This is a genomic window from Bartonella sp. OT172YNZD, from assembly GCF_042193725.1.
Lineage (GTDB): Bacteria > Pseudomonadota > Alphaproteobacteria > Rhizobiales > Rhizobiaceae > Bartonella > Bartonella grahamii_A.
The window spans coordinates 25,701-71,747 of the sequence record NZ_JBHILZ010000009.1 but is presented as its reverse complement, the minus strand read 5'-3'; the positions used below and the strand labels follow the sequence as shown (position 1 = coordinate 71,747).

Genomic DNA, 46,047 nt, shown 5'->3' with positions numbered 1-46,047 from the left:
AATTCACAGAAAACAGGAAACTTCCGATAAACTGCCAAGCCTATTACAAGCCTATTAATTGGCATCAGCCCTTCTCACCAAACTCCTCCCATTCCAATGACGCATTTCACACTCCAACCTTTACGCCTCCATTGGCACCCTCTTCTCCCCAACCTCGCCACAACCCTCATGTTCTTGAGCAAACACCATCCTTGACTTTACAGTTCCACGTTTTTACGATTTTGCAAATTCACAGAAAACAGGAAACTTCCGATAAACTGCCAAGCCTATTACAAGCCTATTAATTGGCATCAGCCCTTCTCAAACAGAGATCAGCGTAAAAGAAGCAATCGCATGATCTAAAACTTATGCCTCCCCCATGACATAAGCGCTACACACACTTTTTCAGCGCTGCGTTTAATTGTTTTGTAACCCTGCAATACGATATCAAACGCTTTATAAAAGAAATATACAGTGCCACAATAGGTATTGTTAAGAACAAATCAAAACACCCCCCAGCAGAACGAACAAAACCACCGTGGAAGCTGCCGCCATTCCGTAATGCATTTTATCCCCTTCTCTTTATAAATTGATTTGTGTGGTATAAATTGATTTATTGGGTTGCTTCAGTCACTTCTTCCAATTGCTGAATTTTCTTTTTCAACCGAGAAGTTAAAATTTCACGAAGGATCACAATAACAGGGATCGTTGCAAAAATACATACAGATAAAAAAACCAGAAAAACGAGAGAATGGCAATATATTCAAATCTGCTCTCATCTATCTCAGCAGCTATAGCTATCCCTTTACAGTAAATCACATAGACATAAACTTTGAAAACCATAATGATGAGAGAGAGGCATGCGTGGAGGATATAATCTTTGCATGAAAAAGCGAGCATTTTTTTTAACGAATGGGAACTTATCTGTGTTTCTCGTTCTAAGTTTTGCTGCACTCTCTCTTTCTTTTTTACGCTTTTTTCAAAGAAACAAAAACGCTATGGATGTTCTTTCATCAAACGTCTTTGTTTTTTCACTCTGTAATAGAGCCTCAAACGCTTGATTAAAGAATAATGAGGCAGCACAATAATCATATTCACAAAAATGGCAAAAACTGTAACTGCATTTAGAAGAAAATATCCAAACGGCAGAAACAAAATAAAAAGCGCGATCTTACCTTTCATGCGTATAATCTCATTGATTAATCTCTTGCTGCTTTGTTTTTTCTTTTAGTTTTTTCTTTATTTTTTTCAATTTGTGCTCTTTAAAGCGACAAAGCCCCCAAAGGATTGGAAGAGGAGTGAGAAGACAAAACCAAATCAACACCGGTAAGAGAAAAATAAGAGAACCAATTCCTTCCCATCTTGTCCATTGCAACAGCTGTACCAGAGATTTTGCCCCCGCAGGAACTTCTAAAGCCATCATGATAAGGCATGTACAAAACATGATAAAAAAGCGGCGCCCTATTATTTTACACCTTTCCACCCCTTTACGCCTTTCCACTGAAGACACCATAAATTTTCTAAATGAAAAGAAAGACATTTCAAATGTTACTTTTTTCTCCTGCATTATTCCCCTCTGCTTTTACGCTGCGCGCTTTTTACGCATTATTTTTAGGTTTAAGCTCTTTTTAACTTATCTAACCTCTTTATTTTTCTCAATAAATTTTTTCATCAATCCCAATTTCTACATCCATATATCTTACTTCCCCATCCTTTATGTAAAGAATATGGGGACGATAGTTTTTTCCATCAACCTCACAAATCGTATCCTTTTCGTAAACAAAATATCCCTGTTGCCTTAATTCTTCTCTTTTTTCCTCGATCAAATTTTCGTAAATATATCTTCTTCTATTGCACAAACTGGGATCTGTGGCTCTAAAATATTCATAGCTCTCCACCTCCATGGAAAAATCCTTTGCCGCCTGTTGAAGCAAATCGTAACTGGGTTGCTTTGTCTTTTCTACCGCCTGAGCAATTATCATCGCGCGTTCCAGATGCTCTTCTTCGATGCTTGTTTCAAAGCCTAGCTTCTCACCTTCCATAAAGCTTTTGTGATAAGAGTGTAAAGTTTCAACATCGCCCATCAAAGCCAGAACCGCAAGATAACGCAGGGAATAAGAAGTCAACCGAGGAACCACAGTTTTGTTTTCCCAAGGCAGGATTCTATATTGAGAGTGAAGCATCTTGCCAAGATCAACCTCTGTCATTGCCTTTTCTAAAGCTTTCTCGAGTGCACGACGTAAACATCCAACGCTTACCTTTTCTTCAAAAATTTCCAACCCCTTCATATCAAAACTCAATTCAAGAGCAATCAAGCCTCCAGAATTATAAGGGTCTATTGTTTGGCAAGCCGCCGCATGGATACCAGAAACCACCGCAATTGCACAATCAAATCGCGGATACCCCTTCTCAGCATTATAAAGAAACTGCACTTCGCGATCTGGTAAATAATAGGTGGCCAAATGATCTCCTTTTCCTTCAATTTCCACCTTCCATCCCAAACTCTTTAAAAGCGCCGTTGCACTTTCCATCGTTAAGATTTCTTCATCAGAAAGAGAAAACTCTTTTTCCTCAGATAACTTAATCATCGGCATTTCCCCAAGCTGCTCAAAAGCAACAGGTTGCTCAAGCACGCGGCTTAATTCTTTTGTCACTTGGCAATACAGTCTCACCCGCTTGAAAGTAGAGTAATACAATGCCCAAATAAACATCATGACGACAGCAGAAACCAGCGTGAAAAGCGTCAAGCCCACACCCCACGAGAGTACAACAATAATATCCATCATTTTAATATCTATCATTTTCCCCGCCCCTTCATGCGCTGTTTTGTTGAGAAGCGGTTTTTCTCTGCTTCCAGATTGCTTGCTCCAACATATCGATCTTTTCTTTCAACATAACCGTGAAAATGATACGAACCACAAAGGCAACAGGGATGAACAAAAAAATAAACCATGATATAAGCCGCATGATTAACAAGAGAGCTGCCACGACATCCCCTTCCCACTCCACCAACTTCCACCCAAGCAAAATTGGTACGAAGCGAAGAACCGTTCTCAAAGCTGCCACAATGAAAGCAATACAAAAGATGACTTTATAATTTTTGCGTGTCAGAAACGCTTCTTCCAGCGAAAAAGACCGTAATTCTTCATCCAATGGTGCATTTTTTCCATTGCCCCTCATTTTTTATCCCTCATTTGTCTCAATTTCTAAGCCATTTTCATGAACCGAAGCTTTCGTTCTCGCAATGGATGAGGGTTCATCAATATCAAACGCTTGTATCCCTCATCTTTTATAAAGACAATATCAGCGGTGCATTTTTTTCCATCACCTTCAAACATCGCACGAATAGAAACTCTCCTACAATGCATGAGAATATATAAAGACCAGTATTCATTTTCTGCCCGCCCTTCACACGCTGTTTTGTTGGTAAGCCGTTTTTCTTCGTTTCCAGAGTGCTTGATCCAACTGCTCGATCTTTTTTTTCAACAAACGCGTAAAAATGATGCGGACCATAAAGGCAACAGGAATGAGTACAAAAAGAAGCGTTGATATAAAACCCAATATTAATGCTAAAATGAACAGGATATAATTCCACCACCCTGTCAAATCCCACTCAAAAAACATAAAGAATGCCACTTTAAAAGCGGCAATAATGAAAGCAATGCAAAAGATGACTTTATAATTTTTTCGTGTCAAAAACGCTTCTTCAAGCGAAAAAGACCGTGGATTTTCATCTAATAGTGCATTTTTTTCATTGCCCCTCATTTTTTATCCCTCATTTATCTCAATTTTTAAGCCATTTTCATGAATCGAAGCTTTCCTCCTCACAATGAATGAGGGTTCGTCAATATCAAGCGCTTGGATCCCTCATCTTTTATCAAAGACAATATCAGGGCTACATTTTTTTCATCGACTTCAAACATCATGTTTTCATCACCCACAGTGTATCCCCTATTGTCTTAAGGCTTCTCTTTTCTCCTCGATTAAATTTTCATAAGAATATCTTCTTCTATTGCACAAATATGGGGCTCTGACTCTAAAATTCTAATCGCTGCTCTTTTTATTTCCAGGAGACAAGCTCCTTTCAAAAAAAGAAGCGAACTGGTGCAAAAAAATCGTAACGAAGCTGCTTTTTCTTGACCTCTACTTGAACCATCCGCAAAGCCGGCCCAAATAGATTTTTTCGATATTTTTTTCAAAGCCCAAACTTTCATCTTCCATAAAACTTTTGTGAAAAGGGTGTAAAGTTTTAACATCAGCCCTCAATGCCAAAGCCCCAAAGTAGCGCAGCAAAGAAGAAGCCACTGAGATATCATAACTCCTTTTTCCAAGGTGGTGCCCCCATATGAAAGCCAAGTACGCTGCCAAGATCAACCTCGTTCATCGTCCTTATCTAAAGCTTCCTCAAGCAACGGCATCATCGCCAGGCTCTTACCTTTTCCTCAAAAATTTTCAATCCCTTTGCCTCAATACCCGTTGTCAATCTGGCAAATCCCCAAAATGATAAGGATGAATCATTTGGCAGCCGCAACATGCATACCAGCGCCTCCCACCATTCCATCATCAAATTGCACAAAACCTTTTTCATCCAGATAGAGAAACTGTCCTTCAGTCTCGTAAATAAATAGATGTTCTGCTTTTCTTTCAATTTCTCTCCTCAAACCCAAGCTTTTTAAAAGCACTGTTGCACTTTCCATGGGGCAAAACGTCTTAATCAAAAACTTGGTTTTTTTGGCTTGCCTTCTTTATGCACCTTGCCTTTCCATTTTTTCGAAAAAATGGATTTTTCTTCCCCGAGCACCGCCGCCGCATCTTTTGCTTTAAGTATAGATTTTTCGCTCTCAATATCCCTTGATAAGACACATTTTTATACTTGATAAAAAGAAAATAAATTACAATATTTCTCTCTTAAAGAAAAAACCAACAGCAAGTGAAGCCCAAGAACAATAACAGCCCCCCTTCACTTTTCCCCCTTACAAGCTTGCAAGAACCCCACTCAAGCAAGAGCCTCAATTCTTTTCAAAACACGACACAAATATAAAAAAAGCATAAAACGTGAAGTGCACCCCATGCTCCTTAATGAACAAGTCAAAAGCAATGCTTATAGCAACAAAAGCCTCTCTTCACTTTTTTCCTTCACTCACTTTTCCCTCGCTCACATTGTATAGTATGATTGGTGCTTTTTTCTGCTCAACCTCTTCTTCTAATTTCTGCACCATTTTCTTCAACTGATGGGTCACGATAAAAAGCATAATAAAAACAATCGGTAAGAATAAAAAAGCACAGGAAAGCATCTATGCCAGTGGCTTGAATACGACAAAAGAAACAAAGTGCTTCCCTCTCCATATCTTAACGATAGCAGTTATAACCATTGGAGCTGTCACTATGACCGTAGAAATAGAGGATATTTTTTATAGTCTTGTCAAACAAGAGAAAGCTGTTTTTTATCAAACACTCTGCTACTTTTCATTTTTTGGAGATCTGTTTTAAGGCAATATCGCGTTCATTCAGTACGCATTTCAGTTCCTTTTTCACGCGACAATACAACCACGCACGCTTGATAAACAGGTAATAAATGATAAAAACCGGCACCCATATTAAAACATTTAAGAACGTAAAGAGCAGGAAAGAAAAGGCTATTAATGTTATAAGACTACTCGTCACTTTGTCCCCCTTCCACATTCTGCATACGGATTGCCTGATCGCGTTGTTTTATTGCTTCTTCCAATTGTTGAAGCGTTTTTCTCAATTTTCTTGTTAACTTTATGCACATAATCCCAATGATCGGAAAAACGAGAAGAATCCCTAACCATATAAAGTTATAGCGAATGCCTGAAAGCGGCGGCATTATAAAGCTAGCCATACTATCCTTCCACCATACCAAATGTGCGATAGAGAAAGCAGATTGCAAAACAGCAAAGAGAATAAAGACGAAAAGAATTATTTTACATTCTTTTGAAGAAAGAGGCAGAGATTCTTTGTAGTTAAGAAAGCGTATTTTCGCATCAAGGGTCTTATGCGCGAGATTGTGTCTTTTCATTTCTCCCAGATCATTGCGCAATTGTTGTATGGGTTGCTTTTGTTGCATCGTACTCTTTTTCAAGTCTTGAGCGAGTTTAAAGGATAACCTCATATGCTTGATTAACAGGTAAGGAAGCCTGACTATGACCATAAACATTAAAATGGCAATAATGATGTACCCTAAAAAAGCCAAATATTCTACGATGATGCCCACTTTTTTCCCCTATCATATTGATGTGAAGTTATCATTTTATCCTCTACTCAAGAAAATATTTCTAATCTCTTGACTGTTTTTTTCACGCCATAATGAAGGAGACTATGGAGAATTAAAATAACAGGTAAAGAAACAACAATACATGCCCAGAACCAAAACAGCAACTGCACGACAAAATCAACAATGTGAAGCACTATAGGCGCGTGATTGTGCAAAAAAATGACAGGTTTTGGAAGAAAAGCGAAAAAAACGACAACACCTGCACAAAGTGCAACCATAACGCACGCGATAGAAAAAATTTTTCGATAATCTTTTTTTGAGAGACGCAAAGATTCTTTAAAAGAAAAAGCACTAAACTGTGTTGCAAGAACCGTATTCTGTCCTCTCCCCTCTGCCTGATAGTGCCCTAAATTCTGCGCTGCACCCTTTTTTAATTTCCTTCGCATCTTACATAACAAGATTGTCCGTTTTATCAAAGAATAATAAAGTGCAAAAATTGTCATCATGGTAGAAAACAGTATCATGATCCACGCAGAATAAATAAAAATAGTCGTCCCTAAGGAGGTCAATAATAGAATTATTAAAAAAGGCATTACAGAAGCGGTCACTTTCCCCCCTATCATATTTTGTTGAGAGATTGGTTGTCTAGCTGTTGCTGCTCTGGCAATGTCTCCCACAGTTTCATCATTTCCTTCACATCCCGTTTCAAGATGGCGTTAAAGATAGAAAAGAGTGGAAAGAACACCACAAGAACAGCCAAAACCATTTGCGGTAAGAGACATAAAAAAGCCCAAACACTATTCCATCCTACATTGCGAAGAAATTCGATCGCAGGAAACCGTATAAAGCCCTGAATCATTCCTTGAAGATCTTCTTGTTTTGTTTTTCCCATTGCTTGAAACTGTTCTCTGGATATAACGTAAAAAAAATTCAAAGGATTCATATAGACAGTCGCGGCAAAAAGCACCAACAAGAGAATAGCCAAACAACAAATGATGACATAATCGTTTGTTGAAAGCACCATCCATTTTTTGAAAGCTGCCGATTGATCCAACACTGGCTGTGATACAAAAGCCGTATTTCCCTCATGGACAGATTGGTGTTGTGATTTATCTTTGATCATACGGATACTCCCCCACTTCTAAAATACGCCCTCAATATTTGATAGCGCGCGACCAGCACGGTAAATTCGCTTAGCACTCTTCTCAGAATAAAGCAAGCACTATAATCCCCTCTAAATATTTTATTCACTTGCCTTATACGCGCTTATACGTGAAGCACTTACAAGCCCAAACACCCCTTTTCCTTCCTTTATCGATCACATAAACCCTAGAGAACACCGTTTTACAAAAATCCAACAAATATTTAATCTAAAAAACATCTCATGTAGAAAACTGACATGCCCACCATAAACAACAGTGTTTTCACCGCTTAAATGAAGCCGAGTATATATGAAGCAAAGGATGATGATATTCCCTGCCACATCTCAAAGATTGAAGATTTTTAAACCCACATCAGTTTGTAAAAAATCCCATTGCTCTTAAGTGCACTCCACCTGCTGAGCACTTATAAGCTCCACTTGCATAAAGCGCTCTACGGAAAAATCCTTCCTTAACATTAGCACCTAAAATATTTTAATACTGTAATGCCTTATGAGCCTTCCTATCCCTGCCTCAAATGACAGTATTTTATGGCATAACAAGACAAAAAACATTTTCACAAGTGCTTTGTATCTTGATAATCAACACATCCCAAATGCTGTCAGATTTTCTCATTTCAAACTTTTCCTATATTGAAGCAATCAAATTTATTTTCTTGCACATAAAAGGGTGGGGAGCCATGCAGAGTGAAACTGTACAATAAAAATGCCTCTTATAAACCGTTTCAAGTGCCAAGAGCTGTATACATATTGGGGATTGGCAAAGTGTGTGATAGTACCAGCTTACGCTTTTATGAAACCTAAAAATGATGATGCTCAATAGACTTATATTATCATGGGATTTTATATTATCATGAAAGCTTTACCATGATATCCTTCATGAACCACCGTCGTGAAATGGGCTCAAGCACATGTAAGAGATGTCTCTTGAAAATAAGCATGTGAATATGCAACAATAAGTATATTCCGTTTGGGGCATTGTGTATGACATGAGAGATATGCCCCCAGAATGTGATAAACAAGAACGCGCTAAACAAAAGCGTGAAGCAATAAGCACACCCCACAGACCAAACAACCGATTATCTAAAATGTGCCTACAGCAGCTTTGAAATTTTTCAATTCTCATTTTAGAATTTCTTGATTAAAAAAGCCCTATTTTAAAATTAAAAAAGAAATGTCTCACACCTCATAGCCCCACCTTTATAAAAGCATCTCTTATAAACGCCTCTTTTATCAAGCTACCTGCCCCGCTTATAAAGCCTCTTTAAATATTACATCCTGTTATTTAACCATTTAAATGACACCCTCCTTTTTTATGATAAAATCCATTAAAACAGCAAAAATGAAAATTTTATCCTCTATAAAAGACGACTATAAATCGTTTGACCCTTCACAGTTTATTTTGTTATTTGAACTGATAAACGATATTTTATTTGAAAAGACAAGGATTTTATGCTATTATTAAGTATATTGAAAAGTTTGTTTTTTACAGCTCTGTGCCGCTCAAAAGAAGACAAAATCCTCTATAAAGGATAAAGATATACGTAGCAGCCTGATCTATATCAGACATCTTGGTACAGTGCCCAATAAGAAAACCCCAATATGCCTCTCACTAACAAAACCCCACGAATAATAAAAACAATGATTTTTCAAAAGGGAAACTAAAAAATTTCCGCAAAGCGCTCATGAAAAAAAAGGCAAATAAGCCGCTATCCATGATAAAATAAGCATGATAGGGGCGAGAAATAAGACTGATAGGGGTAAGATAAGAATGGTAAGAAACACCTTGAAGATGATTTTTTCATCCCACACTGTCACTGTTCATTGTGCTTAAAGACGCCTTTAGTATCCGTTTCTCCTTTGGTCTACAAAGGCTTATATTCCCACACTATTTGCTTCCCCAGTATTGGCTCTAAGTGCTTTTTACATCACTGTCCCCCATCAACAGACAGTTTATTTTTCATTTAAATGGTTAAGTTCATGAAAATACGTAAAAAACGCGGTAGACCGAGAATAAAAGGCAAACTCAGAGAGCCCAATGGCCGTATTTCACGTGCCCAAAGTCCCAGCGAATCCGCGCTTCAATCTGCGATTGAAATGCGTGCAAAACACTTTGGTTTAAGCCTCGAAGAAGCGAAAAATCCGCTTGTCGGAACCTATATTGGGCGTCTTTGTTTGCTTGGCTATAAAGAGGATTCATCAGGTATCAGTAAAGAGCAATATGATACGGCGCAACGATACTTGCAAATCAGAAACGACTATTTATGTGCAAAAGGCTTACCAAACGGTTATTATGATGGTTTTACGCACAACGCATCAGATGAGAAAGCAAAAAAGCAATGGGTTCAAAGAGCAACGAATTGCTATGAAGATATGCAAGAAGTGATTAAAGAAGCGCAATATTTGCATCGTCAACACAACTTTCATGCAGCATTACAATATCTTGTTATAGAAGATCAACCGCTGCCTACTCTTGTTGGTTCATTGCGTATTATTCTTGATACCCTTTATAAACATTTTGACTATTCTAGCAAAAAGAGCATTGACTAAAAACACCCATCGTTTCCTCTCCATCACAGGATAAAGATTCTAAACCTCCCCCTTTGTAACATGCCCCTTTGTAAAGAGACAATCCTTCTCGGCAAGTTACACTTGAGATCCACTGAGGCTTGCCCTTTCATAGAATTTCATGCGATTGACGGGCTTAAAGCACGCAATAAACAAGCTTTAAAATATCTACCACGCCCTTTAAAAAACGCTTCAACCTGTCAAAGAGACTTACCTTATATCTACCCATGCCTCAAAAGACAATAATTCACGGCATGGGCAGGATAAATATTGCCCTCTCTTTCAGACAGCAACTACTCCCCATCACCCCCCCCATTGTAACAAACCGCCCTCATCATACACTTTTCCCCCAATATCACGACATCCTTAGCTCTTGAGACAATTCATTATGGCATTTAAGTCCTTTCTTTTAAAATTCTATACGGCTTTCCTGATCTTATGACAGACAAAAGACATGGCTTTGATTGCAGCATAATCTGGATTTCTTATTCAAGATAAATAAAGACAAAAATATCATTATAAATCAACATGTTATTATTAAAATAACACGTTGATTTTTTACAAAATTAAAAGCATTGTCTCTTAAACAAAAGAAAAAGCCCTCACCAACAATCTCCTCGCTCATCAACAATAGCACAGGAAACCTACCCATCACGTCACCGCTAACACGACAGCCAGCACAGCCCAAATCACCAACACAATCGCAACACCTACGCTTTGCCCCGCAACACCTGCCAACCACCACCTTCCCAATTCCATCAATAAAATACCACGGATTTCAAAACCACAATTCTCCCCTCACCCTTCACCTTACCCCCTCCCTTTTCAAAGGAGAAAATTTTTTACCGCATCAAAAACTTTCCCATTAAAACAATATATTTTGCTGCATAGCTAATGAATGAGCTTTTTTCCCGCAATAAAAAAGAAAAATAATCGTTTTGCTGTTGACAGAATATGAAAAATCGTATTTAATGACGGGTGCGGTAAGGGGTTTTTTATGCCTAGATTTCATTATCAAATGTTTGGATTATTATAGACTGTTATCAAACGGTCTGTTTCGCGACAATCTTTAAAAGTTTACTGTTTGAAGATATCTTTCGTCTTTTTCTGACTGTTTTCTTTTGCATCATCCAATTTGCATCACCAACAACTCTATAATTTTGAGATTTTCAAAACAAGCCGTATTCACGGGCTCCCAATAGAACGCACTCATAATACTCCAATAAAATACCCATGCAATACATCACAGAAATGACGAGCAATACATATGAAAACGGCATCATTATGCTCTCATCGCCTCACCTTTCAAGATGCAAAGGCTTGTTTTTCAAAACATTGTTTAGCCAGAATTGAAGAAGATAATATCACTTATCGATCATCAACATAGAGGCTAAGATTATGAAGCCACAAGATTCTCCCCCACCTCATTCCTCACAAACACCAGAAGGAGCAAGTGCACCTGAAGGAGCGCATGCAAATGCATCATTAGACACTCTTACTGCACATTTAGAACACCCCAGCAGCGAAAAAGGAAAAAATATCCCATTCGATCGTGAGGAATTAAAAAATATCATTGCTCGTTTAGAAGATGACATCTCAACGGGCCGTTGGTTCTCAGCTGATTATGCAAGTATAGATCTTAAACTGATGCCAGCCTTGGTAGAACAAGCAAATCGTAAATATCCTGAAATGCACCTTCAATTAGTAGCATCATCTCACGACTTTGCCCTTAAACTAAAAGAAGCCATCGAAAACGGCGTTCAATCTTCTAGATTTATCATTCACACAAAGGATGGAGGCATCCATTTTGCACTCATTGATCATCAAACCGTCGATGACAAAATGTCCGTGATATTTTTTGAACCTACAACATTTAACAATATGAAACCAGCAGTGCTAGCATTAAGAACACAATTGGCCATTAAAGCGCATGAATTGTCTAACTGTTCTTTTGCTATGGCAGAAATGGACATTCAACGCAGTTCCTCTGAATGTGGAATGTTTTGTTTAGCGCTCGCCAAAAAGCTTTATGCCGAATCTGATAAATTAAAAAGGCTGCACAACGATAATATTAAGGGGGTATTATGTAAACCAGACACGCCTTTACCTGCTGAAAAATTAGATACATATCTTCCAACCACTTTTTATAAACACACACAAGGGAGAAGACGTCTTGCGGAATATCTAAAAGCCAATCCGGATGCTGAATATGAAACAGTAAACAAAAAAGGCGAGACTTTAACAGAGAGATTTGAGAAAAGCTTAGTGACAGCAGAAGGAAAAACTGTTTCTGTTTCACAACACAGAAAAAGAACAACAGAATACAAATCTTTGATGATGTAATTAAGATTTTTTTCCTATCCATAAAGAACGAAGTTATGCTGCTTGACGGTGAATCGTGAACTTCTGTTAGCAGATCTTCTTTTCCGTTTGTAAGCAGTTAAAGAGTTAAACAGTATGCAGCGTGACCTCTTAGAGAAAAAAGATGGAACAGTCCTGTTCCATCAAAATCAGCTGATTTTAAAATTGTATCAAAATTCCAAAGCTCTTCTTAACAATGATCTATATTTGAATATACAGAAGGCTGAATACATAAAATATTTTATGGTTTTGGATGTTAAGTAAAAGCACACGCTTCCTCCTGTAGATTTTTCTAAGAATGTTCGCTTTTATCTCAAGCGCCTCCACATCAGGACCACTTGCCAGGACAACCGCAATCACCAACACCAATGCCAACACAAATGATTGTGCACCCCCTCCAACCTTCACCCATCATGCCACCGCTAACACAACCGTAATACCATTGCGTAATCAACACAATCGCTAACATCACCAGCACCAATAAGACCCTATCAACAAACCAGCACAAAGTCTCAAAACCAACAACCTCTCTCAATGGGAAACACCAGCCAAACCAACCATTATCCCATTCCCTAAGATGCCAAAACTAACCTTTTGATTTCATCAAAATTTCACGTCTCTTCTGTTTTTGAAGAGTGAAAAATTTCATTTTTAATATGTTGACCAGCCTCACTTTCAACGTGAGGCTTTATTTTATGGAGAAGCAAATGAGAAAAATATCATCAGCAGGGCTTGCACTCATTAAACAGTGGGAAGGATTGCGTTTACAAGCCTATAAAGATGCCATCGGGGTATGGACAATCGGCTATGGACACACCAGCACTGTTGGCAAACCGTTCGTTCACAAGGGCATGATCATTACTGAAAAACAAGCAGAAGAAATTCTTTCTCACGATTTAAGAAAATTTGAAAATACCGTTGAAAAACATGTGACAGTTTCCTTAACGGATGAACAATTCGCCGCGTTAGTATCGTTTTGCTATAATATAGGAACATCGGCTTTTTGTAATTCGACCCTGCTCAAAAAACTCAATAACGGCGAATATGAAGCCGTCCCTGCTGAATTACAAAAGTGGACCAAAGCAGGAGGGAAACGTCTTCACGGTCTTGTGCACCGTCGTGCAGCCGAAGCAGGATTATGGGCAAAAGGTGCTTATGTTTCTCCCAACTACCAAACCGTAGAAACGCAAGCACCAATGGGATTTTTCAAAGCAGAAGCGCTTACACCCATTGTTGGTTCTTTTTCTGGAATTGGAGGCTTATTGGCAGGCAATGGTCCCATCCAATGGGCATTGGCAACCATTATGGTTTTAGCCGCCTGTGCTGGCATCTTCTTTGTGGCAAAACGGTTTCAGGAGCAGCGCTTATGATGTGGTGGATGAAAAAAAATTTGATGATAACAGGAGCGGCTCTGACCGCTTTTTTTATCGCTTTAGCAAAAGTGTTCACTCTTGGAAAAAAGATTGAACAACAAAAGCAAATAGAAAAAACGCTAAAGTCATCAGCAACACGGCTAGAGGTAGAAAATGAAATTAATCAAAAAAGTGATCCTGATGTACGCGCTGCTCTTACTCACTGGTTGCGCGATAAAAACAATAAATGAGCCTTTTTCTTGCGTTGGTTGGATGCCTATTTATTTAGACAAAAAAGATCTCAATACCATCAGCTCAAATCTTGCAAGAGATATTTTAAAGCATAACAAACAAGGGGAAGACTTGTGTGGGTGGAAACATGGCTAGAAAAAAAACAGAGCTTACAGAACAGGAAAAAGAAATCCTACAAGAAATCATCACGACTTATAAAAGTGTAAAAATAATGTCACGCTATACGAAGTGGATTATATTCATCATTTTCTTATTAGCGCTCGATTTTTCACGTATCGTGGATGCGTTGGCAAGCATTTTTACACAAAAATCGAATATTCAGCTCTAAAATAAATAAAAAACGTGAGACGTGTGAAATCTTTTTTTTAATATAAAAAGCCATTCGTTATTTTTTGAAAACACGGAAATTTTATTGATGATTTTTCACGTCTCATGGGAAATTTGTACACACTTTTCATAAACGCTTTCATAATTGGTAACATAAGAAAATGATCATACCAACGTACATTTTTAAAATAACCTATTGATGCTCAAAAGATTTTATACTCTTCACAAATCCCATCGGGAAGATATTATCGCGAAAAAATTAAAAATATTTAAAGATATTTTTTTAATAAGCGCATAAGTAAATAACACAAGGGTATTAACTTGCCTAAAGTCCCCATTCTTTAGGCTTAAAAAGAGAGTAATCGGACACCACCCTACACATTACCAATCCTCAATATTTATAAAACCCCCTGTTTATAAAAAAACTGACTATTTGAGAACATTCATGAGAGGCATTTTTATTTTCTTTGAGTATTTTACCCTATCCCCCCACTTGTGAGGTATAAGAAAATGATTGAGCTTGTTTCAACATAAGAGAGAATTGAAATTAAAAAAGTCCACCGTAATAAAAATTTCTTATTCAACATACAAAATAATGAATAATTATTATAAATAAAAGCATTGCGCCATTAAAAGTTTTGCGATTAAAAAATGCGAAGCAACACATGATTGTCGTTATTTGCAAGAATGCAATGCTCTTGAAAATTGTCAAACCACATCACATTGATTTATAACTATCATGAAGCATTGTTCAACTTGAATTTAAACTCTGCATATCTTAGGATTCTCTCATTTCCAAACCTGTCTCCTTTTGAACCAATTCAAGCCATATCGCTTGCACATTACAATGTAGGGATCAAAACTATACAAGAAAGTCATGCCTCTTATAAACCGTCTCACGGACCAACGGCTTATCATAACATTAAGAGCTGAAGACGTCTATCAACCCTATCAATCTTTTTATTTTCCTCACGCACACTTGAGTGGACGTAGCTACCGTCCATGTGGATTTCACCATTTAACGGAAACAAATCTTTTTGGGCTTGGAGTGATTCACGGATTTTAGAGGCTTGTGTAGCTTGCCAGCGGATTTTGTATAATTTGCCACTAGGTTTTGTACCAATTTATTTTTTTCAAAGAGTTTTAAAGGGCTCTCAAAGGGTCTTCAAAGACCTTTCAAAGCCTTCTCTCATTTTTACGATAAAAACGCACTTTTTTCTGATTTTCGCTCTTTTTTACTCTTTTTTACAATTTTAGGTGTCAAAATCGATTTTGAAAAAGAGTGCATTTAATGGTAAAAAATAACCATAAAAACAACAAATTACCACCTAATCCCCCCTTTTCCCACTTAGTACAAAACCTAGTGTCAAACTACATTTATACTGAACATCTAGGTCACGAGATAGCTGTAGGGCTGATATACCCTTCACCGCATTGACATAAATGGCCCAAGCAAAAAAATCGTCCGTAATGGCAATTTATGGTGAGGAAAGATAGTGCTTGATATTACACTAAAGCGATGTTTGCAATGCTTACATTGCCATTGTTTACGACTAGCAATGTAATAGGCTTTATTTTGTACTTAGCATTTCAGGCAAACCACAATTTCTATACTCCCAACGCAATTCACACAGCATAACCCTTGTCATCACTTAACCGAACAATGGCTAGTGACGACATACTACGAGCATGGGTTGTTAGTAAGAAGTGTTTGGTCATAATTTAAGCCTGTTAATCATCGTTTATAATAATTCTATGTTTTAAATAGTGAGAAAATCCGATATGCAACATTCAAAAAGCGATGAATGGCGAAATAAAGCCAAAGGCATTGTTAAAGCGGAAATTGTCCTTAGAAACCTTAGCTATGCTGATGTGGCAGAAAAGTTAAAAGACTTAGGTATTGAGGAAACCCCATAGAACCTTAGCAATAAAATTTCTCGCGGAGCTTTTGGGGCGGATTTTATGTTGCAGGTTTTGACTGCGATTGGAGTAACTTTACCAAGTATTTCGCTCAAAACTTTGAACGATTTGGCTTTAAAAAAACTCATTAGCACCCGTTACGCACATACCAGTAAAGATTTACAAGCTGATTATCAGCCGTCTTTATTTGAAATTCAAAGCCCAAATTATGACAAAGATAAATCGGTAAAACAGGGTAAAATATTCACCCTTGATAAAGACAATCACCATGACGGCAAAGTCGATATTAAGGATTTGCAATGGCATTACCTTAATGGCACAGGGGATTTGAAAATAGATGAAATCAAAGCCTTGCGAGATGAAGCGGATATGATTATCACCAATCCACCCTTTTCGCTATTTCGTGAGTTTTTGGCATGAATAGTGGAAGCGGATAAACAATTTTCCATTATTGGAAATATGAACGCCATTACCTGTAAAGACATATTTTCACTCATTAAAAACAATGAAGCATGGTTAGGTGCGACCATGAATAGTGGTGATAGAGAGTTTAGAGTGCCTGAAAGCTACCCACTTGAAGCAGCAGGATTTAGAATTGATAACGAGGGGAATAAATATATTCGTGTACAAGGCGTTCGTTGGTTTACAAATATCGACCCTTGCAACTGATGACAATGGTAGAAAATCTTAAATTTAAGAGAAATTCAGTTAAAAGGCTTATGTGGTCTTATCATTGAGCAGTTATGCTTTACTATGCTTAATTACTACAATACAAGTAAAAATGTTTCTATACAAATAGATAGTTCAAATAATTCTATCAATCAAGTTGATATAAAGATTATCAAAAGATGGAAAGACCAATCAGACATTGAACATCAAGCCATAAAAACACTAGAGATACGCTCCTCTTTTCCATTTAAGCCGATAGCAGAGGCTATAATAAAAGATTTTGATATATTAGGTACTTATACTAACCATGTTAAAACTATAGAAATGGATAAAGATTTCTATTTGCGTTTTCTTTTTATTATTGATTACAGTAACGGGCAGTTCGTTAAAAATAATAAAGGCGGTATAGATTATAGTGCTACTACAGTTAAGTTTTTAAATGAACAGTATTTCGATGATAATTTATTTTTGAAACGAGATTTGGTTGTCTATTTTGTCGGTGGGGCTACCAAAGAAATGATGCTTGATGACACGATGTCATATTATGGCTCTATGCAGTCAAATAATTTCAATAAGTCTAGCACCGCAAAATATCGAAAATTAAAAATGCCCTTTATTGTATTTCTATAATTCAACTAATGTTAAATGTTGTCGCTGATGAAGCATCTAACGGGAAATAAGAATAATTTATGAAAACCACGCTTAAGACCTATACCATTGCCGATATCTGTCATGGATTCACCTACAACGAATTTGAAAGCAAAGGCTTATTTGGTTTATCAGGCAAACTTACCATTTAACCTGAATACCAACGCAATTATAGCTATGCTGATGGTAAACATGATGTTGCCGTTACTGAGTCTATTCTAAAGGGTTACTCATTGGGTTTGTTGTATTTTAACCAAACAGGGGATGGTATCTATGAGGTTTTAGACGGACAGCAACGCATTACCAGTATCGGGCGATTTGTTACCAATAAATTTGCTATCATGGATAACAATAAGACCCCGCAATATTTCAACTCACTACCGCCTGAACAGCAAGATTTGATTAATAAAACCAATCTTTTAGTATATGTGTGTGACGGCGAGGAAATCGAAATTAAAAACTGGTTTAAAACCATCAACATTGCAGGCGTACCACTCAATGAACAAGAATTATTAAATGCTGTTACTCAGGCAAATTTGTAACCCTAGCAAAAGCCGAATTTAGCAACAGTCAAAACGCCAATATTAACAAATAGGCGAGTTATGTGCAAGGGTCAGCTTTATGCCAAGACTTTTTAGCCACCGCCCTTGAATGGGTCAGCCGTAACAATGTAGGCGACTACATGAGCCGTCACCGTCATGATGACAACATTAGCAAACTAAAAACCTATTTTAATACCGTAATTGACTGGGTATCAGAGATTTTTTCTACTGCTGAGAAAGAAATGCAGGGGATCGAATGGGGACGACTATATGAAACCTACAAATCCAAGCCTTACAATCCGCAAACCATTAGTGAGCAAGTAAAAAAACCTATATGCAGACCCTTATGTCAAAGACCGTAAAGGAATTTTTGAATATGTGCTAAGTGGTATGTAAGAGTATTTGATGAAGCTACCAAAAAATCAACCTATGCCAAACAAACCGCCAATGCCGAAGTGAATGAGATTTCAAACTGCCCGCTATGTGCAATCAGTGACAATGGCAATAAAAATAAAATTTGGAAAATTGCCGACATGGATGCAGACCATGTGACCTCTTGGAGTAAAGGGGGGGCAACCGACAAGGCTAATTGTGAAATGTTATGCAAAACTCATAATAGAGCTAAGGGTAATAAATAACACAAATCACTAATAAACATTGGTTTTGTAAAAGTGTTACATAATGACGGGATTTCAACCAAAAAGACACGCAAGCAACAAAAGTTTGAGGCATCATCTTCATTATTTAATAAGATATTACTATAAGTCATAAAGCAAAAAGAGGATGGCAAGACGAGTGATTATATGCCTTTACATCCTTCCTCAATGAAGCTGTCTTTCCTATGGCAGAGATTAACCAAACAGAGATAGGCTTGTCCCAGTTACAAAAACCCTTTAACAGAGCAAACCCTGAATTTTTTTTCACACAAAAGCTTAAACACCAGCATCTTATTCATAAAAAAACAAACAAGACCCAACATGCTCTGTCCAACTTTCTCTCTTCAACTTTCAATGGGAACTAACTCTTGCGTTGGTTCATAAAAACCATTCGCACTTCTAAAGCACAAATACAGGATTTTTTAATGGTGCATGCATAAACTTGAAATGAAAAAATAGAACTGTATAAGGAAGAAATGACTATAAATCAAAAAGTTTTATTTTTATCAATAAAATATTTTCAAAGGAAACCACAATCCCCGCACAATAAAAACATCTCATAAATGCAAGAGAAAAAGTCATGAATAAAGAGAGAGATCTATTCACACAATGGCGTTACCATCAATCAATGAAAAATAAAAAAATGCTATAAGATAACTGTCATAAAAGGAAGAACTGTACGAAACGTAAAAAAGCATTAAAAAAAACGGGCACAGAATGCCCGTTTTTTCATTATCTCTATGGAAAAGAGCTTAGAAATCCATTCCGCCCATTCCACCCATTCCGCCACCAGGCATTGGAGGCATTGGCGTATCTTTCTTTGGAACTTCAGCAACCATTGCTTCCGTTGTAATCAGAAGGCTAGCAATTGAAGCCGCATTCTGGAGAGCAGAACGCACAACTTTCACTGGATCAACAATTCCCAAAGAAATCAAATCACCGAACTCACCGGTTGCGGTATTGTAACCATAAGTGTCAGCATTATTTTCCAGCACTTTGCCCACAATAATCGCGGCTTCTTCACCGGCATTGGTTGCGATTTGACGTGCTGGCGCTTGGAGAGCACGGCGAACGATATGAATACCAGCTTCTTGGTCAGGATTACTTCCCTTAACGGTCAACGCATTTGCTGCACGCAACAATGCGGTACCACCACCAGCAACAATACCTTCTTCAACAGCAGCACGTGTTGCATTCAAAGCATCATCAACACGGTCTTTCTTTTCTTTCACTTCAACTTCTGTTGCACCACCCACACGGATAACAGCAACACCACCAGCGAGTTTAGCAAGTCTTTCTTGCAGTTTCTCACGGTCATAGTCAGAAGTTGTTTCTTCAATCTGAGCCTTGATTTGATTGACGCGAGCAGTAATTTCAGACTTTTGTCCAGCACCATCAATAATGGTGGTGTTTTCTTTAGAAATATTCACTTTCTTTGCACGTCCAAGCATATCCAAAGTGACATTTTCAAGTTTAATACCCACATCTTCAGAAATAACCTGTCCGGATGTCAAGATTGCGATATCTTCAAGCATTGCTTTACGACGATCACCAAATCCAGGTGCTTTTACAGCAGCAATTTTCAAACCACCACGCAACTTGTTGACCACGAGCGTTGCCAAAGCTTCACCTTCCACATCTTCAGCGATAATGAGAAGCGGTTTTCCAGATTGCACAACAGCTTCAAGCACAGGAAGTAAGGATTGCAAATTAGACAGCTTTTTTTCGTGAATGAGAATGTAAGGATCATCAAGATCAGCGACCATTTTCTCAGCATTTGTGACAAAATAAGGGGAAAGATAGCCACGGTCAAATTGCATTCCTTCAACGACTTCTAATTCCGTTTCAGCAGTTTTAGCTTCTTCCACAGTAATGACGCCTTCATTGCCCACTTTTTCCATAGCATCAGCGATCATTTTACCGATTTCAGCAGCGCCATTAGCAGAAATTGTTCCTACTTGTGCAATTTCTGCTGAAGTTTGGATTTTTTTTGCTTTTTTGAAGAGGTTTGCCACCACCTCATCCACAGCAGCATCAATCCCGCGTTTAAGATCCATTGGGTTCATACCCGCAGCAACAGCTTTAACACCTTCTTGCACAATAGCTTGTCCTAGAACAGTAGCTGTTGTTGTTCCATCACCAGCGATATCATTGGTTTTAGAAGCAACTTCGCGCAACATTTGCGCACCCATATTTTCGAACTTGTCTTCCAGTTCGATTTCTTTTGCAACGGATACACCATCTTTTGTGATGCGAGGCGCACCGAATGATTTATCAATCACCACATTGCGACCTTTAGGGCCGAGTGTCACCTTAACAGCATTAGCAAGGATGTCGACACCGCGCAACAAACGCTCACGCGCTTCACGGCCAAATTTGACTTCTTTAGCAGCCATTTAATTTCTCCTTGGAGTTTTCTCAAAATAGTACACAATGAAAAATTAAGCGCTTCAATTAGCCCATAATTCCCATAATGTCAGATTCTTTCATGATTAAAAGGTCTTCCCCATTAATCTTGACTTCAGTTCCAGACCATTTTCCAAAGAGGATACGGTCTCCTGTTTTGACTTCTAAAGGCACACGCTTTCCGTTATCATCGAGAGCGCCATTGCCAACAGCAATCACTTCGCCTTCTTGAGGTTTTTCTTTTGCTGTATCAGGGATGATAATCCCACCAGCCGTTTTATTTTCAGATTCAACCCGACGAACAACGACACGGTCGTGAAGTGGGCGGAATTGGATATTAGCCATGTTTTAAATCCTTAAAACTGAACATAATTGCATTAATCTTTAAGTTTAACTAGCACTCTCAAGCTACGAGTGCTAGGATGAGCTAGATATAAAATCGGCATCTCCCAATGTCAAGAATGGCTATAAAATAATTTTTCTAAATGAAGCTTCAAAGTCTTGCCTCTTATTACACTTTCGCGTTATTTAGCTTTTTTAAGAACCCGTGAACAAAAAAGGATCTTATCATGGTTGAAACACGTCAGGAAACGGATAGCTTTGGAACGATTTCGGTACGTCAAGATCGTTATTGGGGCGCACAAACTGAACGTTCTCTGCATAATTTTAATATTGGCAGTGAAAAACAGCCCCTTGCCATCATCTATGCCTTAGTCCTTATCAAAAAAGCTGCAGCTGTTGTAAATATGGACAAAGGAAAGTTACAAGAACATATTGGAAAGGCAATTATTGCCGCCGCCGATGAGGTGCTTGCCGGCGATTTTGATACGCATTTTCCACTCTCCGTCTGGCAAACAGGTTCTGGCACACAAAGCAATATGAATGTCAATGAAGTCATTGCTAATCGTGCTAGTAAGATTTTGGGAGGAAAACTTGGAAGCAAAAAACCAGTTCATCCCAATGACCATGTCAATATGAGTCAATCATCAAACGATTCCTTTCCCACAGCGCTTCACATTGCCACCACGTTGCAAACACGCCAACACTTACTGCCAATCCTTGAAGCTCTTATTGCTACATTAAAACAAAAAGAGCAAGAATTTGCAGACATCATTAAAATCGGCCGCACCCATACCCAAGATGCAACGCCTTTAACCTTAGGGCAGGAATTTTCAGGCTATCGTGCCGCATTAGAAGCCAATCTTCAGCGCATTGAAAATGCTCTAACCGATGTCCAAATGCTTGCTCAAGGTGGCACAGCTGTTGGCACAGGACTCAATGCGCCAAAAGGTTTTGACATTGCTTTTGCACAAACAGTAAGCTCTCTCACAGGAATAACGTTCCAAACTGCCAGCAATAAATTTGAAGCACTCGCCCATCATGGAGCCCTTGCGCATTTCCACGGGAGCTTGAATGCCTTAGCTGCTGATCTGTTTAAATTTGCCAATGACATTCGGTTTTTAGGCTCAGGACCACGTTCAGGTTTAGGGGAACTCAGTCTTCCTGAAAATGAACCCGGATCTTCTATTATGCCTGGCAAAGTCAACCCCACGCAATGTGAAGCCTTAACCATGGTCGCATGCCAAGTTTTTGGCAATCACACCAGTGTAACCTTTGCCGCCAGCCAAGGACATTTTGAACTCAACGTTTATAAACCTGTTATTGGCTATAACGTTTTACAATCAATTACCCTTCTTGGTGATTGCATGCGCTCTTTTGATATGCATTGCATTCAAGGATTACGGGCCAATCGCGTTCATATTCACTCGCTCATGGAGCGTTCACTCATGTTAGTCACAGCTCTTGCACCAGAAATTGGCTACGAAAAAGCTGCTGAAATTGCCAAAGCAGCACATAAAAATGATACAACTTTGCGCACCGAAGCATTAAAAGCAGGCGTTTCTGTAGAAGATTATGACCGATTAGTTGATCCCAAAAAGATGATTTCTCCCCAATGAACAACCCACTAAAAAGATGCAAACGTCTTAAAACAAATCTTTCTGTCAAAAGATCGGGGTGTAAACGCCCCGATGATGGCCAATAACGATTACCCACAGCGTTCATTTTAGGCTCTGGTCATATTTATGCTCTTGTCTCAATGAGATAATGTGTTTATTTATAATGATAATCTAGCGTTATTCATATTGAATGAGAATCCTGAATGCCGTAAGATTTTTTCCTTTTAAATCTATCCCATTTTGAATCAGTCAAGATCACTTACTTGCACATCACAAGCGAGGTGAATGTGTGGCAGGATGAATGTGTGGATAGAAATTGTATAAGAAAGGACTAAAAACGCCTCTAATGAACCGCCTCAAGTGCCAAGAGCTGTCACAACATTGTGGAGAGAGCTGTCTCAACACCCACGAGCTAGCTAATATAATGATGGTGCCGGCTTGCTCCTTTATGAAGCGTAAAGATGGGGATGCTCAATAAATTTATCGTTATACCATTCACGAGCCACCGTCATGAAATGGGTTTGGGAGGAGCATTGAGAAATATCTCTTTTATGAAGCGTGAAGATGAGAGTGCTCAATAGAGGAACAGCGATTGGAACAGAACTCAATGCACCGAAAGGTTTTGGCTTTTGCTGAAACAATCAGCTCTCTGACGGAGATATCCTTGACAGCTCGCAAGAAATTTGAGGCATTTGCCCATCATAGCGCCCTCACCCATTTCCACAAAAACCTGAGTATACGCGCTAATCACTTTAAAATTCCAAAGACATTCATTTTTTAGGCTCTCATCCACGTTCCGGCTTAGACGAACGGATAGAGTTTATCGTTTTACATAGTGCATGAGAAACCTCATAAAACATTAGATTCGCGCACTTTGCTCCTTCTTATTCTTCCTATTCCATTCAATCAATCAATCAAAACTATTCGCTTGGATTGTCATAAGCAAAAGTGGCATATAGATAAAAAAGAAATAAAGTCGCTCATCCTCTCAAGTGCTCCAAAGGCTATCGCAATACAAAGCTACGCACTATCAGAAACGAGCAAAGAATATGATAGTGCCAATATGCATTGTTTACCACCAATTGAACATCAAGCACAATGATATCAATCATAATGGATAATACTTTAAGCAAATAAAAAGCTTATTTACTATACTATATTTTTTCTAAAACACAGAGAACACTGTAAAGAGGATATTAAAAATCCTAAAAATAATACCAACGCGGGATAATAGCATGAAAACAAGTTTTAAAAACGCTTAAATCTGGGTAATTATAGATTTTTTTGAGTATTTTTTTCATAATGATATTAACTATAGATTTCTTTAACCAATTTATATACAATACGCTTTGTATCCGAAATAAATTGGGGACGCTTTTTATGAAAACATTTTTTATGAAAACAAAATATTTAATTTCACTATCTATTTTCCCTTTCATTACCGCTTCAACAGCACAAGCAGCAGATACAGTAATCTTTGAGCAATCAAAACCGAAGGTTTCATTGCAAAATGATTCATCGTCACGTATCACACCGGTTACTGTTTCTGCACCTTTTTCTTGGTCTGGTTTTTATTTTGGAGGACAAATTGGATATTTTTCCAGTAAAAATACTCTAGATTACGCACAAGAAGCCAGGGATGGAAAATGGGCTTGGGTTGATAGAAATTTATCACCGAAACCATCAGGATTGAGAGCAGGTTTGTATGCAGGTTCTAATATTGATCTGGGAGAGAACCTTGTTTTCGGTTTTGATACGGACATAGTCTGGTCTGGGAAGAAAAGCACCCAAACAGACAATGGAAAGAAAATTCTAAATGAATTAGACTCTATTAACATTGCCTTTAAAGACGCTGGGATTCCTATCATAAAGCCTGCAGCTCAAGATGAAACGATACCCAACTATGGTGACATTGTTGTCAGCAGTGTAACACTGAAAGAAAAATGGTCTGGTGCTGCGCGTGCGCGTATTGGTTTTGCTTCCCATCGTCTTATGCCTTATATTGCAGGGGGTATAGCCTATACACAAATGCAATATATCATGTCACTTTTATCAAAATCGCAAGAAGATTCGACAGTTTTTGCTTCTGGCAATGTGTTAGATAAAACAAAAACACTGTTTGGTTACACTGTTGGTGGTGGTTTTGATCTTGCAATGACAGATAATATCATCATGCGTACAGAATATCGTTATTCAGATTTTTTTAAAAAGAAATTTGCAAAGGATAACCTTAAAATCTCTTCTCAAACGCATGATGTTCGCTTTGGTATCGCTTATAAATTCTAAGTTTTATAGAAAAATCGAACTATTAAAACCCTGTTTTAAACAGGGTTTTTTTATGCCCCTATCTCCTAAAAAGACGTAGATTCTAAAAACCAATACTAAACTGTAAACAAATAGTCACAAAACAATCCAGTCTCTCCCTCTTTTAAAGCAAGCTCCTATCCTCTCACCCTTTCATGTAATGCATTTTAGAATATAAAAGCTTTACCATTATAGCACTGAGCGCCATCGTAAAATAAAGGAGAGCAGTTATTAAGAGATATTTCTTTAAAAGAAATATAGATATTGTGTATCAATTGCAGTTTTATAGGATGATGTTGACTTGCCTCCCCACTCTTGAAGGCTAAAGATTCTAAAAACCCATTTCTAAAAACCATGTCCGTTTGTAAAAATACAACGACTCTTGGGCGGGCTCCTCTGGGTGCCTCCTCATGGAATGCCCAACCTAAAGCAAGACAAACACACTTAGAGAATATCCAACACATACTGAAAAAATACTGTAACGTTTCAAGGAAGTTTACAAACCCTATATTACCACATTTCAAATGACAGTGTATGACAGCTATTGTATGCCAGAGTGGAGAGAGGATATTGCGGTTCTCTGTTTATGTAATTTCTGTAACGAGGAGACAGCTTCATTTGAGGAGAACATGAAGTTGTCAAGGCAAAAAACCAATTTCCAACCTTACCAATTCCTTTTACTTCGGCTTTACAACTTTCAAAAGCCTCTAAAGCACTATCTTTTAAAGAGTAGAGATTACGCATTGCCTCATATTTTCGTTTCTCACGTATTTTTTGGGATCACGCCCTTCATGTCATACGACAGCGCTCCAAACCAAACACACTCAAATCCAAGACACTTGGATTGCCAATTCACATGCGTGTTTTAAAGAAACATCTTCCAAAACCCTCAAGCCCATTTTGCGACAGCGCCCACAAAAATATAAAATCTATAGAGCACCATCTTTACACTTCATACAAGTACAAGTTGGCACCATCCATCATCATTTTACCCCCAATGATGCCCTTGAAACGATTCATAAGAGGCTTTTTTATTCATTTTTTGTAAAATTTCATTCCACACGAACTTATCCAGCTTGTACCGTACAAGAGACATGATTTTGGTTAATTTACTATAAACAAACTTGAAATGAAAAAATCTTATGGTATTTGAGGTTTTTCATTCAACATGCAAAACAGTGCCCACTGTTTATAAATCAATGTTTTATAAATCGCACATGTTTTATAAATCAACGTGATGCGCCATAACAGAATAAAGGAAAATATTTATGAAATGGTGCGGGTGGTCGGACTCGAACCGACACTCCTCTCGGAACCAGATTTTGAGTCTGGCGCGTCTACCAGTTCCACCACACCCGCACATTGCTATAAAAGACAGACTTGTCGATTATTCCTTTGCACTATATGAAGAAGAATAGATTCGTCAACAGCAGACTTCTCATTTTTTAAGAATTCATATCATTTTCTTATCTGTTTTATGGAATATTTTCTTTATTGGATTTCTCTACCGGACTTATAGCAATCTCATTTGTAAAGTCTTTACCTCTTAAATTTATAAAAAGCCTCATGATATTGAACAAATTAAAGCTTTGGACGATTTCTTTAGCAAATCGGCGTACAGCACCACACTGGCTTGGTTTCATTGCCTTTATAGAAAGTTCTGTTTTTCCAATTCCCATAGATGTTTTATATATTCCGATGCTGCTTATCCATCAAAAGCGGGCTTATCGCTATGCTTTGATGGCGACTATCTGTTCTGTTTTGGGTGGCATTGCCGGTTGGTTTATCGGACATTTTGCCTATGATATCCTTGCCAAACCTATTTTAGAACTTTACGGTAAGGTTGAAAGTTTTGAATCTCTGAAAAATAGTGCAACCCTGCAATTTCTAATCATTTTACTGATAACATCAGGTTTTTTTCATCTTCCCCCCATCAAGATTGTCACAATTTTGGCCGGTGTAATGAGTGTACGTCTTGACCTTTTCATTCTTATTTGTATTTTTTCTAGAGGCGCTCGTTTTTATCTTCTCGCGTGGCTGATTAAACATTTTGGGCAAAAAGCAATGAATTTTCTAGTACAGCATTTCAAATGGATTATTCTCATTGGTTGTGTTAGTCTTCTTTTAATTTATGGGATTTTCATAGCTTTTTTAGACAAGAAGCTTTTATAAGGAACAGACTTAATGGCATGCGTTTTGTCTTCTCACCCACTTTTACACAAACACCTTCATGTTGAACCCAGCAGAAAAGAACAAAGTTTATGGGCTTTTTTTCTCGCTTTTTGCTTGTCTGCCACAATAGGGATTGCCCTTGGTTTTGAATATTTCGGAGGATATCTTCCTTGCGATTTATGTCTCATAGAGCGTTTTCCCTATTATGGTGCCATACCATTTTTGCTCTTAGCAGGTTTTGGAGCATGTTTTTTTCGCATAACTGCTTGGATACAACTTTTATTTTTGTGTGTTTTTGTCTTAATGTGCATCAGCCTTGTTTTAGCCGTTTATCATGCGGGTGTTGAATATGGCTTTTGGACAGCTCCCCTCAGTTGTGGTTTAAGCGCAGTCAGAAAAACCTCAGACATTAACCAGCTGCTCAGCCAATTAAACAACATTCATCCTCCTTCTTGTTCTGAAGCATCCGCACGCTTTCTTTTTCTTTCATTTGCCGGTTGGAATGTCGTCTCAAGCCTATTTTTCAGCCTTATAAGCCTCTATATTGCTTCAAAAGGGCTCCTTTCAGTCCATAAAAAACTCTAACCATAAAATAGAAACGAAACCGCGTGCACTCGTTCTCTCCAATCGCTTTCCACCAACAACCCTCCAGTCACCAATCCCCACCCAAAACCACCCACCGCCAAACCAACCCACCAACACCAACGAGTCACCAACATCCCTCCTCTAGCGTTGTACTCAAAAGACAAAAATAAGCAGATACATCCATTTTATGGTTTCACCTCTCTGTACTTATAAGCAACATTTTGATAAAAACTCGTGATAGAAAAGCCGTAAAATAATAAGTGAGGGGACCAATAAATATAAATGGTCTGCTATGGCTGAAGATAAGAACACAGAGCCTTCTACCCTATCACCTATTTCCTTAGATATAACCAAACTTGAAGAACCATGTGTTATGATGGAACATGATCATAATGCATGGCGCGAGCATATAAAAGAAAGAGATTTAAATGCGCCTTACGAAAAACCACCTCATATAAAACCACGAATCAAATCGGCCCCACGCATCAGACAAGTTTTTTGGTGCGATTTTCCTCATGATTCGATACTCCCTGAATTTTGGAAAAAGCGGCCTGTTTTAGTGCTTTCTAAGAATGCAAAATTATATGGAAATGTGACAGTTTTACCTTTTTCAACGAAATCACAACCCAATAATCCCGCTGCGCGTATCCAATACAATCTCCCATAGAGAATAAAAAAGCATGGATTATCTGAAATTATGTCACAACAGTTTCTGTAAGTCGTTTAAGTTGCTCACGTACCGTTCCAAGGTTATCCTGCGAAGATTTTCATAAAGTTGTAGCTCTGATGCTCAAATATTTACCGCATTTACAGTATTGACTTTTGAGAAAAATAAGTGTATCTATATCACCATACACGGCATCAGTAATGGTAGCCGCTTCCCTGTAAGGGAAGATAGGAACGAAGGAGTGGGAAACCGCTCATTTCGTTATCTTTGGTATTTTTTGAAAACTTTTTAGCCATTTTTGCAACCTTCCCTAGAACATATCCAATATCCCTCCTCCACCGTTATTGTTTTGAAATATCTGCGATTTGGGATAAGCAGAAAACAATATCCGTACTGTTGATCCGGTAAAGTTTCCCATGGAGATTACCGAGATATTGTACATACTTATCATTTCATTGCACAAAAAATCGTGCTGCCGTTGCTTAAGCTTTATATGATTTGCCGCAATGAGAATATCTTTCCAAGATTGAAAAAACATTTTCATAATTTGGCATAACAAATAATCTCTTGTTCTTCACGCTATTGAAATGTTCAATCGCTCAATTTACCAAAAGATATTCGACCTCACAACTTGTTTATTTACGTCCCTCAATGCGAATGAAGCGGATGAAAAAGCCAGCATTTTTGAAAAGAAAAAATAGTAAAGAGCATTTAATGATTCAAACGCTTTAAGACTACACAGAATACTTCATTCATCTTTGAACGCATCTGTTTCTGTAAAGAGAGCTAATAATGCTTATATAATCTGAATAATATTAGTTTACTTACCATATGATAACCGATTGATAAAGATAACGCTAAACACAGAACTTACATCACCATACCGCAAAATAGTGTTTTTATGATATAACAAAAAACGATTACTTCACACCGCAATATATCTTAAAAATTGCATCAATAATCCATAGCATTTTTATAAAATGCTATGAAATTTGAAAAGTTCATACAGAACATATGTCATTTACACCACAATAAAACTACATTTTGTTTATTTAAAAAACATTTTGTACATTTAAAATATCTCCGTTAATAATATAGAATTGCGTTTACGACTTACCAAAACAGATGATAAAATAAATATAATAAAAACAATAATATAATTTAAATTTATTTCTAGATTAACAAAAAAATTACAGCTTATAATTTAAGTTAAAAACCAAAATTAAAAAGTTGACAGAATCAATAAACTATGGGAATCACCTAAGTATAATACAAAATGTGTAATTGAACACTTTGTATTAACAACACCTTAAATACATAATGTAATTATGCATCATGGGATGCCACGGTGCTTTTTGTATTTTGTTTAGAAGGTGTAATGAAAAACCTTTTTTGATTAAATCTTTTAAATTTGGATCATTATAATGAAAATATTTCAAAAAATTGCGTTATATATTGTTACAATAGCCTTTTTCTTTTCACAAGTTTTGGAAGCTAATGCTTATTATTTGAATAGTCATTCTCAAGATTCTAGTTTTGCTTCTACAGTGTCAAAAGAAAATAAAGTTGTTAAAGCTCTTGATATGGTTATGGATCATATTTCAACACAAAGCACTGAACAAGATTTTAAAAAAGGTGTTGTAAAGGTAGGATTTATGATGGGACTTGCACCAGCACTTTGGGGTCTTATTGCGTATTTTTCATGGTTGTTTTCTAAAAAGCGGCCTCCCTATCGTACACCGGGTGAAAAAGCATTTGATGCTTTTGCGGGCAATGCGTGGATGCTCGTTTAAACAACGTTTCACTTAAATACAGTTTAAACAGTAAGCTTATTTAATATTTAATAACATAAACTGTAATTCAAATTACAGTTTATGTTTTTTTATATTCAATTAATATTGTTAACTTTTCCCCACTCTACATGATAAATAAAATTTGATCAGCTATATTCATAACAATGCAATGCGATAAATTGAACACTGTTTGATATGATAATCTCTCTCTCATTTATGCACTCCTACCCTTAAACCTGCCCCTACAATCACAGCACAAAAACAATTCGTTACACGCTAAAAAAATCCATCTAAATGCAAAGCTGTAACAACGCTCAACCTCGACTATTTGAATAACAGCGATCATTCAAACTTTAACCAACACGATAATACGCCTATTCTAAACGATTTATGTACCACCTCATCCGCAGCACATTGCCAAATATCCGTACATTTCCCCGAAAAATTTTCACACTTTTACGCATATTGCTCTCCTTAAATTGACAACGGATTGCAAAATGCCCAAAAAAACCAAACAAAAATAGAGAGGTAAGTTACGAAAACTACAGGGTAAATTTTACGGCCCAACAACATCTATTTTTTCCCCGTCTGACCAGTCATTGGAACAATATAAAAATTATTTTCATTGAAAAACAATTACTTATAATCTAGGGAAGAAAAGTAAAAATCTCCCCCAGAAAAAGAAATTACCTTCAAAATTATCAAAAAAAGCAGCACAATTTTAGTGATCTTTTTATTTTTTTTCTTTTGATAAAATTAATCGGCAGGTGTCTTAGGAGCCCCTCCGGTAGGTTCCCAATTCGCAACAGCCGCTAATTCCTCAATGAGCTTCTCTCTTGGTAAATTACGATCATCCACCAACTTGTACTGAATGGCATTGTCACTAAGCCACTTTATAAGCGTTCCTTTAACAGTTTTACCACCCTCAAGCCTCACTCACCGCTTCCCATGCCGCAACAAATAGCTGCAAGCTTTGGAGCATAACGTGGATGCGTTGGATCTTGAAACGCATATTTTTGGTCCTTAGTCTCAGCAGCAGCATCCTCAGGGAAAAAAACTTTAGGTCTCTTACCACACAATAAAAGCCATTTCCTCAAATCATCTAAGGGAACAACAGAATATTCAACAATAGGATTCTCGTGCAAACGCTTCCCCCACAAATCACAATAGTACCATTCTACCCTTAATTTTCCCTCTTTTGCTTCTCTTACTATGTCACTATAAACAGCTCGGAACAAAGCAATTTTAGCGAGCGGTACTTGATTCCCTACTTCGTGAATATCACTGTCTTCAGGTCTGAGTGCGTTGGTAAATTTACATATGAGTGGATTCAAGCCCGCTATCAATAACGCTGCCTGCGGTATTGTTAGGTTTTGAGAACGTAAAAGCCATTCTATACTTTCATCAATTTCCATATATTCCCCGCCTTTTTCTACGAAACTTAACATATTTTCAAAACGCTAAGAGCAATCTCCTTCACTACACAGAGATTATCCTCCCCTCACATTGCAACTTATCACACTTTTTAATAAGCCCCGCAATCACACCCTTCCTTGTGATACACAAGAAAATGATTTGAATTGCTTCAATATAAGAAGTTTTGAAATGAGAGGAGTCCTACTGAACTTTGGGCTTTCATGCAAGATATCAGGTAAGTTACAAGGCGATAAATGCCCCTTCATAAAGCATAAATTTTTATGCGTAATCAAACAATTTGATATGATAATATCTCTTCCATTTATGCACTCCCACCCTTAAACCTGCCCCTGCAATTACAGCACAAAAGATAATTCGTTACACGCTACAAAATCCACCTAAATGCAAAAGCTGTAACAACGCTCAATGCGCGTAAATATCATAAGAATACTGTCTTACACCTCCACAAGTGGGATCGAGTGGCATAAAACTGTACAATAAAATGCCATGCCTATAATAAACCGTGCTAAAGACTGTCGCAACACTGGGAGCTAAGGTATATGATGATACCGGCTTGCTCTTTTATGAAGCGTAAAGATTAAGAAGACTCAATGGAGTTTATATTATTTCATGAAAATTTTGTTGCTCTACCCTTCTATACTCTTCACGGGGGCCCCCTCGCGAAATGGGCTTTTGTCCCTTGAAAAAGGTCTCTTTTAAAGAATCATTTCAAATTCCAAGAGCTGTTACAGTCTTTTGAACGCATAAAATGAATGATGACGCCAAGCCTATTTCTTCTATATTCTCTAGCAAAATACATTAGCATGCTCCATTCAAACGCCCTTTAGCAAAATAAAGCACATTGCCTCTTAATTTTTTCACGCAATCATTTCTTTCATGTAACCATTATTCTTGCTAAATCTCCTTTGCTTTCTTGACTTCCCAGCATTCTTTTTTCTCAGTGCAACCTTTTCGCAATTTTTCAGTTTTTAACTTTTAGATTGACTTTCGGTTTATTTTTCTTATGTTTTAGAATTGTTCTAAAGTGCAAAGGAACAGAAAATGTTGAAATTGTTTTTTTTATTTGGACAACGTAAAGGTCTGTTCTTTCGTTCAGCACAAAACGTGATGCTTAAAGCGCTTAAAATAAAAGAGCAACATGCGGCGCTCTATTTAAAATATGCAAAAGCTCTAGAACCTTATTCCTCTAAGGAAGCCGCGGTTTTTACCGCCATGGGGCTTCAAGAACTTAAAAATTATAAGGAACTTTTGTGTCTTACTTGCCACAATCGTGCAAACACTATCGGCTCATTATGTGACCGAACTTCTCTTGTAAAAAGCAAGAGCTGCCATCCCTCCCAAAAAACAACAGCAGCAAATCACACCATAAAAAAACCTTCGAAAGCGCAAAGACAAACACTTTTGACTTGGATTCAGCCAGGTCTTGCAGGGTTAATGGATGGGTCTGTCTCCACCCTTGCCCCCATTTTTGCGGCAGCTTTTGCCACAGGAGACACGCATCAAACTTTTTTGATAGGGCTCTCAGCTTCAATTGGTGCGGGACTTTCGATGGGTTTCACAGAAGCAGCCCACGATGACGGCAAATTATCAGGGCGTGGTTCACCATTAAAAAGAGGTCTTGCCAGCGGCATTATGACAACATTAGGAGGCTTAGGCCATACTCTTCCCTATTTGATCAACTCTTTTTATGTAGCGACAATTATTGCTTTTATCATTGTTTTTTTCGAACTCGGCGCCATCGTCTGGATCCAAAACAAATTCATGTCAACTCCCTTTTGGCGTGCCTCTTTACAGGTCATCATTGGTGGTGCTCTGGTTTTTGCCACAGGTATTCTTATCGGTAGTATCTAAAAAATCCTATCTGTAACCATAATTTAGATCTCAAATAAGCGCATGTCCCTAGGGATAAGCCATCATTGATGATGCTATTGATGGTGTTTTGGAATACTCTAGATCATGAAGCTCTGGGGACAACCTGTATCAACAAACCTTTATCAACTTGGTTTTATAGATATCTTTTGTTAAAGTATCATTTTCTTCTAGAACTCATATTTTGGAAATGCCTTGATCATGTCGCACACTGAAACCAACGCCCCCCCTCTAAACAACCATCCTGTCTCTTCTCAATCTTCACATGCCCAGACTTTATTTGTTCAACGTCTTGCACACGGACAAGGTTTAGAACTTCCTCACTACGCAACGGCTGGTTCTGCGGGGCTTGATCTACGTGCAGCAATTGGAGAAGAAGAAACGCTTGTTCTTGCCCCTGGGCAGCGGGCACTTATTCCAACAGGTCTCATTTTTCATTTATCTCTTGGGTTTGAAGCACAAATACGTCCACGCTCTGGCTTAGCCTTAAAACACGGCATCACATGCCTCAACACTCCAGGAACGATTGATAGTGATTACCGTGGTGAAGTCAAAATCCTTCTTATCAATTTGGGCCAAGAAGATTTTTCCATCCAACGGGGAATGCGCATTGCCCAAACGGTCATCGCCCCTGTAACCCAAGTTAATGTTTGCGCCATTGAACCAGAGCAAAATACCCAAAGCCATATAGAAAGCCGTGGAACAAGAGGTTTTGGTTCAACGGGGCATACTTAAGAAGCTCTGAAAAAATTGCTACTCTCAAAATATAACACACGCTTACTCTAACAACTCTTTCGCTGGTGGTCCTTAGGGCTTTTAAAGTGCAGAAGGAGTGCACATTTACTACTCTCAAAGTTCTTTCACTAAACGCCCGCCCCTCTAAACAATCATCTCTTAACTACGTTTCTTGCGTTATAAAAAACTTCGTTATCACCCACCGGATACCCCTCTCCCATAACAAAAATATTGGCATTAACCATTGAGAGCTCACACACATACTTGTAATGTCTACAATCTATATATCATATTGATTTATAATCATTATTAATTTTTTTGCAACTTAAATGAGCAATCTCAATACTGTAAGATTCTTTTATTGCAAATCTATTTATATTAAATCAATCAAAAGCATGTCTCTCACGTTCCAAACATGACTAGCATATAGATAAAAACTGGAAAAATGCCTATAATGAATACTTGTACTAAGCACTGTCACAACATTGAGAAAAAATATAAATACTATAATGGTGCTCGCTTGCTCTTTTGTTAAGCATAAAGATGGAGATGTTCGATAGATTTTTTATTATTTTACGTGGGCTTTACCCGTTATACTATTGATAAACACCGCCGCAAAAAAGGCTTTAAGATGGATTAAGACACACAACAATCGCCCCTGCTATTTTTCTTGATCACACCTCTTGAAGCGAGATTAGTAGAGCTGAATCCTACAAAACAGATTCAATATACGAACCCCATGCATATTTGGTTTAATAAATCCACGACAGAACCGTCATCAATTTCACTCTACAACTTTGAGTAATATGCTTTGCTTCCTGCAACAAAGGCTATTTTTATCACTGATCAGAGGCAGCTCCTGAAATATTAGCGTTTACGGCAGTGCCCCGTTGTTACAGCATCCACATGCCCCAACAACGTTTACCACCCGACTCCATCGACAGCAGCATCCACTACCCCTATTGTTTTATTATTGATTACACCTCTTGAGGTAAGATTGGTAGAGTTTTGCAATCCCACAAGACCGATTTTATTATATCCAGCCATGCGTATTTGATTTAATAAATCGATGACAGTACCATAATCAATTTCACTATCCGCTTTGATTAAAATTTTTGTCTCTAAATTTTGCGTAGTTTCCTTCAACAAAGCTTCTCTCAAAGCTGCTTTTTCTACAAGATGATCACCAATGTAAAGAGAACGATCTTTTTGCAAAGTAACATAAAGAGATTTATCAGATTGAACCACTGAAAGTGCTTGAGTTATAGAAGGAAGCTGAACGGAAATGACAGATGTTGCCAAAGGTGCTGCAACCATAAAAACAATAAGCAACACCAATACAACATCAATAAAGGGGGTCACATTGATTTCGCTTTGCAACCCAATCTCATCTGTATCCCAATCATTATTAAGGCTTGCTTTCATTTTTTATAACTTATCTGTTGTCTTTGTTTATCAAGTTCACGGCTCAAAAGCCTTTCAAGAGCGGCAGCAATATCGCCTAAATCATTGCGATAACCATTCAAAGCACGCATAAGGCTATTATACATAACAACGGCGGGAATAGCTACAAAAAGCCCAATAGCCGTTGCGAATAAGGCTTCAGCAATCCCAGGAGCAACCACATCAAGTCGCGTTGTTTGAGACTGAGCAATCCCAATAAAAGAATTCATAATTCCCCAAACAGTTGCAAAAAGACCAACAAAAGGAGCAATTGCACCAATGGTTGCAAGAACAGCACTTCCACATGCAACACGGCGTGTAGCAGCCAACAAGCAGCGTGACAAAAGTGAATGAACTCTTTCTTTTAAACCTTCATGAACATCGCGAGCTTTAACATCGCAAACATCGCGGGAAACATCTTCATATTGATTGCTCTCCTCATAAAAGAGAATGTCTTCGAGCGCTTGTGCACTTTTTCTTGGACTGGTTCTTGCTCCAGAGCTTTCGTTTATCCCTTCAGGAGCAGAAAAATGAACCTGTTGTGTAGAAAGATACACCTCTTTAAGGACTTCTTTGAGAAAAAACACACCAGCCCCTTTACTTTCTTTCAAGCTAGCTGCCAAACGCGTAAGAGTCTGAGCATTAAGAACCAATTGAAGTTCATGACGTACTCTTCGTTTTGCCAAAGTGATCTCAATAATTTTCACAAAAGCAATTGTCCAAGACACCAGAGAAGCAAGTAACAAAATAATGATAACGGCTTTCACCACCCAATCAGCAGCCATAAACATAGAAAAAGGAGAAAAATCACGCGCTGTCAATACAGCAGACATATTATCTAAAGATATTGTTTCAGATTCCATTTCTATCTCACATTCTTCTGGTCTTATCTTTTTTATGAGCTGGATCGTCATCCCGCATAGCATCACTGTTCCACAATGCTACTACCCTTTTAACGTCATTTTCGCATTCCTCTTAAGAAAGAAAACTTGATAGATCAGTATAGTTTTATTCCACAAGCTCTCTCTCATTCTAAAGAAAGCACTCAAGAAATTTTTCTCTAAAATTCAACAAGTTTATCTTACCTAATCAATTTATTACATGAATTGGGCAAAATGATAGACTCATAAGAAATATCGCATAATATTTTAATTTATAAGAATAATTTATCATCGTTCCTGTTGAATGAATCCCTCATACCGCAAAGCTTCTCTCATTTCAGCGGCTCTTTTAAATCCAACAAAATATTTGCTTGCATGGAATAAGCAGTAAAAATGTCATAAAACTCTTGAAGAAAAGGATATGCACATCTCTAACAACCAGTGCACTGAAATACCTTTTATCCCAAAATAAAAATATAGCTTTTTTAAAAAAGAACTATCGCAATATCTTAAACTGACCAAAAGTATAATGGGAGTGCTCGTTTAGCCTCCAAATACATAAAAAGCAAAGAACAGCAATATTATTTTCTTTTCTTCAAAAGCATAAAAATGACATTACTTCTGCTGCAAAAGCGCAACAACCATGTTTTTTATCTGTCACAAACCTAAAAAATAAGCCTCAGCACGCTTTTAAAAAACTTTTATAAAAAACTGCGCCACAAGAAACTGAATAATGGTGCTAAATTCCTGCAAAGCATAAGATAATTTTCAACAGATGTGATCCTTTACGGACAGAGCATATCGTATAGGAAAGATCTATTTTATCAAAAACAGTTTTAAATTCGACAAAATGAAAGGAACCAAAAAAAGCTTTTGGCGTTACTCAAGCAGTGAAAATTTTCACTCCAATGCAAATTATCACTATGAACATACCAATACAAATATAATAAATCAAGAGAGGGAGAGAATATCATGTCCCAGAATAAAACAACACAGCACAATAAAACAGCCGTAGAAAAAGACCAACAAAAAGACCTACAAGGACAATTAGAAAAGTTACGCAATGAAATTTCAGGGATTACCTCAACCCTGACAGATCTTGGTGGAAACAAATTTAACGCCGCCAAAGACAAAGCGGAAAAACTATATCGCTCAGCGAAAGAAAGTGGTGAAGACATGATGTCTCAAGCAAAAGACAAAATCAGTGATCTTGAACAAACCATGAATCAATGCGTTCGCAAAAATCCTGGCAAAAGCGTTTTGTTTGCCGCAGGAGTTGGTTTTATTCTTTCTCAATTACTGCGTCGTTAAGCAATGCATAAGTTTATCGCTCCTCTTTTAAACCATCTTGTCGGTGGAGGGCTTAAAAGCACTGTCAAGCAAGTACGCCTTCAAGCAATTTGCTGTGGGTTTATTGGCATTTCATTCTTCATGTCTTTGCTTTTTTTATGCATCATCGTTTTTATTGCGTTATGTTCTGTTATGAAGCCTCTTGCCGCCGCTAGTATCATGTTTTTAATTTGTCTTTTTCTTGCAGGATTAGGTCTTATTATCAGTCGGATTCTTAAGGCTTCTCAACGCTATGACCAACAAAAAAAGACAGAAGAACAACGCCACAAACTTATGACAGATGCAACCGTTTCTAGCCTTGCCGTTCTGAGTCAACATCTCCCTTTTACCAAATTGAGTGTTCCGATTCTCGGACTTGCAACTTATTTTCTGTGGAAAAAAGATAAAAAAGACCGCTTTTCAGAGTAAAATATGTAAAGCTGTCACTCTAATCCCCCCAATGTGCTTTCTTTTATAGTAAAAGAAAGCACATTTTTTCTCATAGTCTCTTTAGCTTCTTCAACGGCATGAGAAGAAATGCCCTTCATTTTCGCTAAAAATTCCATGGATCCGATTAAATCTCTTTCAGATTGCAATTCATGTTTCATGAACATAGCAACATGAGGCAATGCTTCAGTTAAAAGTTCTGGTTTGATTTGAAGCAATTTGTTGTTTTTTGAGGATAGAGTCGTTTCAGTTTTTCCTTTCTTTATTTTTTCATAAGCCTTTTTTACATGACCGAAGGTCATGTAAGTATTTTGAGTGTATTCAAATTATTCTAAACACTCATTTTTGTTACAATTACTGTTTTGTTTAGGGATCATATTATGTATGTGCATAACATTTTTGTAAAAATAAACGATTTAAAAGCCAATTTATAAGCCTAATAGCTTTTTTCAACTTAACAGTAGATACTCTAAACAGAGAACCAAGAACAGCCTTAATTTTATTCATACGATTTAAAAACATTGACGCAATCGGTGTAAATTTTATGCCTTCAATACGAAGCCACAATTGACGATAAACGCCACAAAATTTTCTAACAACCATATCATGATGATTTTTTCTTCTTTAATCGTAAAAATCGAATGTTGAAGTTCATGATAACGTGCAATTAAAATACTAAGTTCAATCCCACAAGCCGTTATTACATCACTAACATAGTTAATAACCACACCTTTTGTAATTGCCAAAATCCCGCATTACAATAAGACCTTTATTAAAAGATGATCTGATAATTTTCTCAAAAAATTCAAGATTCCTCAAGTGCAGTACCCATGCGTACATCATGATGGATAATAACATCCATCAACTCTGTCACGACCGTGTCCAATACTTCTTGGGCATCGCCTTCAGCCATAAGGCGGATAACCGGCTCAGTTCCAGAAGCGCGGATCACCAGCCGTGCCTCTTTTCCCAATTGTTGTGTTGCTTTATCGATTGCCCCTTTGACTGGATTTTTTTTCAGTACATTTTTATTTTTAATCGTTACATTTTTTAAGATTTGTGGTACAGGTTCAAACCGCTTACACAATTGGCTCATAGGACTTTGACTTTCCTTCATACAGGCTAAAATCTGCAATGCAGCCACCAACCCATCACCCGTTGTACCAAAGTCACTCAACACGATATGCCCAGAAGCTTCACCACCAACATTATATCCTTTTTGGCGCATGGCATCGACAACATAACGATCTCCAACATTTGTCCTTACAAGGTGCAACCCTTTACTGTTCAAGAAACGCTCCAGTCCAAGATTTGACATAATCGTTGTAACAACACCGTTACACCGTAATTGTCCCATTTTATGCCAATTTTCAGCAATTACAGCAATCAACTGATCTCCATCAACCGTTTGTTCTTTTTCATCAACAATGAGAACACGATCTCCATCTCCATCAAGAGCAATCCCCACATCAGCACGCACTTCATGCACTTTTCGTTTTAAAGAGCTTAAATCAGTTGATCCACATTTTTGATTAATATTGGTACCATTGGGCTCATCATGAATAGCAAAAACCTCAGCCCCCAATTCCCATAAAGCACGGGGAGCAGCTTTATAAGCAGCCCCATTGGCACAATCCACAACAATACGCAAAGCATCTAAGCGAACATCACGCGGCAAAGTTCGTTTAGCATATTCAATATAACGATAAATATCCCCCTCAACCCGTTTTGCATAACCAATTTCGGCAGAACTTGCTAAAGACTTTGAAAGATCTGTATCGATCAATTTTTCAATTTTCGCTTCCATATCATCTGAAAGTTTAAAACCATCAGGACCAAAAAGTTTAATTCCATTATCATAAAACGGATTATGAGAAGCAGAAATCATCACCCCAAGATCCGCTCGTAAAGAGCGACAAAGCATTGCAACAGCAGGTGTTGGCACTGGCCCTAATAAAAAAGCTTCCATCCCCGCAGCAGTCAATCCTGAAACCAAAGCGTTTTCCAACATATAGCCAGATAATCGTGTATCCTTGCCAATCACCACACGACGTGATTGATGTTGTGAGCGGAATAAAACCCCTACAGCCATTCCTACCTTCATGGCAAAATCGGGTGTCATAGGAAATGAATTGGCTTTCCCCCGAATTCCATCTGTACCAAAATATTTTTGCACCATGCCTCTTTCCTTTAATATATAATTCTTCCCTTGGCTTTTCTTAAAACTCTAACAAGCCCCCTTGGTACAATAGTCCCCCTCCCCATATAAAATCAGATCATTGATCTAAACCTTCATGCATTTAGATAATCAAAAACCTTATTCACCCACTACACATCTAAATCACTCTCAACCAATTATCTCTTACACCCTCACACATAAAAGCAATATTATCTCCTCAAAATGCTTTACACATCCCTTGAACACAACCAAAGGATAATCTTACACACTTGCCAAATCCATAAAGAAACCCAGCACCAACCTCACACCTTGCTAAATCCGTAAAGGAAAATACCACCTCGCCTTGTAGCCTGCTAAAGCCGTCATAATACAACGGCTTTGCTTAATTTTTGCTTCCATGTTTTTGCAAATATTATATTAAAGGCGCAAGCAAAGCTTGCGCCTTTCTCAAAGAATTTAGAAGTTTTCCTAAAACATCGTTACTCAAGCGTTATTAAATAGTTCTTATTTTTCTTTATCATCTCCCGCAGTATTGGACTTCTTTTCAGCATTCCTTTTAGAGCGGTTGACTGATTTTGTGGTACCTTTTGTGCTTTGCGCTTTTTTCTCAGTTTCATCCAACTGTCCTTCTTTAGACTGAACCTCCTTAGGCTCAACATTACCGGATTTTGCTGTTTTTTTCCCAACAACTGCCTCTGCTTTGTCTGCCTCTAGTTTAATGGTCTCTGCTTTATGCAGCGGTGTTTTAGCGTTTTTTTCATCTGCCACTGTTGTCTCTGTTTTCATTTTTCCAGTTTTTGGAACAGAAGACCCCCGTGGCGCAGCACTCTCATCTTTCTGTGTGCGTGAAGGAGGCTTTCCTGCAATAACTTCGTTAATTTCAGCTCCCGTTAAAGTCTCATATTCCAACAAACCTTGTGCCAAAGCAAACCATTCTTTTCTTTTTGTTTTCAAAATGTTGGTCGCACTTTTATAGGCATCATCAATAAGCTTACGCACTTCCATATCAATCATGCGCGCTGTTTCTTCAGAGACATTTTGTGTTCGCGCAACAGAATGACCCAAAAAGACTTCATCTTGGTTATCGCCATAAGCTACATTTCCAAGCAGATCAGAAAATCCCCACCGTGTGATCATTGCGCGTGCTAATTTAGTTGCTTGCTCAATATCAGAAGAAGCACCAGATGTGATATTTTCCTTTCCAAACTTTAATTCTTCAGCCACACGTCCACCCATCATGATAGCCAAACGAGAAATCATCCACCGATAACTCATGGAATAGCGATCGCCTTCAGGCAATTGCATCACCATTCCCAATGCTCTTCCCCTTGGAACGATTGTTGCTTTGTGGACAGGATCAGCAACCGGCACATTAAGAGCCACAATAGCATGTCCTGCTTCGTGATAAGCAGTGAGTTCTTTTTCCTCTTGTGTCATAGCAGTTGAACGACGTTCAGCCCCCATCATCACCTTATCTTTGGCATCTTCGAATTCTTGCATCGTGACAACTCTCTTATTACGGCTCGCAGCCATAAGAGCAGCTTCATTGACCAGATTCATCAGGTCCGCACCAGAAAATCCTGGTGTTCCCCTTGCTAAAATTTTTAAGTCAACGTTAGGCGCTAAAGGCACATTACGCACATGCACTTTCAAGATTTGTTCACGCCCAGAAACATCAGGGTTTGGCACAACAACTTGTCGGTCGAAACGCCCTGGTCTTAACAAAGCGGGATCAAGCACATCAGGACGGTTTGTTGCGGCAATAAGAATAATACTTTCATTGGGCTCAAACCCATCCATTTCAACAAGCAACTGATTTAAGGTCTGTTCACGTTCATCGTTTCCACCACCAAGTCCAGCTCCCCGATGGCGACCAACAGCATCGATTTCATCGATAAAGATAATACAAGGTGCATTTTTTTTAGCCTGTTCGAACATATCGCGCACACGGCTCGCCCCAACACCAACAAACATTTCAACAAAATCAGACCCTGAAATGGTAAAGAATGGCACATTGGCTTCACCTGCCACAGAACGTGCTAGCAAAGTTTTACCAGTTCCTGGAGGACCAACAAGCAAAACACCGCGTGGAATACGCCCCCCTAAGCGTTGAAATTTTTGTGGTTCACGTAAAAATTCAACAATTTCTTGAAGATCTTGCTTTGCTTCTTCAACGCCAGCAACATCTTTAAAGGTAACACGTCCTTGCGCTTCATTAAGCAATCTCGCTTTTGATTTCCCAAATCCCATTGCACCGCGTGATCCATTTTGCATTTGCCGCATAAAAAAGACCCACGCCCCCACGATAATAATAACAGGCAATAAGGAAAAGAGGAGATTGAGGAAAATGCTATTTCCAGAGCTTTCAGGAATAGCTTTAACATTGACGTTTTTGCTTTCCAATTTTTGTATCAAACCTGGATCGCGAGGAGCATAGGTCGAAATAGTTCTATGTTCAATGGTTTGTCCTGTTAGCTTTTGACCTTGAATGGTCACAGATTTCAACTCATTATTCTCAACTTTTTGCAAAAATTCAGAATAGGAGACTTCTCCACCACCAGAACGCTGACTATCTCCATTAAAGAGAGAAAACGACACAATCAAAATCAAGGCAATAACTCCCCAAATAAGGAGAGAGCGGTAATTGGAATTCATATTCAGCCCACTTAATCAAATATAGATTTCAAACAGTTCCCCTTAACATATAACCTTGTCAGCCCCTTGCCAAGGGATGAGAAGCTGTTTATTTTCTTTTAGAGTAATTTTCCTTTATCTTTTCACCTCAATATTAAAAAAAGGTTCCACAACATTTACCAAGGCAGCATCTTCTCGTGAGGAAAGCCAATCGAAAGGTGCCATAATCCGTTTGATTATAACATGTTTATGAACAACTGCTTGAGAAATCAACTCTGGAATATCATACCCTTTGTGATTTGAAATCATCGGCAGCGATTGTAAAGAGGGAAAATGAGGTTTTTCAAGCTCAAAATCGCTATTTTTCAATAAAAATTTCAGCTGTTCTAAATTTGCGGCTCCAATCTTTATAGCCTCAGATCCATGATTTATGATCTGATAGCGCCCATCCCATATAAAAGTTTTATCTGGCTCAACGATAGCCTCTTTCATATTGCGCCTTTCACGCCACAAAGAAATCCCGTACTTGTTATATTCAATAACAGAGCCCGCATAAGTAAAACGCTTCTTTTCTGGAGAATCGAGACAGAGTTTTTGAACAAGCATGCTTAATTTTTGATTAGGAAGCAAATAAAATCCCCCTCCCATCAGCACCGCAAAAAGCCCCACCACGAAAGGAAAACCGGAATGTTTCTGTAAAAATAGCGCAGGCTTTGCTATAAAACAACGCCCATGTTGAACAGTAATATCCAGCGCTAAGATCAAATCAGCAATATTTTTCGCTTGTTGACGACGCTGCAATGCGGCTTCATTTATTTTTTGAGCAATATAAGCCAATTTTTGCGCAGAAAGAGATTGACGCACGCGCACACGTTCAAAATTGCGATCTTCATTGGTTGGATCATCAATCCATGTTTGTCCTTGTAAGCGTAAATAATCCCGTAATGTTTGGCGTTTTACACCAAGGAGCGGCCGAATCAAACGCACTTTTCTATGCAACAACGCCTCACGCGGAATACAGGACAAACCACGCTCATATAGGGGAGCATAGTTTTTTTCAGCAATATTTTTTCTCGTTTCTCTGGCATGACCCTTATCATGTATATCCTCGGCTTCACCGCGCAAAGCACCAGCAAAACCACTGCCATAAACCTCATCACGCATAGCACCAGCTTCACCGTGCAACGCACCTCTATTCTTTTGGAGACGTTGATACCGCATTTGATAGGTTTCAACCTGATCATTGAGTGTATGGCCCGTCATAATAACTGATGCGCCTTGTTTTTGTGCTTCTTTAACCAAGAGATCATAGCGTGCAACACGAGCACTGGAAGCAATGTGCGTCTTTGGTTTTTCGCCTTCCCACCGCACAGTGATATGGTTAATGTGATGGACTCGACAAATTTTTGCAACAGTTTCTACTTCACGCGTTGATTCTTTACGCAATTGATGATCAACTGTGACAACAATTATTTCTGGAGGAACTGAGAGAGTTTCCAAATGCTCTTTGACCAAAAACATCAAAGCCAAAGAATCACTTCCCCCTGAGACGGCAAGAATCAACTTCTGACACTGAATAAAATCCGATGTTTTAAAGAGATTTCTTGCCAGTCTAACGCACACCGAAAACGACCTCGCTATTTATTTTGCAGGTTTACAAAAAATAGACTCTAATGTTTTTTGATGTTTTGACTTTTTCACAAAATGAGCACAACTGTCTTTATTTGGCTCAAGAGCGACCATACTTCTTGCTAATTTCAGCAAAATATCGGAGGTATAAAGCTTCTTTTTATCTGCATACCATGCGGTAAGATAAACTTGTGCTGCCTCATGATAGCGTTTTTGTCCCAACAAAGATTCAGCCAACCAAAATAAAGCATCATCACTCAAAGAATCTTTTTTGTAACGATTTTGAAAAGCGCAAAAGCTTTTTTCAGCATCAACATAGTTGGCAGAGCGAATAAAATCATACCCTTCCTTATATAAAGCTTTAGAAGAAGAAAGATTGTCACTCTGATGTGCTTCAATTGGAGCACTTACTTCATGCGCTTTGTTAAAACGTTGACTTTTTTCATAATCATGGCTCTCCATCGTAGCTTCCACAGCAGCAACCTTTGTCTGATCACCTGTACTATGCTCTTGCTCCATCTCTTCTTTTACAGTCTGAGATTTTTCATCTACAGCGGACTTTTCAAACGAACAAGAATAAACAGAAGCGGCTTTTTTATCAAAAAGCCTGTGAAACTGCTTGTTAACATTTTCTAGATTGTTATGCTCAAGCACCATTTGTATCTTATGCAAAAGCTTATCTAAATCATAATCTTTAAATAAAACCTGTTGATTCTCTAAAATAATCCCCTGGTGCTCCGCAACACTAGTGGCTTTTTCTACCGCTCCAGAAGCCGCTTTATCGGCTGCTTCAGGTGCTGTCTTCACTGCATCGACAGCCTTATCAATAGCGTCAGTGGCTTTTTCTACCGCTCCAGAAGCCGCTTTATCGGCTGCTTCAGGTGCTGTCTTCACTGCATCGACAGCCTTAT

Annotated in this window: 41 protein-coding genes, 1 tRNA gene and 5 pseudogenes; 24 read left to right on the top strand and 23 right to left on the bottom strand. The window is 38.1% G+C overall.

From position 1 onward, the window contains the following. Positions 1 to 1,171 precede the first annotated feature (1,171 nt). From ACFIJS_RS05485 to ACFIJS_RS05450, 8 genes are all read right to left on the bottom strand, one after another. Positions 1,172 to 1,546, bottom strand: a complete 375-nt coding sequence (locus ACFIJS_RS05485; RefSeq protein WP_375650516.1) for a hypothetical protein — start codon at positions 1,544 to 1,546, stop codon at positions 1,172 to 1,174. A gap of 88 nt (positions 1,547 to 1,634) precedes the next feature. Then, entirely contained in the window at positions 1,635 to 2,780 is a 1,146-nt protein-coding gene (locus tag ACFIJS_RS05480) for a DUF6990 domain-containing protein (protein ID WP_375650515.1), read from the bottom strand. Between the two features lie 13 nt (positions 2,781 to 2,793). Then, on the bottom strand, positions 2,794 to 3,159 hold the full coding sequence (locus tag ACFIJS_RS05475) for a hypothetical protein (protein WP_375650513.1): 366 nt from the start codon (positions 3,157 to 3,159) through the stop codon (positions 2,794 to 2,796). Positions 3,160 to 3,387: 228 nt separating this feature from the next. Continuing rightward, entirely contained in the window at positions 3,388 to 3,744 is a 357-nt protein-coding gene (locus ACFIJS_RS05470) for a hypothetical protein (RefSeq protein ID WP_375650512.1), read from the bottom strand. Between the two features lie 749 nt (positions 3,745 to 4,493). Next, positions 4,494 to 4,676, bottom strand: a complete 183-nt coding sequence (locus ACFIJS_RS05465) for a hypothetical protein (protein ID WP_375650511.1) — start codon at positions 4,674 to 4,676, stop codon at positions 4,494 to 4,496. 956 nt (positions 4,677 to 5,632) lie between these two features. After that, a complete protein-coding gene (locus ACFIJS_RS05460) occupies positions 5,633 to 6,067 on the bottom strand; it encodes a hypothetical protein (RefSeq protein WP_375650509.1) in 435 nt (144 codons plus the stop codon). A 194-nt stretch (positions 6,068 to 6,261) separates the two neighbouring features. Then, complete coding sequence (locus tag ACFIJS_RS05455; protein WP_375650508.1) at positions 6,262 to 6,891, bottom strand: hypothetical protein; 630 nt, start codon at positions 6,889 to 6,891, stop codon at positions 6,262 to 6,264. Further along, positions 6,834 to 7,337, bottom strand: a complete 504-nt coding sequence (locus ACFIJS_RS05450; RefSeq protein ID WP_375650507.1) for a hypothetical protein — start codon at positions 7,335 to 7,337, stop codon at positions 6,834 to 6,836. The genes ACFIJS_RS05455 and ACFIJS_RS05450 overlap by 58 nt, the downstream gene beginning before the upstream one ends. Before the next feature lie 2,016 nt (positions 7,338 to 9,353). Between ACFIJS_RS05450 and ACFIJS_RS05445 the strand changes: the two genes are divergently transcribed. Together ACFIJS_RS05445 and ACFIJS_RS05440 are read left to right on the top strand one after the other, a co-directional pair. Next, positions 9,354 to 9,923 carry a hypothetical protein gene (locus ACFIJS_RS05445; protein ID WP_375650506.1) on the top strand — a complete coding sequence of 190 codons (570 nt, stop codon included), beginning with the start codon at positions 9,354 to 9,356 and terminating at the stop codon, positions 9,921 to 9,923. Positions 9,924 to 11,339: 1,416 nt separating this feature from the next. Then, the gene (locus tag ACFIJS_RS05440) at positions 11,340 to 12,284 is read left to right on the top strand and encodes a YopJ/AvrA family T3SS effector serine/threonine acetyltransferase (protein WP_375650504.1); all 945 of its coding nucleotides are present in this window, start codon (positions 11,340 to 11,342) and stop codon (positions 12,282 to 12,284) included. A gap of 346 nt (positions 12,285 to 12,630) precedes the next feature. Here ACFIJS_RS05440 and ACFIJS_RS05435 read toward each other — a convergent pair whose 3' ends face one another. After that, positions 12,631 to 12,837, bottom strand: a complete 207-nt coding sequence (locus ACFIJS_RS05435) for a hypothetical protein (RefSeq protein WP_375650503.1) — start codon at positions 12,835 to 12,837, stop codon at positions 12,631 to 12,633. 172 nt (positions 12,838 to 13,009) lie between these two features. Between ACFIJS_RS05435 and ACFIJS_RS05430 the strand changes: the two genes are divergently transcribed. From ACFIJS_RS05430 to ACFIJS_RS05385, 10 genes and pseudogenes are all read left to right on the top strand, one after another. Next, positions 13,010 to 13,672 (top strand): lysozyme, encoded by a 663-nt coding sequence (locus ACFIJS_RS05430; protein WP_375650502.1) that lies wholly within the window; start codon positions 13,010 to 13,012, stop codon positions 13,670 to 13,672. After that, positions 13,669 to 13,905: a hypothetical protein gene (locus ACFIJS_RS05425; protein WP_375650501.1), complete on the top strand. Its 237-nt coding sequence runs from the start codon at positions 13,669 to 13,671 to the stop codon at positions 13,903 to 13,905. The genes ACFIJS_RS05430 and ACFIJS_RS05425 overlap by 4 nt, the downstream gene beginning before the upstream one ends. Next, a complete protein-coding gene (locus tag ACFIJS_RS05420) occupies positions 13,829 to 14,041 on the top strand; it encodes a hypothetical protein (protein WP_375650499.1) in 213 nt (70 codons plus the stop codon). Before ACFIJS_RS05425 ends, ACFIJS_RS05420 begins: the two co-directional genes overlap by 77 nt. Beyond that, positions 14,034 to 14,234, top strand: coding sequence for a hypothetical protein (locus tag ACFIJS_RS05415; RefSeq protein WP_375650498.1), 201 nt, complete (start codon positions 14,034 to 14,036; stop codon positions 14,232 to 14,234). Before ACFIJS_RS05420 ends, ACFIJS_RS05415 begins: the two co-directional genes overlap by 8 nt. 876 nt (positions 14,235 to 15,110) lie before the next feature. Continuing rightward, the gene (locus ACFIJS_RS05410) at positions 15,111 to 15,299 is read left to right on the top strand and encodes a hypothetical protein (RefSeq protein WP_375650497.1); all 189 of its coding nucleotides are present in this window, start codon (positions 15,111 to 15,113) and stop codon (positions 15,297 to 15,299) included. Positions 15,300 to 16,015: 716 nt separating this feature from the next. Beyond that, positions 16,016 to 16,822 (top strand): annotated as a pseudogene (locus ACFIJS_RS05405) (adenine-specific methyltransferase EcoRI family protein). An 84-nt stretch (positions 16,823 to 16,906) separates the two neighbouring features. Continuing rightward, positions 16,907 to 17,452 carry a hypothetical protein gene (locus tag ACFIJS_RS05400; RefSeq protein ID WP_375650496.1) on the top strand — a complete coding sequence of 182 codons (546 nt, stop codon included), beginning with the start codon at positions 16,907 to 16,909 and terminating at the stop codon, positions 17,450 to 17,452. Positions 17,453 to 17,634: 182 nt separating this feature from the next. Further along, positions 17,635 to 18,012: pseudogene (locus ACFIJS_RS05395) on the top strand (DUF262 domain-containing protein); the annotation flags it as partial. 62 nt (positions 18,013 to 18,074) lie between these two features. Next, positions 18,075 to 18,374, top strand: coding sequence for a hypothetical protein (locus ACFIJS_RS05390; RefSeq protein ID WP_375650494.1), 300 nt, complete (start codon positions 18,075 to 18,077; stop codon positions 18,372 to 18,374). Positions 18,375 to 18,467: 93 nt separating this feature from the next. Continuing rightward, the gene (locus ACFIJS_RS05385; protein ID WP_375650493.1) at positions 18,468 to 18,650 is read left to right on the top strand and encodes an HNH endonuclease; all 183 of its coding nucleotides are present in this window, start codon (positions 18,468 to 18,470) and stop codon (positions 18,648 to 18,650) included. Positions 18,651 to 19,420: 770 nt separating this feature from the next. Here the strand turns inward: ACFIJS_RS05385 and groL are convergent. Together groL and groES are read right to left on the bottom strand one after the other, a co-directional pair. Beyond that, positions 19,421 to 21,064: a chaperonin GroEL gene (gene groL / locus ACFIJS_RS05380; protein WP_375623201.1), complete on the bottom strand. Its 1,644-nt coding sequence runs from the start codon at positions 21,062 to 21,064 to the stop codon at positions 19,421 to 19,423. A 58-nt stretch (positions 21,065 to 21,122) separates the two neighbouring features. Next, positions 21,123 to 21,419, bottom strand: coding sequence for a co-chaperone GroES (gene groES, locus ACFIJS_RS05375; protein WP_005774667.1), 297 nt, complete (start codon positions 21,417 to 21,419; stop codon positions 21,123 to 21,125). A gap of 224 nt (positions 21,420 to 21,643) precedes the next feature. Between groES and fumC the strand changes: the two genes are divergently transcribed. The 4 genes and pseudogenes from fumC (at position 21,644) to ACFIJS_RS05355 (ending at position 25,318) form a co-directional block, all read left to right on the top strand. After that, positions 21,644 to 23,032, top strand: coding sequence for a class II fumarate hydratase (gene fumC / locus ACFIJS_RS05370; protein ID WP_375650492.1), 1,389 nt, complete (start codon positions 21,644 to 21,646; stop codon positions 23,030 to 23,032). Between the two features lie 582 nt (positions 23,033 to 23,614). Continuing rightward, positions 23,615 to 23,842 (top strand): annotated as a pseudogene (locus tag ACFIJS_RS05365) (lyase family protein); the annotation flags it as partial. 25 nt (positions 23,843 to 23,867) lie between these two features. Further along, complete coding sequence (locus ACFIJS_RS05360; protein WP_375650491.1) at positions 23,868 to 24,134, top strand: hypothetical protein; 267 nt, start codon at positions 23,868 to 23,870, stop codon at positions 24,132 to 24,134. A gap of 293 nt (positions 24,135 to 24,427) precedes the next feature. Beyond that, positions 24,428 to 25,318: an outer membrane protein gene (locus ACFIJS_RS05355; RefSeq protein ID WP_375650555.1), complete on the top strand. Its 891-nt coding sequence runs from the start codon at positions 24,428 to 24,430 to the stop codon at positions 25,316 to 25,318. Positions 25,319 to 26,610: 1,292 nt separating this feature from the next. Here ACFIJS_RS05355 and ACFIJS_RS05350 read toward each other — a convergent pair. Continuing rightward, a tRNA-Leu gene (locus ACFIJS_RS05350) sits at positions 26,611 to 26,695 on the bottom strand. 207 nt (positions 26,696 to 26,902) lie between these two features. Between ACFIJS_RS05350 and ACFIJS_RS05345 the strand changes: the two genes are divergently transcribed. Together ACFIJS_RS05345 and ACFIJS_RS05340 are read left to right on the top strand one after the other, a co-directional pair. Continuing rightward, a complete protein-coding gene (locus ACFIJS_RS05345; protein WP_375650489.1) occupies positions 26,903 to 27,508 on the top strand; it encodes a YqaA family protein in 606 nt (201 codons plus the stop codon). Positions 27,509 to 27,520: 12 nt separating this feature from the next. Next, a complete protein-coding gene (locus tag ACFIJS_RS05340; protein ID WP_375650488.1) occupies positions 27,521 to 28,093 on the top strand; it encodes a disulfide bond formation protein B in 573 nt (190 codons plus the stop codon). Here ACFIJS_RS05340 and ACFIJS_RS05335 read toward each other — a convergent pair. After that, complete coding sequence (locus tag ACFIJS_RS05335) at positions 28,090 to 28,221, bottom strand: hypothetical protein (protein WP_375617911.1); 132 nt, start codon at positions 28,219 to 28,221, stop codon at positions 28,090 to 28,092. The two genes, ACFIJS_RS05340 and ACFIJS_RS05335, sit on opposite strands and share 4 nt — an antisense overlap. A 164-nt stretch (positions 28,222 to 28,385) precedes the next feature. On the opposite strand from ACFIJS_RS05335, the pseudogene ACFIJS_RS05330 reads away from it, so the two are divergent. After that, positions 28,386 to 28,912 (top strand): annotated as a pseudogene (locus ACFIJS_RS05330) (type II toxin-antitoxin system PemK/MazF family toxin). 1,272 nt (positions 28,913 to 30,184) lie between these two features. After that, a complete protein-coding gene (locus tag ACFIJS_RS05325; RefSeq protein ID WP_375650487.1) occupies positions 30,185 to 30,553 on the top strand; it encodes a hypothetical protein in 369 nt (122 codons plus the stop codon). Positions 30,554 to 31,309: 756 nt separating this feature from the next. On the opposite strand, the gene ACFIJS_RS05320 is transcribed toward ACFIJS_RS05325, so the two are convergent. Together ACFIJS_RS05320 and ACFIJS_RS05315 are read right to left on the bottom strand one after the other, a co-directional pair. Beyond that, on the bottom strand, positions 31,310 to 31,489 hold the full coding sequence (locus tag ACFIJS_RS05320; RefSeq protein WP_375650485.1) for a hypothetical protein: 180 nt from the start codon (positions 31,487 to 31,489) through the stop codon (positions 31,310 to 31,312). Further along, a complete protein-coding gene (locus tag ACFIJS_RS05315) occupies positions 31,486 to 31,968 on the bottom strand; it encodes a hypothetical protein (RefSeq protein ID WP_375650484.1) in 483 nt (160 codons plus the stop codon). The genes ACFIJS_RS05320 and ACFIJS_RS05315 overlap by 4 nt, the downstream gene beginning before the upstream one ends. A 1,063-nt stretch (positions 31,969 to 33,031) precedes the next feature. Between ACFIJS_RS05315 and ACFIJS_RS05310 the strand changes: the two genes are divergently transcribed. Together ACFIJS_RS05310 and dut are read left to right on the top strand one after the other, a co-directional pair. Beyond that, entirely contained in the window at positions 33,032 to 33,841 is an 810-nt protein-coding gene (locus tag ACFIJS_RS05310) for a VIT1/CCC1 transporter family protein (RefSeq protein ID WP_375650483.1), read from the top strand. Between the two features lie 219 nt (positions 33,842 to 34,060). Beyond that, complete coding sequence (gene dut, locus ACFIJS_RS05305) at positions 34,061 to 34,594, top strand: dUTP diphosphatase (RefSeq protein ID WP_375650481.1); 534 nt, start codon at positions 34,061 to 34,063, stop codon at positions 34,592 to 34,594. Between the two features lie 921 nt (positions 34,595 to 35,515). Here the strand turns inward: dut and ACFIJS_RS05300 are convergent. Together ACFIJS_RS05300 and ACFIJS_RS05295 are read right to left on the bottom strand one after the other, a co-directional pair. After that, a complete protein-coding gene (locus ACFIJS_RS05300; protein WP_375650480.1) occupies positions 35,516 to 36,019 on the bottom strand; it encodes a biopolymer transporter ExbD in 504 nt (167 codons plus the stop codon). Then, on the bottom strand, positions 36,016 to 36,900 hold the full coding sequence (locus tag ACFIJS_RS05295) for a MotA/TolQ/ExbB proton channel family protein (protein ID WP_375650479.1): 885 nt from the start codon (positions 36,898 to 36,900) through the stop codon (positions 36,016 to 36,018). Before ACFIJS_RS05295 ends, ACFIJS_RS05300 begins: the two co-directional genes overlap by 4 nt. Positions 36,901 to 37,890: 990 nt before the next feature. Between ACFIJS_RS05295 and ACFIJS_RS05290 the strand changes: the two genes are divergently transcribed. Together ACFIJS_RS05290 and ACFIJS_RS05285 are read left to right on the top strand one after the other, a co-directional pair. Beyond that, positions 37,891 to 38,229 (top strand): YqjD family protein, encoded by a 339-nt coding sequence (locus ACFIJS_RS05290; RefSeq protein WP_375650478.1) that lies wholly within the window; start codon positions 37,891 to 37,893, stop codon positions 38,227 to 38,229. A gap of 3 nt (positions 38,230 to 38,232) precedes the next feature. Next, the gene (locus ACFIJS_RS05285) at positions 38,233 to 38,676 is read left to right on the top strand and encodes a hypothetical protein (RefSeq protein ID WP_375650477.1); all 444 of its coding nucleotides are present in this window, start codon (positions 38,233 to 38,235) and stop codon (positions 38,674 to 38,676) included. A 14-nt stretch (positions 38,677 to 38,690) separates the two neighbouring features. On the opposite strand, the gene ACFIJS_RS05280 is transcribed toward ACFIJS_RS05285, so the two are convergent. From ACFIJS_RS05280 to ACFIJS_RS05255, 6 genes and pseudogenes are all read right to left on the bottom strand, one after another. Next, positions 38,691 to 38,996, bottom strand: coding sequence for a hypothetical protein (locus ACFIJS_RS05280; RefSeq protein WP_375650476.1), 306 nt, complete (start codon positions 38,994 to 38,996; stop codon positions 38,691 to 38,693). Positions 38,997 to 39,236: 240 nt separating this feature from the next. Further along, the gene (locus tag ACFIJS_RS05275) at positions 39,237 to 39,422 is read right to left on the bottom strand and encodes a hypothetical protein (protein ID WP_375650474.1); all 186 of its coding nucleotides are present in this window, start codon (positions 39,420 to 39,422) and stop codon (positions 39,237 to 39,239) included. Positions 39,423 to 39,499: 77 nt separating this feature from the next. Next, a complete protein-coding gene (gene glmM, locus ACFIJS_RS05270; RefSeq protein WP_375650473.1) occupies positions 39,500 to 40,873 on the bottom strand; it encodes a phosphoglucosamine mutase in 1,374 nt (457 codons plus the stop codon). A gap of 504 nt (positions 40,874 to 41,377) precedes the next feature. Beyond that, a complete protein-coding gene (gene ftsH / locus ACFIJS_RS05265; RefSeq protein WP_375650472.1) occupies positions 41,378 to 43,528 on the bottom strand; it encodes an ATP-dependent zinc metalloprotease FtsH in 2,151 nt (716 codons plus the stop codon). Positions 43,529 to 43,642: 114 nt separating this feature from the next. Further along, entirely contained in the window at positions 43,643 to 45,130 is a 1,488-nt protein-coding gene (gene tilS, locus ACFIJS_RS05260) for a tRNA lysidine(34) synthetase TilS (protein ID WP_375650471.1), read from the bottom strand. Positions 45,131 to 45,148: 18 nt separating this feature from the next. Then, positions 45,149 to 46,047 (bottom strand): annotated as a pseudogene (locus ACFIJS_RS05255) (tol-pal system protein); the annotation flags it as partial.

Bases quoted from the DNA above. Each gene is read 5' to 3' on its own strand.
- ACFIJS_RS05345 (WP_375650489.1), top strand. From the start codon at position 26,903: ATGATATTGAACAAATTAAAGCTTTGGACGATTTCTTTAGCAAATCGG.
- ACFIJS_RS05425 (WP_375650501.1), top strand. From the start codon at position 13,669: ATGATGTGGTGGATGAAAAAAAATTTGATGATAACAGGAGCGGCTCTG.
- ACFIJS_RS05340 (WP_375650488.1), top strand. From the start codon at position 27,521: ATGGCATGCGTTTTGTCTTCTCACCCACTTTTACACAAACACCTTCAT.
- ACFIJS_RS05285 (WP_375650477.1), top strand. From the start codon at position 38,233: ATGCATAAGTTTATCGCTCCTCTTTTAAACCATCTTGTCGGTGGAGGG.
- fumC (WP_375650492.1), top strand. From the start codon at position 21,644: ATGGTTGAAACACGTCAGGAAACGGATAGCTTTGGAACGATTTCGGTA.
- ACFIJS_RS05290 (WP_375650478.1), top strand. From the start codon at position 37,891: ATGTCCCAGAATAAAACAACACAGCACAATAAAACAGCCGTAGAAAAA.
- ACFIJS_RS05415 (WP_375650498.1), top strand. From the start codon at position 14,034: ATGGCTAGAAAAAAAACAGAGCTTACAGAACAGGAAAAAGAAATCCTA.
- ACFIJS_RS05325 (WP_375650487.1), top strand. From the start codon at position 30,185: ATGAAAATATTTCAAAAAATTGCGTTATATATTGTTACAATAGCCTTT.
- ACFIJS_RS05475 (WP_375650513.1), bottom strand. From the start codon at position 3,159: ATGAGGGGCAATGGAAAAAATGCACCATTGGATGAAGAATTACGGTCT.
- ftsH (WP_375650472.1), bottom strand. From the start codon at position 43,528: ATGAATTCCAATTACCGCTCTCTCCTTATTTGGGGAGTTATTGCCTTG.
- ACFIJS_RS05450 (WP_375650507.1), bottom strand. From the start codon at position 7,337: ATGATCAAAGATAAATCACAACACCAATCTGTCCATGAGGGAAATACG.
- ACFIJS_RS05470 (WP_375650512.1), bottom strand. From the start codon at position 3,744: ATGAGGGGCAATGAAAAAAATGCACTATTAGATGAAAATCCACGGTCT.
- glmM (WP_375650473.1), bottom strand. From the start codon at position 40,873: ATGGTGCAAAAATATTTTGGTACAGATGGAATTCGGGGGAAAGCCAAT.
- dut (WP_375650481.1), top strand. From the start codon at position 34,061: ATGTCGCACACTGAAACCAACGCCCCCCCTCTAAACAACCATCCTGTC.
- ACFIJS_RS05445 (WP_375650506.1), top strand. From the start codon at position 9,354: ATGAAAATACGTAAAAAACGCGGTAGACCGAGAATAAAAGGCAAACTC.
- ACFIJS_RS05315 (WP_375650484.1), bottom strand. From the start codon at position 31,968: ATGGAAATTGATGAAAGTATAGAATGGCTTTTACGTTCTCAAAACCTA.
- ACFIJS_RS05355 (WP_375650555.1), top strand. From the start codon at position 24,428: ATGAAAACAAAATATTTAATTTCACTATCTATTTTCCCTTTCATTACC.
- ACFIJS_RS05295 (WP_375650479.1), bottom strand. From the start codon at position 36,900: ATGGAATCTGAAACAATATCTTTAGATAATATGTCTGCTGTATTGACA.
- ACFIJS_RS05440 (WP_375650504.1), top strand. From the start codon at position 11,340: ATGAAGCCACAAGATTCTCCCCCACCTCATTCCTCACAAACACCAGAA.
- ACFIJS_RS05460 (WP_375650509.1), bottom strand. From the start codon at position 6,067: ATGCAACAAAAGCAACCCATACAACAATTGCGCAATGATCTGGGAGAA.
- groL (WP_375623201.1), bottom strand. From the start codon at position 21,064: ATGGCTGCTAAAGAAGTCAAATTTGGCCGTGAAGCGCGTGAGCGTTTG.
- ACFIJS_RS05300 (WP_375650480.1), bottom strand. From the start codon at position 36,019: ATGAAAGCAAGCCTTAATAATGATTGGGATACAGATGAGATTGGGTTG.
- ACFIJS_RS05310 (WP_375650483.1), top strand. From the start codon at position 33,032: ATGTTGAAATTGTTTTTTTTATTTGGACAACGTAAAGGTCTGTTCTTT.
- ACFIJS_RS05400 (WP_375650496.1), top strand. From the start codon at position 16,907: ATGCTTAATTACTACAATACAAGTAAAAATGTTTCTATACAAATAGAT.
- ACFIJS_RS05420 (WP_375650499.1), top strand. From the start codon at position 13,829: ATGAAATTAATCAAAAAAGTGATCCTGATGTACGCGCTGCTCTTACTC.
- groES (WP_005774667.1), bottom strand. From the start codon at position 21,419: ATGGCTAATATCCAATTCCGCCCACTTCACGACCGTGTCGTTGTTCGT.
- ACFIJS_RS05430 (WP_375650502.1), top strand. From the start codon at position 13,010: ATGAGAAAAATATCATCAGCAGGGCTTGCACTCATTAAACAGTGGGAA.
- ACFIJS_RS05280 (WP_375650476.1), bottom strand. From the start codon at position 38,996: ATGACCTTCGGTCATGTAAAAAAGGCTTATGAAAAAATAAAGAAAGGA.
- ACFIJS_RS05485 (WP_375650516.1), bottom strand. From the start codon at position 1,546: ATGCAGGAGAAAAAAGTAACATTTGAAATGTCTTTCTTTTCATTTAGA.
- ACFIJS_RS05465 (WP_375650511.1), bottom strand. From the start codon at position 4,676: ATGGAAAGTGCAACAGTGCTTTTAAAAAGCTTGGGTTTGAGGAGAGAA.
- ACFIJS_RS05480 (WP_375650515.1), bottom strand. From the start codon at position 2,780: ATGATAGATATTAAAATGATGGATATTATTGTTGTACTCTCGTGGGGT.
- ACFIJS_RS05410 (WP_375650497.1), top strand. From the start codon at position 15,111: ATGCCTCTTATAAACCGTCTCACGGACCAACGGCTTATCATAACATTA.